Source organism: Paenibacillus sp. FSL K6-2393 (assembly GCF_038002545.1).
Lineage (GTDB): Bacteria > Bacillota > Bacilli > Paenibacillales > Paenibacillaceae > Paenibacillus.
Map to the genome: position 1 here is coordinate 115343 of NZ_JBBOCU010000001.1, position 57671 is coordinate 173013.

Annotated in this window: 46 protein-coding genes and 1 pseudogene (2 of these 47 running past the window's edge); 31 read left to right on the top strand and 16 right to left on the bottom strand. The window is 46.1% G+C overall.

Annotated features, from left to right (window positions below; genetic code table 11):
• The 5 genes from nikB to MHI14_RS00540 all read left to right on the top strand — a co-directional run.
• Positions 1 to 278, top strand: the 3' end of a protein-coding gene (nikB, locus tag MHI14_RS00520; RefSeq protein ID WP_062836581.1) for a nickel ABC transporter permease. Its footprint begins 670 nt before the window's first position; the window shows 278 of its 948 coding nt (coding positions 671-948); the start codon falls outside the window, past its left edge; it ends in the stop codon at positions 276 to 278.
• Positions 275 to 1129 carry a nickel transporter permease gene (gene nikC, locus MHI14_RS00525; protein ID WP_289390737.1) on the top strand — a complete coding sequence of 285 codons (855 nt, stop codon included), beginning with the start codon at positions 275 to 277 and terminating at the stop codon, positions 1127 to 1129. The genes nikB and nikC overlap by 4 nt, the downstream gene beginning before the upstream one ends.
• Entirely contained in the window at positions 1126 to 1926 is an 801-nt protein-coding gene (locus MHI14_RS00530; RefSeq protein WP_341129678.1) for an ABC transporter ATP-binding protein, read from the top strand. The genes nikC and MHI14_RS00530 overlap by 4 nt, the downstream gene beginning before the upstream one ends.
• Complete coding sequence (locus tag MHI14_RS00535) at positions 1923 to 2894, top strand: ABC transporter ATP-binding protein (protein ID WP_341129679.1); 972 nt, start codon at positions 1923 to 1925, stop codon at positions 2892 to 2894. The genes MHI14_RS00530 and MHI14_RS00535 overlap by 4 nt, the downstream gene beginning before the upstream one ends.
• Positions 2895 to 3271: 377 nt before the next feature.
• Positions 3272 to 4777, top strand: a complete 1506-nt coding sequence (locus MHI14_RS00540; RefSeq protein ID WP_339311508.1) for a malate:quinone oxidoreductase — start codon at positions 3272 to 3274, stop codon at positions 4775 to 4777.
• Positions 4778 to 5023: 246 nt separating this feature from the next.
• Here the strand turns inward: MHI14_RS00540 and MHI14_RS00545 are convergent, their stop codons facing one another.
• A complete protein-coding gene (locus MHI14_RS00545; protein ID WP_341129680.1) occupies positions 5024 to 8113 on the bottom strand; it encodes a hybrid sensor histidine kinase/response regulator in 3090 nt (1029 codons plus the stop codon).
• Between the two features lie 177 nt (positions 8114 to 8290).
• Here MHI14_RS00545 and MHI14_RS00550 point away from each other — a divergent pair, with 177 nt between their 5' ends.
• The 3 genes from MHI14_RS00550 (at position 8291) to MHI14_RS00560 (ending at position 16237) form a co-directional block, all read left to right on the top strand.
• Positions 8291 to 9427: a response regulator gene (locus MHI14_RS00550; RefSeq protein WP_341129681.1), complete on the top strand. Its 1137-nt coding sequence runs from the start codon at positions 8291 to 8293 to the stop codon at positions 9425 to 9427.
• A 155-nt stretch (positions 9428 to 9582) separates the two neighbouring features.
• Positions 9583 to 13791: an S-layer homology domain-containing protein gene (locus MHI14_RS00555; protein ID WP_341129682.1), complete on the top strand. Its 4209-nt coding sequence runs from the start codon at positions 9583 to 9585 to the stop codon at positions 13789 to 13791.
• 337 nt (positions 13792 to 14128) lie between these two features.
• Positions 14129 to 16237 (top strand): TerD family protein, encoded by a 2109-nt coding sequence (locus MHI14_RS00560; RefSeq protein WP_249913122.1) that lies wholly within the window; start codon positions 14129 to 14131, stop codon positions 16235 to 16237.
• 757 nt (positions 16238 to 16994) lie between these two features.
• Here the strand turns inward: MHI14_RS00560 and MHI14_RS00565 are convergent.
• Positions 16995 to 17615: a hypothetical protein gene (locus MHI14_RS00565; protein ID WP_341129683.1), complete on the bottom strand. Its 621-nt coding sequence runs from the start codon at positions 17613 to 17615 to the stop codon at positions 16995 to 16997.
• A 111-nt stretch (positions 17616 to 17726) separates the two neighbouring features.
• Positions 17727 to 18512, bottom strand: a complete 786-nt coding sequence (locus tag MHI14_RS00570; protein ID WP_341129684.1) for a hypothetical protein — start codon at positions 18510 to 18512, stop codon at positions 17727 to 17729.
• Between the two features lie 584 nt (positions 18513 to 19096).
• Between MHI14_RS00570 and MHI14_RS00575 the strand changes: the two genes are divergently transcribed.
• The 4 genes from MHI14_RS00575 (at position 19097) to MHI14_RS00590 (ending at position 22029) form a co-directional block, all read left to right on the top strand.
• Complete coding sequence (locus tag MHI14_RS00575) at positions 19097 to 20050, top strand: SMI1/KNR4 family protein (protein WP_341129685.1); 954 nt, start codon at positions 19097 to 19099, stop codon at positions 20048 to 20050.
• Positions 20051 to 20405: 355 nt separating this feature from the next.
• Entirely contained in the window at positions 20406 to 21140 is a 735-nt protein-coding gene (locus MHI14_RS00580; RefSeq protein ID WP_091035400.1) for an SDR family NAD(P)-dependent oxidoreductase, read from the top strand.
• A 66-nt stretch (positions 21141 to 21206) separates the two neighbouring features.
• Complete coding sequence (locus tag MHI14_RS00585; protein WP_091035402.1) at positions 21207 to 21626, top strand: MarR family winged helix-turn-helix transcriptional regulator; 420 nt, start codon at positions 21207 to 21209, stop codon at positions 21624 to 21626.
• 31 nt (positions 21627 to 21657) lie between these two features.
• Positions 21658 to 22029: a winged helix-turn-helix transcriptional regulator gene (locus tag MHI14_RS00590; RefSeq protein ID WP_340907546.1), complete on the top strand. Its 372-nt coding sequence runs from the start codon at positions 21658 to 21660 to the stop codon at positions 22027 to 22029.
• Positions 22030 to 22089: 60 nt separating this feature from the next.
• Here the strand turns inward: MHI14_RS00590 and MHI14_RS00595 are convergent, their stop codons facing one another.
• Positions 22090 to 23160 (bottom strand): SDR family oxidoreductase, encoded by a 1071-nt coding sequence (locus tag MHI14_RS00595; RefSeq protein ID WP_341129686.1) that lies wholly within the window; start codon positions 23158 to 23160, stop codon positions 22090 to 22092.
• Positions 23161 to 23408: 248 nt separating this feature from the next.
• Complete coding sequence (locus MHI14_RS00600; protein WP_091035410.1) at positions 23409 to 23906, bottom strand: DinB family protein; 498 nt, start codon at positions 23904 to 23906, stop codon at positions 23409 to 23411.
• Positions 23907 to 24079: 173 nt separating this feature from the next.
• Between MHI14_RS00600 and MHI14_RS00605 the strand changes: the two genes are divergently transcribed.
• From MHI14_RS00605 to MHI14_RS00635, 7 genes are all read left to right on the top strand, one after another.
• Entirely contained in the window at positions 24080 to 25237 is a 1158-nt protein-coding gene (locus tag MHI14_RS00605) for a response regulator (protein WP_341129687.1), read from the top strand.
• A 3-nt stretch (positions 25238 to 25240) separates the two neighbouring features.
• A complete protein-coding gene (locus tag MHI14_RS00610) occupies positions 25241 to 28378 on the top strand; it encodes a hybrid sensor histidine kinase/response regulator (RefSeq protein WP_341129688.1) in 3138 nt (1045 codons plus the stop codon).
• 156 nt (positions 28379 to 28534) lie between these two features.
• Positions 28535 to 29866, top strand: a complete 1332-nt coding sequence (locus MHI14_RS00615; protein WP_341129689.1) for an ATP-binding protein — start codon at positions 28535 to 28537, stop codon at positions 29864 to 29866.
• Positions 29838 to 30731 carry a response regulator gene (locus MHI14_RS00620; protein ID WP_341129690.1) on the top strand — a complete coding sequence of 298 codons (894 nt, stop codon included), beginning with the start codon at positions 29838 to 29840 and terminating at the stop codon, positions 30729 to 30731. Before MHI14_RS00615 ends, MHI14_RS00620 begins: the two co-directional genes overlap by 29 nt.
• 429 nt (positions 30732 to 31160) lie before the next feature.
• On the top strand, positions 31161 to 31958 hold the full coding sequence (locus MHI14_RS00625; protein ID WP_091035425.1) for a transporter substrate-binding domain-containing protein: 798 nt from the start codon (positions 31161 to 31163) through the stop codon (positions 31956 to 31958).
• 17 nt (positions 31959 to 31975) lie between these two features.
• A complete protein-coding gene (locus MHI14_RS00630) occupies positions 31976 to 32632 on the top strand; it encodes an amino acid ABC transporter permease (RefSeq protein WP_074092820.1) in 657 nt (218 codons plus the stop codon).
• A complete protein-coding gene (locus MHI14_RS00635) occupies positions 32629 to 33351 on the top strand; it encodes an amino acid ABC transporter ATP-binding protein (protein ID WP_341129691.1) in 723 nt (240 codons plus the stop codon). Before MHI14_RS00630 ends, MHI14_RS00635 begins: the two co-directional genes overlap by 4 nt.
• Positions 33352 to 33442: 91 nt before the next feature.
• On the opposite strand, the pseudogene MHI14_RS00640 reads toward MHI14_RS00635, so the two are convergent.
• Positions 33443 to 34059 (bottom strand): annotated as a pseudogene (locus MHI14_RS00640) (NUDIX hydrolase).
• 148 nt (positions 34060 to 34207) lie between these two features.
• Here MHI14_RS00640 and MHI14_RS00645 point away from each other — a divergent pair.
• Together MHI14_RS00645 and MHI14_RS00650 are read left to right on the top strand one after the other, a co-directional pair.
• On the top strand, positions 34208 to 34576 hold the full coding sequence (locus MHI14_RS00645; protein WP_091035434.1) for a DUF4180 domain-containing protein: 369 nt from the start codon (positions 34208 to 34210) through the stop codon (positions 34574 to 34576).
• A 61-nt stretch (positions 34577 to 34637) separates the two neighbouring features.
• The gene (locus MHI14_RS00650) at positions 34638 to 35765 is read left to right on the top strand and encodes an SGNH/GDSL hydrolase family protein (RefSeq protein ID WP_341129692.1); all 1128 of its coding nucleotides are present in this window, start codon (positions 34638 to 34640) and stop codon (positions 35763 to 35765) included.
• Between the two features lie 118 nt (positions 35766 to 35883).
• On the opposite strand, the gene MHI14_RS00655 is transcribed toward MHI14_RS00650, so the two are convergent.
• Positions 35884 to 36450, bottom strand: a complete 567-nt coding sequence (locus MHI14_RS00655; protein WP_091035437.1) for a dihydrofolate reductase family protein — start codon at positions 36448 to 36450, stop codon at positions 35884 to 35886.
• A gap of 69 nt (positions 36451 to 36519) precedes the next feature.
• Between MHI14_RS00655 and MHI14_RS00660 the strand changes: the two genes are divergently transcribed.
• From MHI14_RS00660 to MHI14_RS00675, 4 genes are all read left to right on the top strand, one after another.
• The gene (locus tag MHI14_RS00660; RefSeq protein WP_091035439.1) at positions 36520 to 37428 is read left to right on the top strand and encodes a helix-turn-helix transcriptional regulator; all 909 of its coding nucleotides are present in this window, start codon (positions 36520 to 36522) and stop codon (positions 37426 to 37428) included.
• A 60-nt stretch (positions 37429 to 37488) separates the two neighbouring features.
• Positions 37489 to 38415 carry an oxidoreductase gene (locus tag MHI14_RS00665; RefSeq protein WP_341129693.1) on the top strand — a complete coding sequence of 309 codons (927 nt, stop codon included), beginning with the start codon at positions 37489 to 37491 and terminating at the stop codon, positions 38413 to 38415.
• A gap of 271 nt (positions 38416 to 38686) precedes the next feature.
• Complete coding sequence (locus MHI14_RS00670) at positions 38687 to 38956, top strand: CD3324 family protein (RefSeq protein WP_133386343.1); 270 nt, start codon at positions 38687 to 38689, stop codon at positions 38954 to 38956.
• Positions 38957 to 39135: 179 nt separating this feature from the next.
• Positions 39136 to 39681 (top strand): hypothetical protein, encoded by a 546-nt coding sequence (locus MHI14_RS00675; RefSeq protein ID WP_341129694.1) that lies wholly within the window; start codon positions 39136 to 39138, stop codon positions 39679 to 39681.
• A gap of 47 nt (positions 39682 to 39728) precedes the next feature.
• On the opposite strand, the gene MHI14_RS00680 is transcribed toward MHI14_RS00675, so the two are convergent.
• Positions 39729 to 40589: a GNAT family N-acetyltransferase gene (locus MHI14_RS00680; RefSeq protein WP_341129695.1), complete on the bottom strand. Its 861-nt coding sequence runs from the start codon at positions 40587 to 40589 to the stop codon at positions 39729 to 39731.
• 268 nt (positions 40590 to 40857) lie between these two features.
• Here MHI14_RS00680 and MHI14_RS00685 point away from each other — a divergent pair, with 268 nt between their 5' ends.
• Positions 40858 to 41451: a hypothetical protein gene (locus MHI14_RS00685; RefSeq protein ID WP_341129696.1), complete on the top strand. Its 594-nt coding sequence runs from the start codon at positions 40858 to 40860 to the stop codon at positions 41449 to 41451.
• Here the strand turns inward: MHI14_RS00685 and MHI14_RS00690 are convergent.
• Positions 41446 to 41799, bottom strand: a complete 354-nt coding sequence (locus MHI14_RS00690) for a winged helix-turn-helix transcriptional regulator (RefSeq protein ID WP_289390712.1) — start codon at positions 41797 to 41799, stop codon at positions 41446 to 41448. The genes MHI14_RS00685 and MHI14_RS00690 overlap by 6 nt on opposite strands.
• A 153-nt stretch (positions 41800 to 41952) precedes the next feature.
• On the opposite strand from MHI14_RS00690, the gene MHI14_RS00695 reads away from it, so the two are divergent.
• Positions 41953 to 42561 (top strand): flavin reductase family protein, encoded by a 609-nt coding sequence (locus MHI14_RS00695; protein WP_341129697.1) that lies wholly within the window; start codon positions 41953 to 41955, stop codon positions 42559 to 42561.
• A gap of 139 nt (positions 42562 to 42700) precedes the next feature.
• Here MHI14_RS00695 and MHI14_RS00700 read toward each other — a convergent pair whose 3' ends face one another.
• Positions 42701 to 44569 carry an AbfB domain-containing protein gene (locus tag MHI14_RS00700; RefSeq protein WP_341129698.1) on the bottom strand — a complete coding sequence of 623 codons (1869 nt, stop codon included), beginning with the start codon at positions 44567 to 44569 and terminating at the stop codon, positions 42701 to 42703.
• 245 nt (positions 44570 to 44814) lie between these two features.
• Here MHI14_RS00700 and MHI14_RS00705 point away from each other — a divergent pair, with 245 nt between their 5' ends.
• The gene (locus tag MHI14_RS00705) at positions 44815 to 46227 is read left to right on the top strand and encodes a DKNYY domain-containing protein (protein WP_341129699.1); all 1413 of its coding nucleotides are present in this window, start codon (positions 44815 to 44817) and stop codon (positions 46225 to 46227) included.
• 79 nt (positions 46228 to 46306) lie between these two features.
• Here MHI14_RS00705 and MHI14_RS00710 read toward each other — a convergent pair whose 3' ends face one another.
• Complete coding sequence (locus MHI14_RS00710; RefSeq protein WP_339311454.1) at positions 46307 to 47752, bottom strand: DEAD/DEAH box helicase; 1446 nt, start codon at positions 47750 to 47752, stop codon at positions 46307 to 46309.
• Between the two features lie 231 nt (positions 47753 to 47983).
• Positions 47984 to 48340: a hypothetical protein gene (locus tag MHI14_RS00715; RefSeq protein WP_091035462.1), complete on the bottom strand. Its 357-nt coding sequence runs from the start codon at positions 48338 to 48340 to the stop codon at positions 47984 to 47986.
• Positions 48341 to 48770: 430 nt separating this feature from the next.
• Between MHI14_RS00715 and MHI14_RS00720 the strand changes: the two genes are divergently transcribed.
• Together MHI14_RS00720 and MHI14_RS00725 are read left to right on the top strand one after the other, a co-directional pair.
• Positions 48771 to 49703 (top strand): macrolide 2'-phosphotransferase, encoded by a 933-nt coding sequence (locus tag MHI14_RS00720; protein WP_341129700.1) that lies wholly within the window; start codon positions 48771 to 48773, stop codon positions 49701 to 49703.
• A 51-nt stretch (positions 49704 to 49754) separates the two neighbouring features.
• Positions 49755 to 50441 (top strand): hypothetical protein, encoded by a 687-nt coding sequence (locus MHI14_RS00725; RefSeq protein ID WP_341129701.1) that lies wholly within the window; start codon positions 49755 to 49757, stop codon positions 50439 to 50441.
• A 138-nt stretch (positions 50442 to 50579) separates the two neighbouring features.
• Here the strand turns inward: MHI14_RS00725 and MHI14_RS00730 are convergent, their stop codons facing one another.
• The gene (locus MHI14_RS00730; protein ID WP_431523254.1) at positions 50580 to 52703 is read right to left on the bottom strand and encodes a 5'-nucleotidase C-terminal domain-containing protein; all 2124 of its coding nucleotides are present in this window, start codon (positions 52701 to 52703) and stop codon (positions 50580 to 50582) included.
• Between the two features lie 425 nt (positions 52704 to 53128).
• On the opposite strand from MHI14_RS00730, the gene MHI14_RS00735 reads away from it, so the two are divergent.
• Complete coding sequence (locus MHI14_RS00735; protein WP_133386336.1) at positions 53129 to 54091, top strand: endo-1,4-beta-xylanase; 963 nt, start codon at positions 53129 to 53131, stop codon at positions 54089 to 54091.
• Between the two features lie 137 nt (positions 54092 to 54228).
• Here the strand turns inward: MHI14_RS00735 and MHI14_RS00740 are convergent, their stop codons facing one another.
• From MHI14_RS00740 to MHI14_RS00750, 3 genes are all read right to left on the bottom strand, one after another.
• Positions 54229 to 55389, bottom strand: coding sequence for an MFS transporter (locus MHI14_RS00740; RefSeq protein WP_341129702.1), 1161 nt, complete (start codon positions 55387 to 55389; stop codon positions 54229 to 54231).
• A gap of 310 nt (positions 55390 to 55699) precedes the next feature.
• Positions 55700 to 57031, bottom strand: a complete 1332-nt coding sequence (locus MHI14_RS00745; protein WP_445670358.1) for a glycoside hydrolase family 30 protein — start codon at positions 57029 to 57031, stop codon at positions 55700 to 55702.
• A gap of 285 nt (positions 57032 to 57316) precedes the next feature.
• Positions 57317 to 57671, bottom strand: the final stretch of a protein-coding gene (locus MHI14_RS00750; protein WP_341129704.1) for a leucine-rich repeat domain-containing protein. 1163 nt of this gene lie beyond the right edge of the window; 355 of the gene's 1518 nt are visible here — the last part of the coding sequence; the start codon falls outside the window, past its right edge; the stop codon is at positions 57317 to 57319.

Consider the following 57671-nt stretch of genomic DNA (forward strand, 5'->3'; position numbering starts at 1 on the left):
TACACGCGTTTCGGCATAGTCTTCCGCCTGTCATTACGGTATTCGGCGTAAGCCTCGGCAGCCTGATTGGTGGAGTCGTCGTGATTGAAGTGTTGTTCGCTTATCCGGGTATCGGCAAGCTCGTCGTTGATGCTATCCGCCAGCGTGATTATCCACTGATCCAGGGTTACATCTTGATCATGGCTATCGTGGTATTCCTCGTGAATACAGCGGTTGATCTGTCGTACCGTTATTTGAATCCCGAAATGAAACTCAAGGAAAAGGAGGCCCACAGATGAAAACCATGCCCCTGCCCATTCCAACGACAAAATCTAAAAAACATAACTGGCAGGCGATCATTGGTCTGCTGTTTGCACTGCTGGTCATCGCGGCCTCCTTATATGCCTTTTTATACTTGAAGCATGATCATACCTTAACCGATCTGCGCGCACGATTGCAGGATGCAAGTGCTCTCCATCCGTTCGGCACCGACCATTTAGGTCGTGACGTACTGACACGTCTGCTGCTTGGCGGCGGCCAAACAATGGGTTATAGCTTGCTAGCACTCGGTGCCGCATTGCTGATTGGCATTCCATTTGGTTTGATCGCAGGATACAAACGTGGCTGGGTCGATAAGCTGTTCATGCGAATTGCTGATGCTTTTCTAGCTTTCCCTGATACTATCGTGGCGATTGTGCTCAGTGGCCTGCTTGGCGCGGGAATCGGTAATCTGGTATTGGCAATCGTGATTGTGAAGTGGGTTAGCTACGCCCGTCTCGTTCGAAGTACGGTCTTATCTGAGTCACAAAAGGATTACATTCGCATCGCCCGGACCAACGGACTTTCGGACGGTCGTATCATGAGAAAACATCTGCTTCCGCATATCGCAGGCCATGTGCTCGTGCTGGCCAGTCTTGATCTGGGCAAAATTATCCTGCTCATCTCATCATTGTCCTACATTGGCCTTGGCGCACAGCCGCCAACACCTGAATGGGGTGCGATGCTGAATGACTCGCGGCCTTACTTCCAGTCTCGGCCAGAGCTGATGATCTATCCTGGTCTTGCCATTGTCTCGGTAGTACTGCTCGCGAACATGCTGGGCGACTATCTGCGAGACCGGTTTGACGTGAAGAAGGAGGTGCAGCCATGATTCTCTCCATTGAGGAACTGAGCATCTCTAGTCGGGATCGCACTATTGTAGATCAAGTCTCTTTGGCTGTCCGCGAAGGTGAGTTCATGGCATTGGTCGGACAGAGCGGTAGCGGCAAAAGCTTGCTCTCGCAAGCCATTGGTCGTCTGTTGCCGCCCAACCTGCATGCGTCGGGTCGAGTCATGTTCGAAGGCAGCAACCTGCTCGAACGGAAGCCAAAGGAGATGCGCGCCCTGCGGGGAAGCTGCATCTCATATATTTTTCAAGACTATCAGGGAGCGTTTACGCCATTCCGTAGCATTGGCGGACACTTTGATGAATACCAGAAGGTACATGGGGAAAAGTCTTCTTCCATCCGCAAGAAACGGGCTGAGGAAGCATTGGAATCCGTTGGCCTTGGCGCTGAATTGCTGCGCCGCTACCCGTTCCAGTTGAGCGGTGGGCAGCTTCAGCGGGCCTCGATTGCCACATCGCTGATGCTGTCTCCTCGTTTGTTAATCGCAGACGAGGCAACGACGGCGCTCGATAGTGTATCCGGTCATCGCGTACTGGAACTGCTGGCACGCAAACAAGCGGAGACGGGATGTGCCATTTTGTTTATCACACACGACTGGCGCCATGTACGCCGCTATGCCAACCGTTTGGCTGTCATGAAGGAAGGGCAGATCGTCGAATCTGGTGGGAAGCATCGCATTCTTGACCATCCCCAGCATGAATATACGCGTCAGCTGATTGATGCGGCTCCCGTCCTGAGTCGCTCGCTGAAGTCGGGATTGAAGGAGGCAGGAACGGAATGAAGACAACCACAAATGATGAACGCCGTGGACTCGTGCAGTCCGAAGAAGAATCTGGTGTGCGAAGCCACGATTTTGCAAAAGACGTAAACCATGCAGACACAGACAATGCAGTCATAAATACTACAGAAACAGATCATGCAGTTAAAGATGCGGATGTAGATACCACGGTTACAGGCAATGCTTCATCGCTCAGCATCCCTGGCAACCCCGTGCTTCACGTGGAACATCTGAGCCGAACGTACGCGGGTGCAGACCGACCGGCTGTGAATGATATTTCCTTCACTCTGAACCACGGTGAATGCCTTGGCCTGGTTGGCGAGAGCGGCTGTGGCAAGAGTACACTCGCACGCTGTCTGTTGAGGATCGAAGATGCAGATGCAGGCTCGATTACACTGGGTGGACAGGATATTGCGCGGCTGAGCGGCCGACGGTTGCGACCTCATCGCCGGAAGATTCAGATTGTTTTCCAGAACCCCATGGCTGCACTGAATCCAAAACTCAAGATTGCCGATTCGCTAATCGACCCGTACGAACAACTTGGACGGAATGCTGAGCTGTCCCACTTTACCTACACATCGAAGGAGGCATACGTCCAAAAGCTGCTGGAAGCGGTCGAGCTTCCAAGCGATTTGGCTGGACGTTACCCCCATGAGCTAAGTGGTGGACAGCGTCAGCGCGTCACGATTGCACGTGCTATTGGCATTGAACCGGACGTTGTCGTTCTGGATGAACCGACAGCCAGCCTGGACGTGATCTCGCAAGGAGCAGTGTTGCAGTTGCTCACCGATCTCCGCACATCACTTGGTCTTTCATACGTGTTCATCTCGCATGACTTGGCCGCGGTACATCGCATGAGCCAGCGCATCATCGTTATGCGGGAAGGTCAGATCGTTGACCGCTTTGGTGCGGATGCGTTGTTCGCTGAAGAACGCCATCCGTATACAAAGGAACTGATTTCAATTTTCTGAGTACTCCCGGAGACGCCGGGGGTGGTAATTGTTAATTTATATATGAGGCCGCCTTACGAAGAGATTCGAAAGCGGCTTTTAGTGCATCCATTGATCACCCGAGTCCCCCTAAAACCGGGCTCCTTTCTTTGTTTTGAACAAATATATCTTTCAGGCCTATAACCGGGCTAACGTTCCGATGTAAACTAGCGTATACTGATGGAATAGCAAATATCTTGAAATTGCATATTTAAATTGCTCTATATTATTGATACACTAGATCAAGGTTATAATCATTCAGAGAAGGTGCGACCCCGTTCAAGAATGGGCTTGCTGCAAATGCCAAATCGATAACGCTTACATCCTTTTGGCAAATATAGGATATAAGGACGGTAGACATGAGCCAGGGACAAACGAGTACAGATGTTATCTTGATTGGTGCCGGAATTATGAGTGCAACTTTGGGAACTTTGCTAAAAGAATTGGCACCAGACTGGAATATTAAGGTTTTCGAAAAGCTAGCCACTGCAGGAGAGGAAAGCTCCAACGAATGGAATAATGCCGGAACCGGGCATGCTGCATTGTGCGAACTTAACTATACCGTTGAACGACCAGACGGAACCGTAGATATTAGCAAAGCGATTAAAGTGAATGAACAATTTCAGATCTCAAAGCAATTTTGGTCCTATCTCGTCAATAGCCGTCTGATTCGTAATCCGCGGGACTTCATTATGCCGATTCCTCATTTGAGTTATGTACACGGAGAGAGCAATGTCCAGTTTCTGAAAAGACGTTATGACTCCTTGTCGAATCACCCGCTGTTCGCAGGCATGGAATTCTCGGATGACAAGAAAGAGCTGGCGAAATGGATGCCGCTGATGATGAAAGATCGTACCAGTAATGAACCTGTTGCAGCGACCAAAATTGACTCCGGTACGGACGTTAACTTTGGTGCTTTAACGCGTATGCTGATCAGACATTTGAAGGAACAACACGTGGGTATCCACTACGAACATAGCGTGAAGAATATGAAACGTACCAGCGATGGACAATGGGAATTAACCGTGAAAAACCTGAAGAGCGGTACAGTCGAACGCCATAAGGCAAAATTTGTCTTCATCGGCGCGGGCGGTGGAAGTCTGCATTTGCTCCAGAAGACGGGCATTCCGGAAGGTAAACATATCGGCGGATTCCCGGTCAGTGGGATCTTTATGGTGTGCAAAAATCCAAAAGTCGTGGAACAGCATCATGCCAAAGTATATGGCAAGGCTTCGGTAGGGGCTCCGCCGATGTCTGTTCCGCATCTGGATACCCGTTTTATCGACAATAAGAAGTCGCTGTTATTTGGGCCGTTTGCCGGGTTCTCGCCGAAGTTCCTGAAGACGGGTTCCAATGCCGACTTAATCACGTCTGTTAAGATGCACAATCTGCTTACGATGCTCGCAGCAGGTGTCAAAGAAATCTCTTTGACCAAGTACCTGATCCAACAACTGATGTTATCCAAAGAACAACGTATGGCAGAATTGCGCGACTTTGTTCCGGGTGCGAAGAGCGAGGATTGGGATATGGTTCTGGCGGGGCAGCGTGTGCAGGTCATCAAGGATACTGTCCAGGGTGGCAAAGGAACGCTCCAATTTGGTACGGAAGTGGTCACGTCTGCAGATGGAACAATTGCGGCTTTGCTAGGTGCATCACCGGGTGCATCCACGGCGGTTCAAGTCATGCTTGAGATTCTTCAGCGTTGCTTCCCGCAGCATATGGAGGCATGGGAGCCTAAGATCAAGGAAATGATTCCTTCTTATGGCATATCACTTGTGGAGAACCTGGATCTTCTCAAAGAGGTTCATTCTTCAACAGCCAAGGCGCTGGGGTTATCGGATGAAAAACATGTCATGCACGTATAACCATTAGCTTATCGTGTTAGATAATAATCAAGCCAAAGAAGAGAGCTAAGCCGGGGCGACACCCGTGCCTAGCTCTCTTTTTTAGGTTTATTTCGTATATCAGAACTTGATCGTGAGCTTGAATTTGGAATTGAACATGAACATGTCCGCTACCATCGCGTTCCTCTAGACCTTACACCTAAGCATCTGGATACGGATCGTACAGTACAGTATGTCCACTGTAGAGTCATAGAGCGATCTTATCGCTCAGAATCTTGTGCTGCGGTCCAAAGGGATGACAAAGGAAACTTTCGTGCCTTGACCCGGCGAGCTGACGATGGTCAAACCTTGTCCGTACATCTGGGTTAACCGGCGATGTGTATTGGTTAATCCAATACCTCCAGTTCCGCCGGAACCTTTCTTGGGCCAAGCCAGTGCCCGTTCGATCTGCTCGGGCTGCATCCCAACACCGTCATCCTCGATTTCGATCAAGGTACCGTTGGTTTGGTTGATGATTCGGATATGCACGGTTCCACCCTCAACTTTGCTGAGAATACCATGTCGAACAGCATTCTCAATGAGCGGTTGAATGGTGAGTGGCGGCAGGGATAGATCAAGATCATCGGGAATATCCCAGATGACGTTCAACCGATGCATGAATCGTTCTTTCTCAATGTAGAGATAGGCACGGGAGAGATCCAACTCATGAGTGACCTCAACCATTTTCTCCGAGTTAACAAAATGAAAGCTGGTCTGAAGATACTCGATAAAAGCATCGCCCAGTTTCTGCATTCGCTCCGTGTCCATCTCACTAAGAACCATGATTGAATTGAGCGTATTAAAAAGAAAATGGGGCTGAATCTGTGCTTGTAAGTAAGCAGCCTCCATGCGCAGTCGCTCATCAATAGATTGTTTCAGTACGATCAGAGACCCGATGCGATGCCTTAATTCAACGGCATCCACGGGCTTGGTGACATAGTCCGTTGCACCGGCCATGAATCCGGCGTACACATCAGCTGGTTCGTTACGAGCCGTCAACAACAGGATGGGAAGCTCCGATACCGAATAACGCTTGCGTACGTTCTCGGTCAGTTCATAACCGGACATATGAGGCATCATGACATCGGCAATTAGTAAGTCCCAAGGCTCCTTATCCAGCAATTCAAGTGCTTCAAGCGCCGAGGCTGCAGGTTGAATATGGTAAGGTTCATTCGCAAGCATGGAGATCAGTACTCGCAGGTTTACAGGATCATCATCGACGGCAAGAATACGGGCGGCAGTCTTATCCTGAGATATGGTCTGCTGCTGTGGCTCTGCAATCGCAATTTCATCGAAGCTGTGAGCGTCCCATTGCTGCTCAGTCTGGTCCGATAGCGATGCGGTGTCTTCCCGTGGAAGCGAGATCTGGAAGGTGGATCCTTGCCCAGGTACGGATTGCACGGTGAGTTGGCCGCCATGGAGTTCTGTGAGCTGCCTGCTAATATTGAGACCGAGGCCGATTCCTCCGCTTAAACGAGCCTCTGGGGTCCCTTGTTCATACGCCTCGAATATTCGCTGTTGTATCTCCTCACTCATACCAACACCTGTATCTGAAACTTGAATCAAGACGTACTCTCCATGTTCCCGAACGGACACGGTAATTGTACCCTCATCGGTAAATTTGAGCGCATTATGCAACAGGTTGTAGAGCACCTGAACAAGTCTTCTCTCATCGGCCTGAATCAACGGCAGTGAATCTGGAATATCCACCTGCATATGGATGGGCTTGCCCTCTGCCATGAATCGGAACATACCGATCACGCCAGGAATGACAGATGCAAGAGATAAAGATTTCTTCTGAAGCGTAATGCGTTTTTCCTTCAAACGAATAACATCCAAGAGGTCATCAACCAGTTGGGACATGCGTCGGCCGATGGTAACTAAGAGCTTCATGTCTTCTGCCTGCTGCCCACCTGATTTACGCCGTTCACGGACTGCGATGCTCTCGGCGATATTGATGATCCCGTGCAGCGGTGTACGCAACTCATGAGCCGTATTCACAAGAAACTGATCCTTCTGGCGATCCTCCTCTTTGAGTTGTTCGTACAACTTCTCGATCTCACTTGAATTGCGGAAGTATTTTCTAAACCAATAGGCGGAGAAGCCAAACATGGCCGCGATCACATCGATCGGATAATACACGTTGGTAATTTCGCTATGTGAGTTCACAATTCCCCATAACACGCTTGATAGGCTGCTAGTAGCCGCAAAGAGCAAAAAGCTTGCGTCGCTTCGTTTCTCGGCTGCCATTCGGAAGAATAGGTAGACAGACCAGCCGATGGCAAACAGATAAAGGAAATCAGAAAGCCCAATCTCAAGTACATGATAGATCAGGGTCACTGGTGCAACGAGCAAAAATAAACAGTAAACGCCAAGCACGCTGGCATAGATACGGAACAGTTTACGCCATTGTAGATTATGGGAGAAGCTCCTAGCCATCTGTAAAAGAAAGAATGCGAACAACGGATAGGACAACGCTTTGGCCTTAACGATCCAAGTGAAGTTGAGTGGAATCCAACCCAATAACAGACTGTCATGGTCGGAGACGACCGTTAGGCCAGCTACCAGTGTCAGCATCGAGAACGTCAGCAGAGCTCGTTCCTTTCGGATAAACAGAAACATGACAAAAGCGTATAGGCTGTGCAAAATCAGTATGGCGAATGTAATCTTTTGCAAGTCAATGGATAGTCCTCGTTCACTTCCAATGGCTTCTGGAGAACCAAAATAGAGAGAGCGTGTGATCCCTCCACTATAAGGATCGTCAAAATTGGCTGTCTGCACCAAAAGATTGAGTTCGGTAGAACCCTCAAGCACATAGGAAGTCGTAAATGCAGTCCTTTCTGGTCGATAGGCTTCGGCATGAGTGGCAGGTTGGCCGAATTCGGCAACAATGGTCCCGTTCATCTCGATGATCGATGATGTCTGGATTTTCTGAGCCCAGAGAGAGACTTCCTCCACAGATGGATCTAAAAGTATACGAAGACGGTACGTTCCGTATCCGAACGACGATGAGGATTTTGGTAATGCATTACGCCAGTCACCGGGAACTTGAATCCATGAGGATAGGTTATCCGCTATTTTCGCATCAGAATTAGAGATTAACGCTTGGGGATAAAACTCCCATTCTCCATCTAGGGATATGGGTGAAGTGGTGGCGAGGTCCCAGCCTCGAAGGTCCAACACGCCTTCAATGGGTTCAGGATGTGCGGGTATAGTGAAAGTCTCGGACCATATCCAGCGAAAGCCAAGTAGAATAGTTAGAAATAGAATCGACAGCACTACATATCGGGGTATCTTTTTATAGGTTATTGGTTTCATGGCAGACTTTAGTTTTCGACAGTTTACTTCAAATTCCTGCATGCCCTCTGCCAAAGATGAACATTTTTTTGAATACCGGAACATAGATTCTATATTTAAATGATAGCGGTCCCACGTCAGGATTTATGGTAAAATTATAGATTAAAGGGTGATCAGTGAGCCAGAGGAGTTGTGCATATGAGAGTGATTTTGGTAGATGATGAATATCTCGCTCTGAGCAGGTTGAACAAACTGTTGCTAGAGAGAGAGGATTGCGAAGTTATCGGCTCTTTTCTGACGGCACAGGAAGCCATCGATCAGATCAAACTTCATCTGCCGGAAATCGTCTTCATGGACGTTCAGATGCCGGGGATGAACGGGATTGAGGCGACCGAACGTATCCATGAGGTTTCCCCTGGAACAGAGGTTATTTTCACAACAGCCTATAACGAACATGCACTGACGGCCTATGGGCTTGAAGTGCTGGACTATATCATGAAGCCTGTAACGCGTGACCGTTTGGAAAAAACGATGAAGATGTATCAACGCCGAACGGTGTCAGCAAGTCTGAATATAGCAGAAGGGCCATCCATGTTGATCCGTTGTCTGGGGATGCTCCAAGTCCAACTGCACCCAAATGAGCCGCCAAAACATATGAAGTTCAGAACAACCAAGATTAGAGAGTTATTCGCCTATTTGCTTCACCATCGGAACAAACCGATTAAACGGGATACGTTACTCGAGCTGTTGTGGCCAGAGTTGGATGAGCGGAGAGGTATATCCAATCTGCACAGTGGCATCCATCGCTTACGCAGCATGATGAACGAATCCATGGGTGAGGACAAGATGGTCATTCGTTATCAACAGTTTGGATATCTATTGGAAACAGGAGAGTTCAGGGTTGATGTGGAAGAATGGGAAAGTCGTCTTAACCGATTGCCTCTATTATCTTCGTCTACAATAGCTGAACATCGGCAGACCTCAGATCAATATGAGGGCAAATATTATAGTGAAGACGATTATGTATGGGCTGAGTTGGAGCGCGAACGATTGCATGCACTCTGGCGTAACCACGCCATGAAACTCGCACAATATTACATCGAACTGGGACAGAATACGGAAGCACTCACGGTATATCACCGGGTACAGCAATTCGAGCCATCATTGGAGGAAGTCGGACTGGCCTTAATGAAGACCTACGATCGATTAGGCAATAAAGATCCTGTGGTCGCTCAATATAACCAGTTGGTTATCGCTTTAGAGCAAGAGGCAGGTATACGTCCCGGCCTGGAAGTTGAGTTATGGTACCAACAATGGAAAAATTCAAATATTTAATTGAAAATATTCAGCCTCGCAGCTTCACTTGCGAGGCTGTTTTTTTTGTTGTATTTGTTAGCGAGGAGTTTGGTAAGAGTTTGGTAAGAGGCTATGTGTAGAATAAGCAAGATGAGGGTCGATATTATGCGAAATGTAAAAGAGGGAGGATAAGTATGTCGTTTTTGTACAGTAAGAAGTGGAAAAAAGGATTTAAAGTGTCCGTAGTTAGCATGTTGTTATTAAGCACATTCATCTCTTCAATTGGTTCAGAGAGAGTAAGCGCAGCTAGCAGCCCTGTTCCAGGGGGAACGGGTCTTGAACCTGTGTTATGGCTGAAAGCAGACTCGGATGCTGATACGGTGGAAGGTTTACTGACCGATTGGAAGGACCAATCAGCTAACGAGGTAGAATTTGACCTGGTTATTCCTTCTGGGAAGACAGCACCGAGTTATAATCCGGGAGGAATTAACTTTAACCCCAGTGTAAAATTCAACAATCCGACAGGTGGGGGCCACTATAGTAGCTCCGTAAAGCTGGTAGGTGACAAACCAATTAAATTCCAATCTGGCTATGCCGTTTATAAAAATAACAACGGGGGAGCTCTTGTCGGAGCGACTACTCCTACAGGAACCAATGGCGTCATTATAATGGGTGGATATGGAAACAATTTTGCCTCAGGTATTGGCGTCGATGGTGTTTATGACTATTTCAATCTGGTGGATAGAAGTAGAGCTCAGATCGTGAACTTTGATATCGTAAGTAATAATAATCATACAGCACGAGTAGATGGTGTTGAAGCTAGCTTCAGTCGGAAAGGGGTCTTTGGAGAGATTAACTTTACTCCTGTTATAGGTGCTACCAACGGCGGAAGTGCCACTTATAACTGGGGTGGTCTTGTAGCTGATGTTGCTGAGATTATTTTGTATGACAATCAGACAGCTATGGATGCTTCAAAAATTGAGTCTTATCTAGCCATTAAATATGGCATTACGCTCAACAACGGAGCAAGTCCTTATCTTTCAACTAACGGAAGTGAAGTGTGGACTGTCGATTCCAAGTATAAGCACAATATTGCAGGAATCGGCAAAGATGAAGCACAGGGCTTGAATCAAAAACAAAGCTTAAGCATCAATGCTGGAGTACCACAAGTCGCCGTAGGTGTTAACACGCTGGCTGCTACAAATGCAGATAATTCCAGCATTTTGACGGATCAGCAATATTTCGTATGGGCGGATAACGGTCTGCCATTGACCTATGATCAGTCTATAAATAAACCGGGACAATATCATGCGCAAAGAGTTTGGAAAGTGCAGAATACGAATAACGTGGGTGAAGTGGAGATTGGTATCCCGGAAGTGTCAGTTCCAGCAGGTTATCAATTACTGGTAAGTGACAGTGAAGATTTTACAGATGCATCTGGCTATGAATTGAGCCTCAAAGATGTAAATGGAATTCCACATTATACAGCCAAGGCGGCATTAAAAGACGGAGAGTATTTCACGTTCAGTGCGTGGGCACCAAAATTCACAAGCGCAAATGTAAGTAATGTGTCTGTGACAGAAGATGAGGTTATTGTAACGTTCGATGAGGAGCTCGATTTTTCGAATATAGCAAGTTTAACTGGCTTCAAACTGGAGATCAACGGCCAACCAATCACGATCGACAGTTTCGAACGAGGAGAGAACAGCAAGACATTGAAGTTAAAAACGAGTCAGATTATCCCTTCCAATGCATCAGTGATCGTTTCTTACGATATTGAAGATGGTAATCTAAAAGGGACTAACGGTGCCCCAGCTCAAAGTTTTAGCGAAAATGCTGTGACAAAGGTAGACAAGTCCTTGTTGCAAGCCAAAGTAACTGAAGTTACAGGCGAGGGTCTAGAGGAATCTGAGTACACACCAGTGAGCTGGACAGCACTGAATAATGCGATGAACGAAGCAGAGCGAGTGTTGAATGATCCGACAGCGACCCAAGCGCAGGTAGACAAGGGACTTTTGGATCTGACAGATGCAAGAACGGGCCTAATCCCTACAACATCTGTACCAGTTGTAGATAAATCAGTTTTGCAAGCGAAAGTAACTGAAATTACAGGTGAAAGCCTGAAAGAGTCAGCGTACACGCCAGTGAGCTGGACAGCACTCGATGATGCGATGAATGAAGCAGAGCGAGTGCTGAATGATCCGACGGCAACCCAAGCGCAGGTAGACAAGGCACTTTTGGATCTGACAGATGCAAGAACGGGCCTAATCCCTACAACATCTGTACCAGATGTAGATAAATCAGCTTTGCAAGCGAAAGTAACTGAAATTACAGGTGAAAGCCTGAAAGAGTCAGCGTACACACCAGCGAGCTGGACAGCACTGGATAATGCGATGAATGAAGCAGAACGAGTGTTGAATGATCCGACAGCGACCCAAGCGCAGGTAGACAAGGCACTTTTGGATCTGACAGATGCAAGAACGGGTCTAATCCCTACAACATCTGTACCAGTTGTAGATAAATCAGCTTTGCAAGCGAAAGTAACTGAAATTACAGGTGAAAGCCTGGAAGAGTCAGAGTATACGCCAGCGAGCTGGGGAGCACTCAATGATGCGATGAACGAAGCAGAGCGAGTGTTGGCTGATCCGACAGTAACTCAAGCGCAGGTAGATAAGGCACTTCAAGATCTGACTGATGCAAGAACAGGACTTACCAAAGTGATTGGTACGGATGCATCTACCTTGCAAACATTGGTCCCTTCCGTGGGAAGCTTGTCTCCGGCCTTTGATCCGGCTAAAGATACCTACACCATTTCTGTTCCGAATAGCGTATATCAATTCCAGCTAACGCCAACGGCACTTGATCCACTTGCGAAGATTGAAATAGCTGTTGGAGATGGAGAATGGAACGAGATTTCAAGTGGTGCTGTAAGTGAGAATCTACCACTCCAAGTTGGCGGAAATAAGATCGTTGTTAGAGTAACGGATTCACTTGGCCACGTTACGGAGTATAAAATTAACGTGACTAGAGCATCCAATGACAATGGTAACAATGGTGGAGGCAACAATGGCGGCGGAAATACGGGAGGTAACAGTGGAAGCACACCAGCACCTACACCTGCGCCAGTACCAACGCCAACGCCGGCACCCGTGAAGGATAATTTGGAGACAACTCGGGATGGTAGCCATCAACCATTTGCTACATCCAAACCATCTAACAACAAAGAAACGTTGGTTCAAGTTGATCCAGCCAAGCTGAATGTTGCCATGTCACAAGGCACAGGGCAGCAGTTCGCCATTCATTCACCGAATGATGGGAATATGAAGGTGGACGGTTTAACCCTCGAAACACTGAAACAATTAGTAGATCAAGGTTCCAGATTGAACATTAGCAATCCGCTGGCGATCTATCCGGTACCTGGCGGTAAAATGGACTTAACCGGTGTATCTGGACAGCTTGGTAATGCAGCGTTGAATGATATTGATGTCCATATTAACATCGCACGTTCATCGGATACGTTGATTGACAGCGCCGAAACAAGAGCCGCATCCCAAGGATACGAGCTACTTGTCACACCGGTTGATCTGGATCTCACCTTTACGAAAGATGGACAAACGGTCAGATCCGGGCAACTGAACGGATACGCACCGAAGTATATTGCGCTTCCGGAAGGCATCGACCCGAACCGGATTACAACAGGCGTAATCATCAACTCGGACGGCAGCATCTTCCATGTGCCAACGGTTGTTACCAAGATCGATAGTCGTTACTATGCACTCATTAATGACTTGCGCAGCAGCGGAAGTTACTCGGTTATCTGGAACCCGCAGGATTTTGAAGATGCCAGATCCCATTGGGGTAAAACTGATGTGAACAACATCGCTGCGAGATTAGATCTGAAAGGTAACGGAGATAACACGTTCTCCCCGAACCGTCAGGTTACTCGTTCCGAATTTGCCGAGATTGTTGTACTTGGACTGGGCTTAATGCGTCAGAATGCACCACAGAATCTATTCCCTGACGTTAACGATTCGGCGTGGTTCCGCAATGCGGTAGCTCTTGCGAATGAATTCGGTATTGTTCGCGGTTACGATAATGGGAACTTCTACGGTAATCAGGAGATCACACGTGAGCAAGGATTTGCCATGGTCGCTCGTGCCTACCGTCTGATTGAACCAAAAGCGGCAATCAGCCCGGAACAGATGAACTCTGAACTGGAGCGTTACAGTGATGCAGCCGATGTATCGAATTGGGCAAAAGAAGATGTAGCCCAGTTGATTGCAGCGGGGATCATCCAAGGTAATGGGCCAGAGGTTCTGAGTCCGAAGACCACGATGACCCGTGCTGAGGTCACTGCATTGATTGCAAGAATGTTGAAAGTAACAAACCTGATTGATAAGTAACACATCTATACGGAAAAGCCTTTGCTGACATTGGGGGTCGGCAAAGGCTTTTTTCTATTTTCATTAAATTCTTAAATTCATGTCGTAATACTTTCGCCCTGTTGGCAGATCATGGAATCTGAGATGATGGGTTCACCAGAGGTTCGGGTGACAAACTTTGAACCGCTGGCCTTCAGGCTATTGCGATCCTTCCTTCTACAATCATTGGAGATCATAGGGTCGCAGCTCTCCTGAAGATTTCATTTCAGAGAGGAGGCGTCCAGGCTATCATATTCCTTCCTTCTAAAGCCATCTACCAAATGTTAATAGGAATATGGCTTTCCTGGACTCTTTTATCATGAACAATACAATCTATTTGCGCAGAGCGAACAAACTCATTATTGAATCAAACGAAGGGAAGCAACAGTTGCCGAAGACACACCTGGCGACTGCCCTCAAAAATATTGAAGCACTCGGATACACCTTCTCGGATGAGTTGATTCAAGCGATGCGGCAGCTGTCCAAGGAACAGTTTGAAACAGTATATATTCAACTCGTGGCTGATCTAAGAGTCATGGTCGGCGCACATGTGAAGTACACACCGATGTATGCTGGATTCCCAATGCAGGTGATGCAAGCGGATGAGGCCGAGTTATATCTCAATGCGATTATTCATTATCTGACCAACCTGACTGTGGTCTATCCGGATCAACAATCTGTGGAAAGAATGCCTTTGCTGGAGAAGACGGACTTGAAAGTCATTGGTTTGGGAAACCAGCAAGCATTCCAGACGCTCATCCGTCAGATCATTGAAGCAAAAGGTTCCATCTCGGAAACGGACAAGGCGGATATCGACATGGTATTGGAGCATGCAGACCCAAGTGAAGTGGATGCGATTCTACCTGCTGAGATTCCGTTCAAAGAAAATGTGGGCTTTGTGGTCGCCTCGCTGTTGAAGCATGAAAAAGCGAACCTCGACCGAATTAGTCCGTATTTCAAAACGGCAAGTGATGTCCTCCGTCTGGCTGTCGCCTGGTCCAATGGTGATGTCAGCCTGGCAGTAGCGTCTCCCTTCCGAAAATTCAAACGGCGTGAGAGACGCCTTTTGCTCGGATTGCTGGAGCAATGTGGCTCCATCACGGAGGATATGCTGCGATATAAGGATCGCTGGATTCGCCTTGGCGAAATTCTGCATCCATCGGAATATAAGCTTCGGTATCCGCGATGCGAAGAAGCCTTTGATATTTTGCGTAATAATAAGCCGTATTCGACCTTCAACGGAAGTGTGGAACTTGCCTTCCAATATCGGAATGTCTGGAGTCTGATCGATCTGTTGTCACAGCGTCCAGGTGAATTCGCGAGAAGACTGGATCACTTGTTGCGGATGACCGAAGATGAAACGTATGTACTGCTGGCATTTGGTGAGGTACTGGAGCAAGTATCCACCCCGGTGTTATTGCAGGTACGACAGCATTTTGCCCGCCGTAATGAACCGCAGGATCTGCGTGTCTTCTTCCCAAAAGGCAATGTAGCCAAAGCTTTTGCTGTTCCGAATGAGCTGCCAGACATCAATGAAGTCACGTGTCAGGATGTCGTGCAATTGTGCGAGCAGGCGCTGGTAGAGCGATTCGCACACCTTTCCCCGCTTGGGAAGACATATGTCGATCCACAGCTTCATGATTATCTGGTGCCCTTTTCCCAGAGATCGGCGAGCAAGGCTCTGCATACCATCGTTCGTGGAAGTCGTGTGCCGATGGCGGAGGGTGATACCATCCGTTTCTTCAACTGGTGGAAAGAGGGGGACGTGGATGGAAAGTCTACAGGGCGCGTGGACATTGACTTGTCTGCGGTGATGTATGATAAGGACTGGAACTATGTGGAGCATATCTCCTATACGAATCTGCGATCCTCTAACTATAAGGCTGTCCATAGCGGAGATATCGTGACTGCACCTAACGGAGCAAGTGAGTTCATTGATCTGCATATTCCATCCATCGTGGCTTATGGTGGACGATATGTTGTGGCAACACTGCTTTCGTTTACCAGTCATCCGTACTGTGATCTGCCGGAATGTTTTGTAGGGTGGATGATGCGGAAGAAGCCGGGTTCTGGCGAGATCTTCGAGCCGTCAACCGTAGCTAACAAAATCGATATTACCGCAGATACGCAGATTGCGATCCCTGTCATTATGGATCTGGTTGAACGTACCGTCATCTGGACAGACCTGGCGCTGACAAGCCACCCGGATTACTACAATAATGTGGAAGGCAATCAAAAAGGCATGGTCCTGATGGGCAAAGCACTGACGACTTTACGCAAACCCGATCTGCATGACTTGTTCATGCTCCATGCCAAAGCTAGAGGAGAACTGGTGGATACAATAGATCAGGCGGATACGATCTATTCGGTGGATCAAGGCGTTACGCCGTATGATATCGAGCAGATTATGGCGGAGTATCTGGTTTGAGTTTAGTCGCACAGGTAAATTGAGATGAAGACAGAAGATAAAAGGTATGACAATTCTATTAAGATTAACAAGGCAGGTCTCATATCTTGTAGTACTTGTATCTGGCCTACTTGTTTAATGGTGACCCGCACTTCGGAGATGGGCCACGATCGGATTGGAATGCATTCTCCGCTTGATTTTATTGAAATCCGTGTACTGCAGGAGCAGGCACTAAGGATATGGAAAATCAGCAGTTGATGCAATATGTCTGAAGCTGCAAGGAGTTAATAAGTATTTTGGTGGTACCTGAGTTAACAGAGGTACATTGGAAAGTGATACGAATTTGCTTTTGGTGAGGGTAATATGATCAACAACAGTGACGCATGATATACCAATGGAACCTTCAAGCCGAATGGGAAGTCTCGCGTGCAGAGATAGTAATGATCATTGCTCGTGTACTTAATTTGAATGCGATCAGCCACCTTTTACGCCTGATTCATGCAGGTGAACTCGCACTATCTTGGCATCAATCTTGACACTTGCCTGGTCAGAATATAGGGAAACATGCTTTAACACTTCATCCCAAATACCCGCTTTCTGCCAGCGTCGTCAGCTGCGGGACGCCCTCCTTGTGGTTTTCGTTCAGGTGGAATAAATCTTAAGTTTGCCCCCATTGTCTTTCGTATCGCGTATTTAGTTAATATAATTAAGCCATATATTACAATTTTTTATCAGTTTGAAGACACGCCCAAATAAAAAGTATAAACAGAGATTTAAATTAGTGTAATAAGTTAACGAGTGTAGCAAATTTTTGATTTAGAGATGCCATGGTGGTTGGATAATCAGACTTTGTAATGAAATTTTCTGGATAACTTGTTATGTTATACAAATTTGTATCTTTTGATGATTCTGAAGCCAATTGCAAACAGGTCTCTTTAAGCAACGCTTTAATTTTTCCCCAACCTTCGGGGAAGGTATCAGCGTTCTGATGTGCAACAAAATAGTTTTTTAACTCATAAATCATTAGTTGTAAATTCTTGTTTGTTTCAATAATGTGATTTAGCTCTTCATTGTAATCGGCACTATCTATATTCCTTATCAATGACTCCAAATAGGTGTAATAATCTGCACTCATTCCAGTGATAAAGCCCTCAGAGAGCAAATAACTATCATTGGGTGTTTTGGTATTATCTAATTGAATTAAAAATCTATATACATTTTGTACTCGATTCGAATAATCTGCGTATATATTGTATTTACTCTCATAAATTGGTTGAAAGGTAATAGTTCCTTTCTGTTCAGTGTTTTTGTTGTTGAAGATATAAAATTGTATAATATTTGATACTAAAATCACGACGATTGTTATGAATACCCACTGATATACTTTAACTTTTTTCAAATCCCATTCTCCTCAATATAACTTATATTTTTAAACAGAATAAAGTAAATGGAAAAATATAGTATATAATATTTTTCCATTTACTTTATTATATTTATACTTTGCTATTTATTAAAGTGAAGTCTTAACACTAGCAGTTGCTGACTTTGACCAATTAGCTTCTACAAGTGTTGAGGCTACAGTATATGATACTCCTACTTCGAGTGGACTGCCCCAAGTCCATTTCGCATTTCCGGAATATGATTTGGTCTCTTGAGTTTTATCATAAGTATGAGTATATTTTACTGCCGTTGTTGTTGAGCCTACCTTTTTTACGGATAACTTTGCATATGCACTTACGGTACTTCCCTGATCGAGGTTGTCGTAAATATTAAAGAGAATGGTACCTTTGTCTCTATAATCAGCGTCCGCTAGCCACATATTATTGTTAGTGACTCCATTGGCAACGTAATTAAAATAAGTTGGATTCCAGTTAATTGATACTAAATCATATGAGGCAGGATGATCTTCAAAAGTCGCGTTTGCAGGGAGTGTTGGGAGTCTATCAATTTGAACCCAAGCATAATATCTTCCACTGTCTTTTGTGATTCGGGTAGTAAGTTTTCTATCACCAGGATCAATATTCAACGCATTATATTCACCGACATTAGCTTCGAATTCATTTTCGTTCTCATTTAAAGTTACTGTATTGCTTGATAATACTTCAACACCCTGAGATTTCAAAAATTTATCAATAACTTTATCTGTTGCACCATTATCTTTTAACTGATCAGCTTGCCTCATTATTTTAAGAAAGGTGTCTTCTGCCCCCTGTTCTGTATCCGCGCTAGCAAACCCAGAGAAGCTGCTTAAAACTAAAGTGATAGCCAATAAAAATGATAATCTGAATTTTTTCATGATATTCCTCCACAAATTTATTATTTTCATATATTAGCATATATGTATTTTTTTGCTTTGTAAATATTTTATAAAAAATATTATTTATTAACAACATGCATATTGAAAAACTCCAATTTTATTGGTAAGCATAACTTTTTTGAAGTAAGACATAAATTAATCATCTTAAAAATGAATCTTGGATTTCTGAACCAGTTACTTATAATGCTTATAAAATTTAATGACTTTTACAAATTGGTCGCAGGATATTTATAGAGAATTATGTTGCCCATTATGAAAACTCTTTCGGTAATGAAGCTTAGTATCATAATTCAAAATCTTTCTTTGATACAATAAATTAAACAGTCTTTCTAGCTTAGCTTGGCTAGATACGTCACTAGTAAAACGATAACATAATCTCGCTATACCAGACTGTATTCGACAATATAAGTCAATTAATGGACGGAAAATGAGTCAAATATACTAATGTATCTGGGATTTTGAGACTATAATTTAGAACTTACCTGCCCCTGGAGATGGTGATCCGGATAGTGGTATAATTTTCAATACGTAATCATGAGTGAATGAACGGGGAGGAAAAGAGAATGAGAGACGATCTGTTGGTTCAATTGCAAGAGTGGCATGAAGAAGATGAATTTCAGGAAATTGTAGATGCAATTCAAGCAATTCCTGTGGAAGAAAGAGATTATGAGCTGGTTAACCATTTGGGACGAGCGCTAAATAACCTGGAACAGTATGAAGAAGCGGTTGAACAATTCCTGACGGTTGCTAACGAGGGCACAGGTGACCCACTTTGGCATTATCGGATTGGACTGGCTTATTATTATCTGGAGCAATATGCGCATGCGCTACAGGCGTTTGAAAGAGCGGATGAATTGGACCCTGGGGATGAAGATACGCTGGAGTTTCTGGAATGGATTCGAAGCAAAACAGCAGAGGAATCCGTAGAGAAGCTCGTGAATACCGTCCCATCTGTCTCTGAAATCTCAACCGCACCTGTTAGTGTTGGCCATCTGGAACCAATGGGTTTTTGGAATGACAGTGCTGAAGCCGTGGATCAATATGTGTTGGCCCCGCCTACCGACGAACAGGTCGAGTCAGTGGAGGAGCAGTTGGTCTTCAAGCTGCCAACATCCTATATTAACATGATGAAATTACATAATGGGGGTGTTCCCCACTATCGGTATTTTCCTGTTAGCCAAGCAGAGGCTGCCAAGAAGGTCCGCGTTGAGGTCGCGGGTATATTGGGTATTGGGCGGGAGAAAGCACATTCATTAGGTGGTGAAGCTGGCAGCCGGTTTATTATCGAACAGGGTGGTTATCCCGAAATCGGTGTTGTTATCTGTGAGTGCCCTTCCGATTCGGAGGTGGTGATGCTGGATTATCGTGAATCCGGCAATGCTGGTGAGCCCGAAGTTGTGCATGTGGATAAAAAAGAAAGTTACAAGATCACTTGGCTTGCGCCCAATTTTGAAACCTTTATTCAAGGTCTGTTGAATGAGGAAAATCAACCTGCAAACCTTGAAGGTTCACTGTAAGTAAGGGTATGAGCTTCTCTTTATAGGAAACGTTGAAAAGGCTGCATCCGTAATGACGGATGCAGTTTTTTTGTTGCCTAGTTATGCGTGATAAGGCGGAAATGGTCGCCAATAAGGGGCTTTTTTCAACTGCGTTAGCTTCGCTAAGATATCCAAAATAAGTATATAGAGCTGTACTCGTTGCATTAAGGCAGTTACTTTGCTAGTATTTAGACATATAATAATTAGTCATCTAAATATTATACATCTAAATACTTTGATTCTTCAAGAAAGGGCTTAAGCATCATGTTAAGAATGAAAGACAAAGTAGCCCTTGTTACTTCCAAATAAATAAAATACGTTAGGAGCAATTCACATGGGAAAATTAGATAATAAAGTAGCCATTATTACTGGCGGAGCCTCGGGAATCGGGGAGGGGATGGTTGATCTTTTTGCACAGGAAGGCGCCATCGTCATTGCAGCAGACATTAATGAGGAAGCACTGGAGAAAGCCAGCCAAAAAGAGAATGTGTACGGAATGAAGTTGAATGTATCTTCGGATGAAGGTTGGCAGGCACTGGCGAAAGTAGTGAATGAACGTTTTGGGAAAATTGACATTCTGGTCAACAATGCAGGCATTTCTTCGGAAAAGCCGTTTGAGGAAATCAATGCACAGGATTGGGAGAAAATGCTCTCCATTAATGGCTTCGGCCCATTCGCTGGCATGAAACATGTCACTCCTTATATGGCAGCCCAGAAGAAAGGTTCCATCGTTAACATTTCATCATACACCGCTTTGATTGGACAAGGCTTTAACCATTACTCGGCATCCAAAGGCGCGGTACGTGCATTATCCAAAGCCGCTGCGACCACCTTCGGACGTCAAGGTATTCGGGTGAATGCTCTTTTTCCTGGGATCATCGAAACACCAATGACCCAATCCTTGAACACATCCAAGGAACTGCTTGAACGATTAATTCAGGCAACGCCTTTGCAGCGTCTGGGCCAAGCAAGCGATATTGCCAAAGCGGCGTTGTTCCTGGCATCGGATGATTCTTCGTACATTACAGGATCTGAACTGGTGATCGATGGTGGCTACTCAGCCCAATAGCGTGTAAAATGATGACAGCCCTTAAGTTAAATGAGGGCTGTTGTTTATTTTTTCGAGGAGGATCTAATGGAAGAACAGAACATTTTTGAGCTTATACACAACATGGATAATTTCACCAATAAATTGATCATACAATGGAACAAATCATTCAATGAGGACCTCGGTGTCTCTCATGTGCTTGTACTCAGCCATCTCCATCAAAATGGAAAAAGCCGACCTTCGGATATTGCAAAAATTTTAGGGTTCACTCCGCCTACACTCAGTTATTTATCTGACAAGATGGTAGCCAAGGAATTAGTCGTCAGAATGGTAGATGAAGCGGACCGTCGCATTGTTTATTTGAACATTACGGATAAAGGGGCCGAAGTCCTCGGAAGAGCAATATTGGAGGGCCAGAAGCTGCGCAAGAATTTATTCCAGAAATTAAACGAAGAGGATCGAGCGCAATTAGTCCATATTTTTGAGAAGATGAATCGGGAAGATTGAGCAATAGCCTGGAAGGGAGACAGAAGGTGATATGGAGGAACCGCTCAAAGTATATAACACCGCAGTTGAAGCTTTTCTTGAAGTAATTGGGGGAAAGTGGAAGCCTGTTATTCTATTCCATCTTACCTTTGGCAAGAAACGTAATGGTGAGCTGATGAAACTGATCCCCGCGATCACCCAGAAAGTGTTGACTCAGCAACTTGGTGAACTAACGGAGGCCGGGGTTATTGCCCGTATTTCACATCACCAGGTTCCTCCTAAAGTGGAGTATGAGTTAACAGAGTATGGATGGAGTCTTAAAGAGATTCTTCATCTGATGTGTAGGTGGGGCGATATACACGTGGAGAATGTTTATGGTGATCGAGGGAAAATTCTGTTTAAGCCGCCAACTACTGACCGTTGAGGGACTTATATAAGCCGATTCTGCAATTCAGGAATCGGCTTATTTTGCATTTTATCTACTTTACGGAAGGATCTTGCGATCACGTAGATTTCTGAAAATATCCATAAACATAGTCTCCGTGTCAATGAATTCATGAAATCCGAAGCGGCGAGCTTTGGAACCATCTGCGAAGAAATCGTAATCCCACGAGAAGACAAAGTCACCAAATGCCCAAGAAGAGACATCATCATAAGGGGTGTGTACCAAACCATACTTTTCAATCATGGAATTCCAAAGATTTTCTTTATCTGCCATCACTGTTGCAAGTGAGAGGGGGAGTGGAGGTGCGGTTTCCAATTCGAAAAATGCAGCGATTCTGGGCCATAGTTCATTCCAGCGAAACAGATCGCCATTGGTGATATTAAATGCCTGATTGGCACAGCGAGGTTCGGTTGCTGCCCATACGGTTGCATGAGCCAGCAATGTCGCATCAGTCATTTCAAGAAGCGAATGATACGCTCCTGGTTTCCCAGGGAATCGAAGTGGCAAGCCAAGTTCCTTGGAGATAGACGCATAAACGCCAATAACCATGGCAAGGTTCATTGGATTACCCAGAGCGAATCCACATACAACAGAAGGGCGCAGGGCTGACCAGGTCCAGCTGCTTCCGGGTTGCCGATCCTCGAGAAACTGTTGTTGATCGACATTGAATTCAGGGGGCATATGATATGCGTCCGTTTCTTTGGCAGGAGTTTTGAATGGCCCCAGATGTGCACCGTACACTTTATAACCTTGCATTAGGCTAATATGTTGGAGATTTGGAGCGATCGGTTCGATGGTATTCACCACATTGACGAGCATGGCCAGGTTGGGCTGTACCAATTCGGCCCAAGTTGGGCGATCCTGATACGCGGCGTAGAAAATATGCGTAACCGTCGTTAAATGACTCAGTTTGTCTTGTGTGTCTGCTTCGTTCAGTAAATCAGCTGATATATAACGTAATCCAGGGGCATCTTCTCCTCCGCGGCGAGATACACCAATGACATTCCATTGCGGAAGTGTCACCAGATAATCAATAAGGTTTCTTCCAATGACGCCTCCAGCACCAATGACAAGTGCGGTGTAACGGGGAACGGATTGTTCGGGTTTCAATGGACATGCTCCTCTCTTCTTCTGTTCATATTGTGGGTCAGAAAAAGAAGGATGAGAAGTACGCACCTCAAAGTCATATACGTACTTTGAAGTAATATATGAGCCTGGAGCAGGATATGAGCGTTATAATTGGCACTTCAATGGATGTTACTTGCCTATAACCACAAGAAGCTGTAAAAGGAACAATCGTCCTTTCACAGCTTAGATGTGTCTGTATATTCGTTCAATAGATCTGTTGTAAATATGGTTTACGCCGGATATCCGCCACCTGGAGGCGGCCATGCGCCGTAGAAGCGACGCAGCAGAACAATCTCACCCAGATGGTACGAGTTATGGGATGCGATATTGCGCAAAAGTCCTGCTTTAGTTTCACCCGGGAAATAGAGCAGTGGATCATCTAATTGTGCATTTTCGGCAATGGCTACGGCTTGATCAACCCCATCCAAGAATGCCTGAATATCTGCCTTCCACGTGGCTTCGTCCTGTGGACCCTTCTCCTCAGGCCAGCTCTCACTCACGTTAGCAGGGAGCTGTGGTTTGCGTCCTTCCAAGTGATCGAGCATGAATTGCTGCCAATAATGCATGTGCTTCACCAACTGATAAATTGTATATGGCATGGCATCGTGCGTACGAGCAGCAAGTGTGACATCGATATCGGGCAGAGCACGGGCGATGCGGATATGACCGCGTTCCCCGACTAATGATTTGACAAGGGCTTGCCCAAAGCTTTGATTAACATCTGACATATGGTACCTTCCTCTCTTCCAAGACCGGATCTGATAACCTGTCTTCTATTAAGTATTATACAATTAAATTGCTACAAATTGAAAATAGGAAACAAGAACCTAAATACTTAAAATGCCTATGATATAATAGTGAAAATAAATCTCAAGACCTCAGGGTCGAGGAGGAAGCTCCTGTGAAAGTGATATTGGTTGACGACGAACGTCTAGCGTTGATAGGCCTTCAAAAATCACTAGAAAAAGAAGTAAGCGGCATTGAAATTATCGCTACATATATGAATCCAACAGAGGCTGTGGCAGGTATTGTGGAACACCGTCCTGATGTTGTATTTCTGGATATTCATATGCCGGAGATGGATGGTATGGATCTGGGAAGACAGATTCAGGCGGCAACACCGGGCATCGAAATTATATTTGTGACCAGTTACGATCAATATGCGGTGCATGCTTTCGAACTACAGGCTTTGGACTATGTGATGAAGCCCATCCAAAAGGATCGATTGAAGCAGACGGTGAGCCGCGTAAGAGAGAAACTGAGCGTAAAACGGGAGCAGCGGTCAAAGGATACAAACGTACCTTTAATTTGCTGTTTTAATCAGATTCAGTTTAAGCTTCCAGGAAAGGATACCCAGGTTGCCAAATGGCGTACAAGCAAGGCGCAGGAACTGTTTGCATACTTGCTTCACCACCGGAACCAGGTCATCCATCGCAGTGTTCTGCTGGAGCTTCTGTGGCCGGGAATGGAAGAGGAGAAGACGGCACACCAACTCTACACTGCGATTTATCATGTCCGCCAAACCCTGAAAACTTGCAATATGAATATGATCACGATTCAGAGTGGACACCTGGAGGCAGGCTATCGACTCGAATTGGGTGAGGCTCAGTTGGATAGTGAGCAGTGGGAACGGGAAATCAGGCAATGGAAAGCCGTAGACGAAAGTACCGTTCATGCCTATGAGCAAGCGCTTCATCTATATAAGGGTACCTATCTTGGCAATTATGAATACATGTGGGCTGAACCTGAGCGGGAAAGATTACGCTATCTGTGGCTGTATCATATGAGACAACTAAGTCTGTATTACCAGCAGCATGGGCTGGTGGAGAAAGTGATCGAGAGTACACAACGTATCCAGCATATGCTTCCGGATGAAGAAGAAAGTTATTTTATGCTAATGAAGTTATATGATGAAATGGACAACGATCTCGGTGTGGAGGAGCAGTATCGTCTCTTAACCACCAGAATGGAGCAAGATTTGGAGATCCCGATCAGTGAGGATATTACCGAATGGTATCAGGACTGGAAGCTCGGTTTAACCAAAGTCATGAAAAAATAATTAATGAAATTACTTCAAACGAAACGTGTGGACCGTTACAAATATTTGTTCATTATGCTAATCATTTTTGGAGTGTTAATTGGCATGCGCTCGGTATGGTCTGAGCTATTCCACACAGTAGATGAGCATCGCGCCGTTAACGGGGTGCTGGATTTAAGGGGCGTGGATCTGGATCAATCTCCAGTCATGTACTTGAATGGGGAATGGGAACTTTATCCGGATGAGTTGCTGACCCAACAAGATATTGTGAAGAGGAATGGCGGTGCCAAGAGTGTTCAGGTCCCTGGGGACTGGGGGAGTGCACAGAATCAGGAACAAGAGAGTTCGTACGGTTACGGAACATATCGATTGCGCATTTTGACAGATCCGCTTCAGACGCCGGTAACCTTCTGGTTCAAGGGAATCCGAAGTTCATCCGAGGTTGAGATGAATGGAGACGCGGACGGGGGCATGGGTGAGGTCTCCACGGATAGCAGTACATATATACCCAGAAGCACTTCATATACAGCGACCTACGATCAGGAAGGAACAACCTCCATTGAATTATTGGTCCGTGTAGCCAATTACGACAGCCCGTATATGGGCGGAATTAGCAAACCTGTTCGCTTTGGTTCACAGGCAGCTGTTGATTTTTCGCGTTGGTATTCCATTGGTTTTCAGATGCTCACCTTTCTGGTTATGCTCCTCCACGGCATGTATGCCTGTATTCTTTACGCATTTAATCGACAGGAACGTTCCTTGCTGGTTGGAGCCGTATTAACTTTAGCTGTTGGCATCACGGTTACGATGGGTCATGACAATATATTGATGTTATGGCTTCCAATTAATTATACCTGGGGCATTAAAATTCGATTGATCTCATTGTTGCTGCAAAATGCTTGTATCCTTCTGTTATTCCAGAGATTAACGATGGTTCATGTACGAAAGGCATGGCTACAGTGGCATGTTGTCATGACCTTGATCTATACGGCCGTGATTGTGGTGGTGCCCATTCATATTACATATGCCATGATCCATTACAACGTCATTAACCTATTCTTTCTTGTATCCATGATCTGGTTTCTATACATCGTCGGAACGATGATCTTCAGGAAACAGGCGGACCGGGACATTGTGTTTCTGCTACTTACTGCAGGAGGCATTACATCCAACCTGATATGGAGTGTGGCCGAGACAGCTAAAGATGTGACAACAGTCTACTATCCCATTGATATTATCTTTGCGATTACGGGCTTCTCCGCCTATTGGTTCAAGAAATACTTCAGGAATGTCAGGGAGAATATGAAGCTGAATACAGAGCTGCAGAAGGGCGACAAAATTAAAGATCAGTTCTTGGCGAATACATCACATGAACTGCGGACCCCGCTGCACGGGATCATTAACATCGCTCATAACGTCATCACCCGAGAGAAAAACCGGTTGGATGAACGGAGCCTGGAGGATATGGAGTTGCTGATTACGATCGGTCGACGGATGTCACATCTTCTTGGTGATCTACTGGATGTAGTTCGGCTGAAGGAGCACCGCATTGAGTTACGTCAGGGGCCTCTTTCCATACAGTCGGTTGTGCCTGGCGTTATCGCCATGCTGCAGTTCATGGCAGAACGAAAACCAGTCCACCTTCATATGGAGATTCCGGAATCGTTCCCTCAGGTCATGGCTGATGAAGAAAGGCTTGTTCAGATTTTGTATAATCTGCTGCATAACGCGCTTAAACATACAGAGGAAGGAACGATATCCGTAAGTGCCGAAATTCGTGAAGGACATGCTCTGATTCATGTGACGGATACGGGCATTGGCATGGATGAGGATACACGGATGCGTATTTTCCTCCCGTATGAACAAGGGTCATATGGAATCAGTGATGGACAAGGCATCGGGCTTGGACTGAACATCTGCAAAGAGCTCGTAGAACTGCACGGCGGGGCACTTACGGTTCACTCGGAACTCGGAAAGGGCTCGGTATTCAGCTTCAATCTGCCGCTTGCGAATGAAACCACCCATCAGGCTCAGTCACAACTTCCCCTGATATGGGAACAGGCCGCGGAGATGATGGAAGATGCACCTAGCGGATTCCTGTTACCCCGCTCAGGTATGGGGGACGCGGAAGCCTTGGCGACAGCAGAGATGGCTCCGTTGTTAAAAAAGGGGAGAGCTACCATTCTGGCTGTGGATGATGATCCGGTGAATCTGGATGTGCTGGTCAGCATCCTTTCTACTGAACCATATGATATAACTACAGCAGGTTCGGGTCAGGAAGCGATGGAATTGCTCGGCACACGTCAGTGGGATCTGCTCATTACAGATGTGATGATGCCCAATATGTCCGGATACGAGTTAACCCTGAAGGTGAGGGAACAATTCTCAATGTCTGAGCTTCCTGTGCTGCTGTTGACGGCACGAAGTCAGCCGCCAGATATCTACACGGGGTTTGCATCGGGGGCCAATGATTATGTCACGAAGCCTGTAGATGCGGTGGAACTGAAATATCGGATACGTGCATTGACCATGCTAAATCAGTCTATCCAAGAGCGCCTGCGCATGGAGGCCGCTTATTTGCAGGCTCAGATTCAGCCTCATTTCCTGTTCAATACCCTGAATTCACTTATGGTTTTAAGTGATATTGATACAGAGCATATGCGGAAGCTTGGTGAAGCTTTTTCATCTTATTTACGGATCAGCTTCAACTATCTCAATACAGGGGAACTGGTGAAATTATCATACGAGCTGGAACTCGTTGAAGCCTATCTTTTTATTGAAAAAACACGATTTGAAGATCGATTGTCGGTGGTATTAAACGTAGAGCCGGACCTTCCTTTGCTTCTCCCGCCGCTATCAATTCAGCCTTTGATTGAAAATGCCGTCAGACACGGTCTATTAAGCCGCAATGTAGGCGGTACGTTATGCCTATCCATCACTCGCCATGAGGGTTATACCCGTATTGAGGTGAAGGATAATGGCAAAGGTATGGAACCGGAGAAGGTTGCAGAACTGCTACATGCTACGCCAGGTGGAAAAGGCGGAATAGGTATTGTGAATACAAACCGCAGATTGATGCAACGGTATGGTCAGGGATTATCGATCGTAAGTGAGCCGGGTGAGGGAACGATGGTGTCATTTGATATTCCGGATGAGATATAAGGAAAAGGCCGCAGAAGTGAAGACTTCCGGCCTTTTTGTTCTGCTTGCGTGTTCATTCCCTAATTTTAATTATTTCTAATGCTTCTTTCATATGTTAGTATATTTAACATTAGAAGCGCGGGTTCCGGCATTGGGCGCTAAACGTTGTTATAGTGGGTGAAGAGATCGATGCGCAATTGGGTCAAAAATGAGAATGTGCAGATGACGGCCATTGCCTTTGCCACAGCGGTAGGGGCGCAATTCAAGATAAATCCGTTCCGGGAAGATTACTTCCGAATCGGGCTGGGGGTTAGCATCCTTTTATTTCTGCTGATGATCATGCCACACTTGTCTTATGTGAAGACAGGAATCCTGACAGGCATCGCGAATTTGCTGTTTCAGTCAGCAGATCTCATCAATCATGTACAGACCGTGTCCATTCTGGAAAGCATGCGGGACAATCTGGGAGCAGGTGTGTATTATGTGGTCTTTGCCTATGGGCTTAGCAAGTTCAAGCATCGATTCCATGAGATGCAGCCTCTTCTACTCGGCGGGTTAATTACATGTATCGATTTCTCCTCTAATCTTGTTGAGCTGCTTTTTCGCGGAATGTTAAGCGGGACCAATATCTTTTATATGAAGGAATGGTTGTATCTGCTTGTGGTGGGCGGTCTGCGAAGTTATTTTGTGATTGGGCTTTACAACAGTTTTGCGGTGAGGCAGATGCGGCTTTTGCATGCAGAGCAGGAGAAGCGGATGGAGCAGATGTTGAGTGTGAACTCGGGTCTGTATGGCGAGGTTTTTTACTTGAAGAAAGCAATGAATACAATCGAAGGCATTACGGCAGACAGCTACGACCTATATCGAGATCTCCGAGAGCAGGAGATGAACCAATACAGTCAGCGAACACTGGGTATTGCTCAGCAGATTCATGAAGTGAAGAAGGATTCACAACGCATTCTCGCGGGGCTGCTGAAATTGTATGATAACGAAAAAGCGGTCAACATGAGCTTGTCCGAAGTGCTGAACTTTGCCAGCAAAGCAAACCGAAAATATAGTGAGATGCTGCATAAGCAGGTAGAGATCGACATCGAGCAACAGTATGATTGTGAGTCTCCGTATTACATTCCTCTTCTAACGGTAGTGAACAACCTGATTGCCAATGCGGTAGAGGCGATTGAGCATGATGGGACGGTCCGAATTCGTGTGTATGAGCAGGACGATGACGTGCATTTGGTCGTGATGGATACTGGGAAAGGTATACCTGAAGCCAAACGGGATGTGATCTTCGAACCGGGCTATACAACGAAATTCAATGAAGTTGGCATTGCTGCAACAGGCATTGGCCTGTCTCATGTACGTGATATCGTTCAGTCATTAGCGGGACAGATTAAGGTTGAATCTGCGCCTCCGGGAGCTAGAGGGACTACATTTGCTATAGCGATTCCCAAAATGAATCTAATCAAGGGGGCCAATGTCGATGACACTTTCTATCATGATCGTGGATGATGATGTGGTGAGCCGGAGTATGCTGCATGATATCATCGAATCCTGTGGAATCGGCGAGCTTGCAGGCATGGCAGAGGGCGGTATAGAAGGGGCACGCATGATTATGGATCTGCGTCCCGACGTGGTGCTGATTGATCTGCTGATGCCGGATCAGGACGGAATTGAGACGGTGGCGAAGCTGAAGCAGAGCGGATATACCGGGAAATTTATCATGATCTCTCAGGTGGAGAATAAAGAGATGGTAGGGGCCGCCTACCAGAACGGAATTGAATTTTTCATTCATAAACCGATTAATCGGGTGGAAGTGGAGCATGTGCTCAGCAAAGTGAATGACCAGTGGAAGTATGAGCGTTACGTGCTGGAGATCAAGCAGTCGATGGCCCGATTGAATCTGGTGGAACCGCCGGCCCCTGCCCAAGGCCGGACGGTGCGAGATGCGGCAAGAAGCATTCTGATGGATCTGGGGATCATCGGAGAAAGTGGTAGCAAGGACATCATTGCGCTCATGGAGTATGCGATTGACCAGAAGCAGGTCGCGGAGTGGCCGCCACTGAAGGAGTCGTATGAAGCGGTGGCCCAGACGTACAAGTCTACGCCCAAAGACGTGGAGAAAGAGTGCAAGGCGATGGAACAACGTATTCGCAGAACGGTGATTGCCGCACTGACAAACATGGCCTCGATTGGACTCACCGATTATAGCAACCACAAGTTTGAACATTATGCTCCCCTCTACTTTGACTTCCAGGATGTTCGAATGAAGATGAGAGCGATGGAAGAAGATCAGGCAGGCGACAAAGGCAAGGTTAATATCAAAAAGTTCCTGCATGTGTTCTATATGGAGACGATTGAAAAGATGAATAATTGAGATAGTGTATCTCTTATCCAAAAGCCGAATTCCCGGAAGTAACACTTCACGGATGTTCGGTTTTTTTGTTTTTAATGCTTTTTATTGTTATATAACCTTACATATAATATTGGAAACAGATCTTTCAATAGCGTTTTTCACGCTTTTATCTACTTGAAAACAACACATGTGAATTTAATTATCATAAATTGTGATTATTTTATGTAGGATCATGTAAGTTGGCGTAGGGAGCGAACTACAATACGTACATGAATAAGCATTTTGCATAAATCCGGTGAGCGTCTTTCAATCAGAAAGATATAGATCGAAATGATTCTATTCGTCTATATCTTATACCCGGAAGCGAGTTTGATTCGAATTATGCAAAATGCTGAAATACAAACGGTCGATTCGGTCGATCCCAATCTAATTCGGAAAAGGGGTTTTTCTATGAAAAAGGTAGCATCCATTGTAATGGCGTCCGTTCTTGCTCTAACACTCAGTGCCTGCGGTGCAGCGAAATCGGGTGAAGAGAATAGCGCCCAGTCGGCAAGTGGTTCAGCTGTTGAGAAATACACATTTGGTACCGATGCAACGTATCCCCCTTTTGAGTTCCAGAAGGACGGAAAATATGTAGGGATCGATATTGACCTCATGAACGCGATTGCGGAAGAAGAGGGCTTTGAGGTAGAGATCAAACCGATGGACTTCAAAGGCATCATTCCGGCTATTACGGCGAATCAGTTGGACGGAGCCATTGCAGGCATTAGCATTACGGACGAACGTAAAAAAGTCGTGGATTTCTCGGACCCGTATTATCAGGCCGGTCTGTCCCTAATCGTACATGAAGATAACGCGGACATCCAAAGTCCTGAAGATTTAAAAGGAAAAATTATTGCGATTAAAAAAGGAACCTCAGGTGCCAATCTTGCAGATGAATATGCAAAAACCTATGGGGCAACCGTGAAATATTTTGATGACAGCCCATCGATGTATCAGGAAGTCGCGAACAAAAACGCAGATGCTACGCTGGAGGATTTCCCCGTCATCTCCTATAAGATTGCCATCGACCCGAACGCCAAACTCAAAATCGTTGGAGACCGATTGAACGGTGACTTCTATGGTATTGCTGTTGCCAAAGGTGATACGGAATTGCAGAAGAAGATCAATGATGGACTGAAGAAATTGCAGGAAAACGGAAAGTACGACGAGATTGTTGGAAAATATCTGGGAACAACGGCTAAATAGAAGGGAATGTGGTACGGATGGACTCCTCCTTGCAAGTCATAATAGACGCACTGCCTCTTCTGCTCGAGGGTACAGTCGTTACGTTAAAACTAGTCGTGATCTCACTCATCATTGCGATGGTGATCGGATTGATCTCAGGTCTGATGAGTACTTCTTTGAATCGATTGTTGCGGCTGGTAGCTACACTTTACGTGGATATCATCCGTGGTACACCCCTTCTGGTGCAGGTATATTTCATCTACTTCGGGCTGCCTGTGTTCCTGGATATGCGCATTCCGGCGATGACCGCAGGGATTATTGCGATAAGTCTGAATGCCGGAGCCTACATCTCGGAGATCTTCCGGGCAGGGATTAATTCCATTAGCAACGGGCAGCATGAGGCGGCGCGATCCCTGGGATTAACGCGTTTCCAGACGATGAGGCTGGTCGTGTTACCCCAAGCAACCCGGCGCATGATTCCTACCTTTGTGAACCAGTTCATTATTACAATTAAGGATACATCGTTGCTGTCTGCAATTGGTATCGCAGAATTAACGCAGAGCGGGGAGATTATTATTTCCTCCAACTTCCGGGCATTCGAAATCTGGGGTGTGGTGGGCATATTCTATCTGATCATTATTGTGCTATTGTCCCGGGCTTCCCGGTTCATTGAAAGGAGGTATGCGATCCGATGATTACCGTACAGAATCTAAAAAAGCAGTTTGGTGCCAATGAGGTGCTGAAGGACATCTCCACAACGATTCAGGAGAAAGAAGTTGTATGCGTCATCGGGCCTTCCGGGTCTGGTAAAAGTACGTTTTTGCGCTGTCTCAATCTGCTGGAGGGTGTGACGTCTGGCAAGGTAACGATTGGTGGTGTTGAGGTCACTTCACCCAAGACGGATATCGATCAGTTACGAACCAATGTGGGCATGGTGTTTCAACAGTTCAACCTCTTCCCACATCTGACCGTGCTGGAGAATATTATGCTCGCGCCGAAGCATATCAAGAAACTGAGTAAGGCTGAGAATGAGAAAAAATCAATGGAACTGCTCGGCAAGGTTGGGCTGTCTCAGAAGAGGGATGCTTATCCCGAGCAGTTGTCGGGTGGACAACAACAGCGTGTGGCCATTGCGCGTGCACTTGCCATGAACCCAAGTGTGATGCTGTTCGATGAACCTACATCTGCACTGGATCCGGAGATGGTTGGAGAAGTGCTGCAAGTCATGAAAGACCTCGCTCATGAGGGGATTACGATGATTGTTGTTACACACGAGATGGGCTTTGCCCGTGAGGTGGCGGATCGGGTGATCTTTATGGATGGCGGATATATTGTAGAAGAAGGCACGCCAGAAGAGCTCTTTCAGAATACCCGGCATGAGCGGACCAAGGCGTTTCTGGGTAAGGTTTTATAGTCTTTCGAAAAGATAACCCCTTATGGCAGGCCGTGCACTAAAGACATCAGGTATGATGGACTTAGGTCGGGAAGCTGAAGGGGTTATTATTTTAATCCAGAATGACTTCTTTATCTGGTTGTTCAAGAAATTCGAACATGATTTTAATTTGTTCCAGCGTATTTCTTTCCAATGATAATTCAGGTAAAGCGTCGATAGCAAAAAAATCAACTGCGCTGGTTTCTACACCTGTTTCCGCATGCCCTCCCACAATGTCACAGCGGATAAACATCTTATATACGTGATAAGGCTCAGGTGGGTGTCCATGGAATTTTTTGTCCAATACTGCTAACAACCGCATCGGCACAACATCAAAACCGGATTCTTCTTTAATTTCTTTCACAGCTACTTCTGATGGTGATAGGCCGATGTCACTCCATCCCCCTGGTAATGCCCATGCCCCATCTATCTTCTCTCGAACCAAAAGTACTTTGTTTTTCCTGAAAACAACACCACGAATATCGACTTTAGGCGTCGCGTATCCTGAATCACTTGCAAATGTAAGTGATATTTTCTCTTTGTTAACAGAAGTATAGTTGCTTAAGATATCAATACTAATGCGTCTCAATTCCTCGTATCGCTCGATATCATAAACATCCTTGGCATAGGTTAACCTGTTTGTGAGATAGCTTGAATCTGTTTTGCCCATTCTAGCCACTTTGTGTCCATGGACTCCTCTTTTCTTCGCAAGTCACGAGATTTAGTTTAGTTAGGAAATAACCCCATTATATCATATGAATTACAGTCTATAATTATTGCTTTTTATTATAGAATTGCGAGATATTATAAAGAAACGATGTTCAAAGGAGAAAGTGATATGATCATAACTATTGATCAACAGGGCAATTCCAAGGTCGCCATTATTGAAAGTAATGGCATCGTCATCAACAATGCTCAAGATGCACTGGATTTGATGGCTTCGGTAAGGTATACCGATGATGCTGACAAGCTCATTATCGACAAAACGAACATCACCGAAGAGTTCTTCGAACTGAAAACCAAGCTTGCAGGCGAGATTTTGCAGAAATACGTGAACTATCATGTTAAGCTTGCTATTGTGGGAGATTTCGAAGGACATACCAGCAAGAGCCTGAGAGATTTCATCTATGAGTGCAACAATGGCAAGCATTTTTTCTTTTTGAAAAACAAAGAGGAAGCGCTTCAAAAGTTGCATAATATCAGTTAAGTGCATATCCGAAGCATGTAGAGAGCCTGCTTATAATCTGAGTCAAACGTAGGAGGTTTGCATGGTGATAGCTAATGAGAGTTTAAAGGTAACTGCTCTGCCCGATGTTCATAATCTCAAAGTGCATGGCAGAACAACTGGAGAGCTGGCGCCGTTGACGTTATTTTGGACGGGAAGTGCAGTTGAACTTAATGTACAGGGCTCCGAACTATGGGTTGAGTTGGAGTCGCAGTATGACATGTATGAGTCATGGATCAGCATTCTGATCAACGGTGTTCCGGTGAGTAGACAGATGTTAGTGGCGGGAAGATACTGGGTCTGTGTATTTCGGGGTATGAACGCGGATGTGGTGAAGAATGTTCGGATCGTTAAGGATGTTCAAGCGATGAGTGGTGACCCGGGTTGTTCCTTGCAGATTCATGCGGTGAAATCCGATGGAGCGTTCCTGCCTGTGCGGGAAAAACCGTACAAAATCGAGTTCATCGGTGACAGCATTACATCTGGCGAAGGTGCGATTGGGGCAAAAGCGGAAGAAGATTGGATTCCGATGTGGTTTAGTGCCATACATAATTATACGTATATGACAGCAGAGGCATTGAATGCAGAATACCGGGTCATCTCGCAAAGTGGCTGGGGTGTGCTGACAAGTTGGGATAACAACCCGAAGGGGAACATCCCCGATTATTACGAGCAGGTCTGTGGCCTGCTTGCCGGAGAACGTAACAAAGCGCTCGGAGCAGGAGAAATGCATGATTTTGGTTCGTGGCAACCGGATGTGGTGGTTGTGAACCTGGGCAGCAATGATGGGGGTGCATTTCAGTCACCTGAGTGGAAAGATCCCGACACTGGCAAGGTGTACAAGCAGCGGATGAACGAGGACGGAACGTATCATGAAGAGGATCTGGCCGCTTTTGAGAAAGCGGTGGAACAGTACCTGTTCAAACTTCGGAAAAACAATCCGGCGGCACATCTCGTATGGGCTTATGGCATGCTTGGTTTTCCCATGATGCCCGCCATCTACCGCGCGGTTGATGCGTATACGAAGGGGACAGGCGACCACAAGGTCTCAATCATCCAGCTTCCTGATACAACCGAAGAGACGGTAGGGGCGCGCACCCATCCAGGCGAGTTATCTCACCGTAGGACGGCAGAGGTGTTAGCGGAATATGTACGAGGAATGATAGGATAGCTTGAAATATGGAAAAGGAAAGACCACTCCTTCATGAAATGTACCTCAATGGTTAGATGGTGTCTAACTTTATGAGGTCCCTTCTTCATAAGAATGGTCTTTTTCCTTTTCTACTTATCTAGACATTCGAAGGTGTGTCCGCTGTGCCGCTGTTCTGTACCTCATAACGAATCGAAATGATCTGTCCCAGCGTCTGGGTCCGGACCATTTTGAATTGACTGGGCACAGTGCCTGTCGGGAATAAGGGGATGCCTTCACCAAGAATTTTGGGAATGATGGCAACTTCAATCTCATCCAGCATTTTTTTTGCTAACACAGCTTCAACCAGTATTCCGCCACCCACAATCCACACATCTCCATCAGAAGTCTGCTTTAATCGGGGAATGAGCGTATCTACCGTCTCGGTTGTAAACTGTACATGCGGAGCGGGAGGCTGTTCCGAGCGAGAAAGCACATATGTTGGCCGATCCGCATAGGGGAAATCTTCGGAAAGTGTGAGCACCTCTTCATACGTATAACGTCCCATAACAACGCTACCAATCGTTTGATAAAATGCAGCATACCCGTTGTCTCCACCATCACCCTCCACATCAAATAACCAATCGACCGAACCGTCCAGTCTTGCGATATATCCATCCAAACTCATAGCAATGTACAAAATTGTTTTGTTATCAGACATGTTCATCGCTCCCTTCTAAAATGTATGATACACTTTAACTATGACAAAAGTTGACGTAGTTAGGATGTTAAATTCATGAATCATCGGAAACTGGCGATCATGCGCCTGATGGATTCCAGACAGAAGTTTACAGCCCGGGAACTGGCAGAACGGTTCGACGTATCGGTTCGTACGATCCAGCGTGACCTGGATGCATTGCAGGCGCTTGGTTTTCCTTTGTACACAGAAGTTGGCGTGAACGGCGGATACCGGGTGTTGCCCAATCGGATTTTGCCACCTCTCCAACTCACACAACAGGAGGCATTAGGGCTGTTTATGATGCTGGAATATCTACAGCAAGTCCCGGATTTTCCATATGGATCAATGCGTGGACATCTGGCTGAACAGTATTTCTCTACTTTGCCTGAGGATGTACAGGATCTGATCATGCGAATGAGAGAGCATATCACCTTTGTCCAGCACCCCGGTGGGCATGCCGAGCTTTTAACAACCGAGATATTGGGTGCAGCGGTAGAAAAGAGAGAAATCGAATTTATGTATCATGCCCGCAGTGGTCGTAAAAAAGCCCAAGTCTTTCCCTATGGCATCTACTATGAGCAGGGACATTGGTACATGCCAGCTCGAAATAAGGACCGCGTATTATTGTATCGGGTGGATCGCATACAGCAGTTGGCTGTTATGGAATCCGTAGATGAATCTATTCCGAGTCTGAAGACATGGCTTGATACCAAAGAAGACAGAGCAAGCGTAGAAGTGGTACTGCAATTCACGGAATTTGGAGCAAGGATTGCCGCTTCAGATGTGCTGTTCAAGTCGGTTGAAGGCAATGAGTGGCGCGGACTGGTTCCGCCGGAGGAGTTCTCTTTTACAGCGCGAAAGTTACTCTCCTATGGGCCGGAAGTGAAGGTGGTGTCTCCGCTCGAACTGCAACAGCAGGTTAGAGGGATGCTGGAACGGAGTTTAAGTCAGTATGGTGGGGGATAAAAGCTTTCAAACGCTGGATATTAGGGTATCAAGGAAGAGATAAGAAAGGTGTGTAGACAAATGAGCGAAGTTTGGACTAAAGACATCATCCCGACTGTATCCGATAAAGTAGTGATTGTGACAGGTTCGAACGGCGGGTTAGGGTATGAAACGGCATTAGCGTTAGCTGAAAAAGGCGCAAAAGTTATCCTTGCAGTTCGTAATCTGGAAAAAGGTGAAAAGGCAGCTAATAAAATAAAGTCGTCTGTGCATGTAGCTGGAGAGGTAATCGTTATGCAGCTCGACCTTAGCGATTTAGCTAGTATCCGTGAGTTCGCAGCCGCTTTTCTTGAGCAATACGATTCTTTGTCCATTCTCGTTAATAATGCAGGAATTATGAACCCTCCATTCCAGTTGACGAAAGATGGCTTTGAATTACAGTTTGGTAGTAATCATCTAGGCCATTTTGCGCTTACGGGTCTACTATTGCCTCGATTGATCTCTACTCCGAAATCGAGAGTAGTCACTGTAAGTAGTATGGCAGCTCATAATGGTGTAATTGATTTTAATAATTTAGATGGCTCCAAAGGATATAATCCCATGAAGTTCTACAGTCAAAGCAAGCTAGCCAATCTGATGTTTGCAAGAGAGCTGCAGAATAAATTTAATTCCGCCCATATTGATTCCATGAGTATCGCCGCTCATCCAGGGATTTCGCATACCAATCTATTTTCCTTCGGTTCGGGGAAACAGACCAATATATTCATGCGCAGTCTTTTGAAAATCATTAGTCAACCGGCACATATGGGGGCATTACCTACCTTATATGCTGCAGCAGATCCGACGATCACGGGAGGGGAGTATATTGCTCCCAGTGGTATGGGCGGCACTAAGGGCTATCCCAAGAGCGCTAAGATCATCGAAAAATTATATGATGCTAACATTTCAAACAAGCTATGGAGCGTATCAGAAGAATTAACAGGGGTATATTACAGATTCGACGTGTAGATTTTGCCATTAAGAAAACTAAACCTTATTATGGTATAGACAGTTAGAAGTTCTTCAGCACGAATAAGATTAACTGAATGGGGGGCTACCATGATTCGATTCATAAGAAGTTTCACGATCCGCTCTATGCAGAGTCCATGCGATGAACAACGGCGGTTGTTTGTATAGAGCGTGAAATCCATTTCCGCCATATCACTATAGTGCATATCCAATGCGTTCATCATACGACTCTGCTGCCTTAAAGATTTTAACTTTTAAGGAGTGGAGCAACGTGAAATATATTAATGCGGATACAATCTTTCCGGAAGAATTACTCAAAGAAATACAGCGTCATATCCCCGGAGGCCTGGTCTATATTCCGAGGCCCAAGGATGCCCATAAGAAGTGGGGAGAGAATTCGGGTGGCAGAAGGGTTGTCCAGGAGCGGAATGACGAGATCCGCAGGTTTTTCGCTGCGGGAACAACTATCGATCAGCTTGCGGACCAATACTGTTTATCCATCGATAGCATCAAGAAAATTGTGTATTGCAAAAAGGGATGAAACGATAGAAGCCATGTTCGAGCAATCGAATTTGGCTTTTTTACTGTAAAGAATGGTTATTAAGGATTCTTTATATATTCGAGTAGTGTAACTGCACGTACAATTCATTTAACGGTACAAGGTTATGCGGTGAGAGTTCGTGAAATAACTCCTTAAATCATCTGGTAAGGTTGGTGAATATGAATATAGAAGTGAAATTAACGAATAAAGACGAGGCGTATATGATTAAAAATATGTACCCGCTATACCTTCATGATCTATCCGGACATTATGGTCTGGGTGGAGAGCATACCCCGAACAAACATGGCATTTTTGAGCCAAGTCCTGATTATAAAACGTTACAGGATCAGTATGATGTACAGAACATTTGGTGGGAAAAACCGGAGTGTCTTTATCCGTTCCTCATGATTGTGGATGGCATACCGGCAGGGTTTGCGTTCATAGCTACTCCGCCATATTGTTCACAAGGCACTGATTTCTTTGTACATGACTTCTTTATGATGCAGCCGTTTCGAGGTGTAGGCGTTGCTGAACACGTGGCATCGACGATCTTCGGCATGTTTAGAGGAAACTGGGAGTTGTTCACCAATCCATCGGAGACAAATAAGATTGGCCAATCTTTCTGGCGGAAAACAGTGAATCATTATACCAAAGGTAACTATCGAGAAATGTACGGGCAAACGTTCGATGGCTATAAATTGATTTTTCAATTCTCCAATATATAAAGAGAGACCGTCTCCCTTTGAGGAAAACGATCTCTCTCCACTGCCTTTTATAAACTACCGTTGAAATAGTGATACTCAGAATTCACTTCAAAACCAACACTGCAGTACAGATTCAAAGCACGTTTGTTCTCGGTAACAACGGATAAGCGGATATCTGTGTAACTTTGTTTTCTTAGGAGATCAACCAGGATGCTAAGCGCAGTGCGCCCCAGTTTCTGTCCCTGATAAGCAGGAAAGATACAGAAATTATGAATAAATGCAGTTGTTGCATTAATGGAGTTGACCCGTACCAGCCCAACAGGCAGTTGATTCTGCCATGCAATATAGGTGACTCGGCTGGGTTCATTTGTTTGCATAAAGTACTCGCGTGTCCAGTCCTCCGAATCTCCAAAGGCTTGGGATGAGCAAGTGACCACAAACTCCATATCCTCGGCTTCTGCCACGGACAACGTTAGTTCAGGCGGCTCCACAACCGAAAGGACCTCATTCACAAGTTGCATCGAGTACTCCGCACGATCATAGATGGCTCCAAGGGATTGGGCAGTAAGAAGGCCCGGAGATAAGCCCTGAGGAACACGATAACTGAGTTGGTTGATTCCCTGTGGTTTCATGTCCAGAATTACCCTTTTCAGTAGGCTGCTGAACACACCTTGGCGACGAAAATCTGGGTGTACGATGGCATTAATATTCCCGGTTACAGCGTCAGAAGCATACCAGCTGAGGAGTCCTACCAAATCACCGTGGCAATAACAGAGGAGCGCGTGGTCTCCGTCTTTTTTGCTGATATGGTCAAGGTCTGCTTTCAGATGAATGGAATCAAGCTGTCTACATTGTTGTTCGAGCAAAATAATAGCTTCAATCTGTTCCTTGGAATCATAGATCATAGGAACGACTTGATAAGTTGACATAGCTTTCACACCTTCATTGTTGAAGGAAACACGCAGTTATTGGACCCGCAGGCGCTATCCTTCTTGAGTTGGTCCAGTTGTAATTTTGATCATCATCATTATCTCCTCCAAATAACTTCCCGATGACTATAACACAATCTATGATGAAGATGACACCCAATGGATGTAATTCACTGGGTGTCTGTTCAGATGTGCCCAATAACTGGACATTATATCCTATTGAAGGGATAATTGAGAGTAATACTGACGAGAAAGGGAGGGATTACCTATGCGCAAGTTGGCATATGTGATGGGTACATTATTTCTTTTCGCCGCCATGTTAATGGGATGTACACCATCTGAACCAGCGGAAAGCACTGAACCCATCACTCCACCAGCAACGGAACAGCCAAGTGATACGGGGGACCAGAAGGCGACGGCGGAGGAGCAGCAACAAGCGCTGGAAATGTCGCTCGATTATAAGACAACAGAACTCACCGTGGATGGTAAGGATTATGATGATACGTTAGAGATGGAAGGGTTATTGGCCAAAGGAGAGACCATGAAGCCATTCCTAACCTCCCGAAATTATGAGGCTTACATGGCTAATCGATATATTGTCTTGCCTCTTCAGGTTGCACACATCGAACAAGCAAAACTGCATCCTGAAAATATAAAAACCAAGATCAAAGATAACAAGAGTGACTGGATTTTGGTGGAATACACGCTTGATCTGAAATTTACAGACAAGAACGGCAAGGAGTTCAAGTCCATTCCGTTATCGGGGGATATCACCTTTTTGCAAGATCAGGGAGAATGGCGCATTCAGGATGATACGTACAACAGGGATGCATTCGCAGACATCATCAATAGTTCTCTATAGTTCATGAAGTGTCTGTGATTCCGGCACATTATGCACACCCCACTTGCATATCTCCTCCAGAATGGGCATTAGACTCTTGCCTCGAGGGGTTAAGGAATACTCCACTTTGGGCGGAGTCTGATCATACTCCACTCGTTTTATCACACCTTCACGTTCCAAATCGTTCAGTTGAGAGGTTAACACCTTGTACGTAATCCCGGGGACACGCCGTTTGAGTTCGCCGTAGCGTGTGACCCCATGGAAGGCAAGTTGATACATGATCTTCATCTTCCACTTCCCGCCGATAATGGATAGGGTGTAGTCGAATGGAGTTAGTGTTTCCATTGGGATTGTGCTCGGATTATCCATCACGAATAAGCTCCTTTATGCAGGTACGCACTTCAAAGTGCGTACTTTTTTTGTGGTGAACAAGTGTATATTCTTATACCAACTATATGTTTCCCATGGGGCTTTGTAAACCGAAGGAGCTTCTGTTGGGATGGGGAAAAGGAGCGAATGTAATTGGCAAAAAACAATGTATTTGAGTATGCAGCAGATGATATCACCATCGATGAAATGTATAAATTAATGATTGGTTCCGTGGTGCCACGGCCTATTGCCTGGGTTTCTACGAGAAGCAAGGACGGTGTTCTTAATCTGGCGCCCTTTAGTTTTTTTACCGTTGCTTCGCGCAACCCACCAACCCTGCTCATATCCATTGGACCCGGTGTAGGTGAGAGGCGAGGCACCGTGAAGGATACACTACTCAATATTCGAGAGACGGGGGAATTTGTCATCAATATGGTCCCGGCTTCGTTGGTGGAGTCGATGCAGCAATCATCTGCTGATGTGGCATCGGAAGAAGATGAATTTGAACTGGCAGGCGTTACTCCGAAAGCGGGCATACGTGTAGATGTACCTTCCGTGCTCGAATCTCCGATTGCTTTTGAACTTACGCTGGATCGAATTATTGAGGTGGGTACAGATCATCTGGTTCTTGGAAAAGTAGAGCACGTACGGGTGGATGCAGAGGCATATGCCGGTCATTATAAAATAGCGATAGAGAGCTGGCAGCCATTAGCCAGTCTGGCTGGCGATTACGCTCTAATGAAACCTGCATTTTCAGTCTGAGATGGGGTTACGTGATCTATATCTGAAATGGTGAAGCAGAAAGAACCGCTTCTTCAGTTTGTGACTCCTGAAAAAACGTTCTTCCTCGAGATATTAATTGTAGATGTGGGTGGTTAATCCTCATCTCCAATTCATTGGCTTAGAAATTGGTTCGCCCAAACGTGGCATCACTCTTCACCGTTGAGCTGCTGGATGCATTGATGGCATCGAGTTGTAACACGTAGTCATAATGCCGGATGTAATATCCGGGCTGACTGTACGATTGAAGGGATACTTTGGTGCTGTCAGCCCAACCAGGGCTGCTCAGGAACGTAGCATCTCCTTTATAGGCGGCGGTGTCGGCGTAAGCTTCAAGTACAATTTTGTTGATGGTGTTACGCTTCAAGAAGTAACCCGGGAAGTTAAGGGACTCCAGTGATATTCCCGTAGAGCTGGCAAGACCCGGTACGACGCGGAACTGTGAATCCAGAACAGGAGAGACGTTGGCATCCACGCGAGCGGTGTAATTGGCATGACGGATGTATCGATCCGGATAGTTGTGTGAACTGAACCGGCTGTAACCTGTGGCTTCAGGTGTTGCAGGGCCCAACATTTTGACCTCGTGCAGGGTTGGGGTGTACCAGTTCCCCGGATTATTCCACAAGACGGCGTTCACCATATTGATCCGTACATAACGGGCGGTGAAGTGCACGGCATCCGTGGTGAAACCATAGGTCAGATTGTTGGTGCGATCCAAGGTGGAGTAATTAACACCATCGTTGCTAATCTCAATTTTGTATTTGTAGTACCCTTCAGAACCTTTATACATAAACCAGGAGGTGTCGATCTCGGTGATCGTCTTGGGTGCGCCGAAGTCCACTTGCCACCAGGCAGGCCAGCTATTGGAGGAAGCCACCCATGAAGTCTGGTAGTTACCATCATTAACGTTGGATGCAGACGAGCCGGAGGCTGTGGAGATGGCGGTAGCTGTTTTGCCTTGTGCATGGTTGACGAGAGCAGGTGGTGTTACTGCACCCGTTACTGCATCGATATTCCATGTTGTATACCACTCCAGTGATGCTGTTCCGTTCGAATCATTCAAGGTTAGCGGCAGCCAGATATGTTTGTGCTCTCCGAGGTTCATCGGATTCCAGCGATCCCCCATGTAGACGTAGGATGTGGTATTGCTGCCTGTAATCGTGGCAATATCATGAATCTGCGAACCAAAGGCAGATGGATTGCCATATGGCGTAAGCGCAGTCCATGGACCCGTCATGGAAGTGGCTGTAGCGTAAGCACCCTGATTCGGATACCAGCCAGCCGCTTGGGAGGTGAAGAGGTAGTAACGGTTTCCTTTTTTCACAACGGCAGGTGCTTCACGATAGGCGTTCTCAAACAGCCAGCCCTCGAAGGATTGTATTCCGGTGTAACTTGCATTCATTTTGAAAATAGCCATCGTATCATTGGCGCCGCCATTTTTGCGTGATGCGGTAACCAGATAACCTGTGCCATCTGTATCAACAAAGACGGTCATGTCACGGGATTCATAATTCAGCGGGCGGAAGCTGCCCTCATAGGTGAATTTGCCATTCGGGGTATTGCTTGTTGCGACTGCTACACGCCCGAGGTTGTAGTCCGTACCGTTCTCATAGTGTGCCCAGAGCACATACTGGTTGGTGGAGGCGTTATAGATGACTTTGGGGCGTTCGATTTTACTGGAGGCCAACTCAGTTGCCGAATCTTTCGTCAGAATGGCGTTGCTGAAAGTCCAGTTCTTCAGATCGGTGGAGGTGTACACGTTCACACTGTCGAACCTGCCACCCACCGCATGTTCACCGTACAGATAATACGTCGAGCCTACCTGCATAATGTTGCCGCTGTTCGCATGGATGGGGTTGCCTGCGGTGTCGAGCCAATCGGTGCCATTGGTTATCGTGACACTTGCTGCGCTTGTTCGTTCAGGATGAAGTCCAAACAGGGTGAACGTGAGTGCAAAGACCAGAAACCAGACGGCTTTCCTGTTACCCATTACATACACCTCCCGAAAGATATCAGATAAAATGTAGCGCTTTCATTTATATTGTAGTTCGGCTAGACTCTTTTTCAAGTGAACAATCCAGCCATTGCTGAACAAACCTTCATTTCATCGTGGCTGAGCGGTGAGAGCAGAGGAAATGTTGCTAAATATCTAGTACGATGATGTAGAGCGGATCAGGTACACACGTTAAAATAAAGCTAGACTGAATTCACATCATGGTTGGAGGGTGGACCGTCATGAACAAGTTTATTGTAGATGAGGACCTTCAGGTGAAATTGCATAATGACGAGGATGGAAAGAACACTCCGATTAAGGGAGGCATTACTGCTCAGGATTTTGAAGTCATCTCTACGCATCAAAAGGGATGGTTGACCTTTGCCTACCTGCGCGATCGTCAGGGAATATGGTGGTTCAATGCCCGCAAGAACAAGGCGAGTTTGTTCAGCCAGGATACGGAAGCTTTCCGTGTGATTGATGAAGATTACTGCTGCGACTCTCAGTACGTCTATCTGGAGGATCAGGCCGTGCCTGACTCCGATCCGGAAGGCTTTCGGCTGTTGCCGGATACGCCCTACTTTGCGCAGGACCAACGTTATTTATATGTGAAGAGTAGCCAGCATTTTCATCTTTTTGAGGATATCGATACAAATGCTGTGATTGCTCATCACGATTATTGTACCGACAAAGACCACCTGTTCCATCTGTCCAGCTCTCTTCGCTATGCGAATGGGGACAAGGATGAGGTGAGAGAATGGTTGCGTGAGCATCATTCCGACGTACCTGGCTGGTGGAATGATCAATATGCACACAGTGCAGAGGGCGCTACGCAGATCACAGGGAATTGGGTTGAGACTGCGTCGTCTATTTTTTATAAAACAGAATGGGGCGGTACGTATCGTCGAGAAGCGAAAACGGTATTCAACCTTGTCCGTGGAGCGGACAGATCTACCTTTGAACCACTGGATGAGCACTTTGCACGGGACCAGGAACGGGTTTATTTTCAGTGGCGTATCCTCAAGGGAGCAGACCCGGATACGTTTCAGCCACTAGGTGGACCTTTTGGACGTGACCGCAATCATGTGTATTACAACGGATACCGTGTCGATGAGGCAGATGCTCGGGAGATTGAAGTGTTTGCCGGGACAGAGCCTCTCGGACTTGCCAAGGATCAGCACCATGTGTATCGTGCCGAGGTTGTTCGGACAAGTGAGCCTTTCGGTCATCCAGACGATGTGCTTCAGATGATCAAGGGGGCGGATGCATCGACATTTGAGTTAATAACACCTTCCGGCAGTTGGGCGGTGGATGCCGATCGTGTGTATCTGTGGGGTAAACCGAATAAACATATCGATCGAGCCAGCTTTACACATCTATTCGATGCCGATCCCCAGAGTTGGGCCACGGATCAGAATGGTCTATATAATGCCAATGGCAACCGTACGGTAAAGGGTGTCAATGGAAGTACATTTGTCATGCTGAATCCATATTGGGGCAAAGACGACCGTGTAGTGTTCAGCTTTGTGACGGGTGGGGTTTATAAGTCGGGAGATGCAGCGACGTTTCAAGTTACGGATGATACAGGGGGCGCCGAAGATGCGCTATTTAGGTATACGGTAGAAGGCGGTACAGTGCGGAAAAAGAAGAGGTAATGAAAACAGGGATGGCAGACTTAGAAAAGAGTCCACTATCCCTGTTTGAATTTCTATTTATTTGACCGTGTTTACCAAACTATTTATGACCTTTGCGAACCTTGAGCTGCATCTTTTTGATCGTTGTATTCTGCATGAGCTCTAATACGAGTGGGCCTTTGCCGTTCAGAATCTCTACATCCGTCACATTATCCAGAATCGTAATGATCCCGATGTCGTCTGCAGTAACCCCTTCAAGCTTGGCGATGGTACCTACAAAGTCTACGGCGCGAAGTTTCTTCTTCTTGCCTCCGTTGAAGTTCAGCTTCATGATCTGTTGGTTCAGCTGTTCACGCTTGTCCTTTTTACGTTCAGGAACGATCTTCAATCGCTTCTCAAAATCTTCTCTGCGGCGATCTACAGCTTCCTCGGAAGGTGCTTTCACGACAGGGATTTCGAATCCAATATAGGATTCAATCTCCGCCAGACGTCTGCCATCTTTCGGTGTAATCAACGTAATGGCTTTACCTGTTTTGCCTGCGCGCCCCGTACGGCCTGTACGGTGAACATATCCCTCTTTTTCCAAAGGAATATCGTAGTTGATGACATGAGTAATATTTGTGATATCAATACCACGTGCAGCTACATCTGTCGCGATCAGATAACGGAATTGTCCCCGTCGGAATGCGTTCATCACTTCAATCCGCTCATCCTGCTCCATACCACCATGGATACGATCTGCTGGATAGTCAAGGTCAGCCATGACACGGAACAGTTTGTCCACATTTTCCTGCGTACGGCAGAACACAATGCAGCTATCCGGATTTTCCACAATGAACAAGTCCTGAAGCAGCGCGGTTTTGTTCACCTCTGGAACGTGAATCACGGCATGTTCGATGGTGGCTGTTGTCAGTCCACTTGCCTTGATCTCAATCTCCACCGGGTTGTTCATGTATTTGCGTGACAGCTTGGCTACATCTTCAGGGAACGTAGCGGAGAACAACATCGTTACTCGCTCCTGCGGCAGTTTCTGAATGATGGACTGTACCGTCTCAATAAAGCCCATATTCAACATCTCATCAGCCTCGTCAATAACGAGATAGGCGATCCGTTCGAGTGGCAGCGTGCCGCGTTCGATATGATCCAGTACCCGACCTGGTGTACCAACAGCCACGTGTGTTCTTTGTTTTAACTCTGCTTTTTGGATATGAAAAGGGGACTGTCCGTATAGTGCGGTTGCTTTAATACGCTTAAAGCGGCCGATATTCGTAATATCTTCGTTAACCTGCAAAGCCAGTTCCCGGGTTGGGGTAAGAATCAAAGCCTGTGGCTTATTCTCATTCCAATCCACAAGCTCACAGAGCGGAATGCCGTAGGCGGCTGTTTTACCACTGCCTGTCTGTGATTTGACCACAAGATCCTGATTCTCAAGTGCTACCGGAATAACTTTAGTTTGAACCTCGGTTGGTGTCTCATAGCCCAGACTGTCCAGTGCTTTTACGATCTCTTCACCAAGTCCATAATCTTTAAATTGTTGCTCGCTCATCGTTTACCTCTTTTGCGTTAGTTTTGAATACTCTACATACAAGCATTGCACCGTACATTTATCGTATACCTCTTCATTATACTCTATATGCAGGCAGGCTAACGGAGTAAATGCTTTAAGTGTGTAAATTGTTTTCATGATTTCTGATTTGAGGGAGCAACGTTTGTTGCTATTCGTATGTGTATCATAACGTTCCACGTGAAACGAAATGTATCGGTAGTTTGCTTGGTGTTAGTGAATGACCATTTTTACAGCCTTGGTTTGGGGAGGGTAAGATTGAGCAATAATTCCATTGACCCACACTTCTGCACTTCGACCAACCATTGTTTCATCCAAAGAGACGGCGACAATCTCTCCTCCAACGATGAGTTCGGCGTCCTTGCTGAGCGAGACCCAAATCGGTCCTGAATCAACACCGCCATCTTCTTTATTGTCGATGAGTACCTGACCTCTTTCTTCCTCAAAATCCGTAATAATTCCTCGTACATGTGGCTTCTCTTTCCCTTGTTCCTCGGATTGCTCTGCGCATCCGAGCGTTAGCAGAAGCAAGATCACTGGTAATAAGGATAACCTTCGTACAATGGACATTGGGGTGCTCACCTCGCATCCTTTTTAATCAATCTATAACTATGGACGTTACCTGAGAGGATGAAGTTCCTGTACATCAATAAAAAAACGAAAATCAATCGATTCAGTCTGGTGCTAGAAATTGGAATATGTTAGCATATAGTTATCTTACTGAACGGAGGGATACGTGTGGTAAATTTTTTTCGATTGAGATAGTAGCGGAACGTTTGCTTGCGCTTGCTGTTTCACTGCCTGTGTGCAGATCATCGGGAGAAGTTTGCCTGTTTACACGTATGCCGTTATTTGTAGTGGACACTCTTGCATAAGAGTGGTTCTTTGATGTACCACTATGGGGATGCGCAAAAATAGGTATAGCCCTATTCCGAGATCGAAAGCACAGGCATGAATGTCTGTGTTTTTTATTTTTCCAAGGAAAAGGGGAGGTTTGGATATGACAAAGTCAAATGAACAAGTGGATTTCACACAGGATATATGGTTGCTGGCTGAACAAAATGGGCTTCAAATCCGCAAGGAATCAATGGAAATCAATGAGTCCGGGATGGACTTCCGTGTAGCCTTCGCCACTGATATAAGTGGACAAAAGTGGGTTCTGCGTCAGCCGCGGCGTGAAGACGTATGGGGGCGTGCCGAGAATGAACGTAGAGTACTGGACGTTGTCCGGGGGAGTGTTCCGGCACAGGTACCGGACTGGCGAATCTGCACGCCCGAACTTATCGCTTATCCACTATTGGATGGCGACCCGATTGCAGTGGTAGATCCTGCTGGCGCAGGATATGCGTGGCGTTTCCCGCAGGAGACCTTGTCTGACGAGTTCCTGGATTCACTGGCTGCTACACTTGCCGCATTGCACAACATTGATCCTGAGGAGGCGGCCAGGGGCGGAGTTCGGATCAAGACGCCTATGGAAGCTCGCAAAGAGTTTGCGGCAAATATAGAGGAGATTAAAAAGAATTTTACGGTACCGGACCAACTGGCGGAACGCTGGACGGTGTGGCTGTCTGTGGGTAGCTATTGGCCGAAGCACTCGACGTTTAATCACGGGGATCTGCACCCACCGCATATCATTGTCGATGATACACAGCGGGTAACCGGACTCATCGACTGGACGGAAGCGGAGATCGCTGATCCGGGTAAGGATTTTGTAATCCTTTATGGACTTTTCCAAGATGATGGACTACGCGATCTGCTGAAGCGATACGAGAAGGCAGGGGGAAGGACATGGCCTCAGATGTTTGAACATATTCGGGAACAATGGGCTGCTTACCCGGCACTGGTTGCCAAATTTGCTCTAACCACAGGGGAAGAGTCGACGATGGAAATGGCGAGAGGCATGCTGGCAAACTGGGATGTAAGGCGGGATTAGGTGCTCCAGTGAAGGTGTGAATCTAGTATGTCAGATGAGGGGAGGTGGATTGTGGCACGAGAGCGTAAGACGCGATGGTTAATAAGCATTGTACTGACGGTTAGTTTAGCCAGTTGCTCGGCCCCTTTTCCCAACTCACATGAAGGCGCAGGAAACAGGCTGTCGCCAGAGCGGATGGAAGAATTGAGGAAGGAATACCCGCTATCTAATGACACCCCGGTGTTGATCAATATCAGAGAAGTAAGTTTCAGAGAGATCATGGATTTTGCGGACTCCGTTATTGTAGCAGAGGTTGTGAATAGCCTTCCGAATTTTAGCGTGGATTTGCCTGCCGACCCGGGCACGCCTGAGGGTGATTTTGCAGAAAAGGATCGGGCTGCTGGTCTTGTACCCTTCAAGCCTGAATTCATTACTTACAAGGTGAAGGTGCATAAGGTTGTAACAGGTGAGGATGTAGAAAAGGATACGTTTCTCTTTTACAATGCTGACTTCGCAGGTGTGGAGCCTGAACTTAAACCAGGTATGAAGATTATCGCTGTAGTCAAAAAGGGGACGACCGGAGAACAGCTGGGAGGATATTCGTTCACTCGCTACGGCACATACTATATTGTCGATGATGACTACGTACTTGCTGCCTATGAGGGTGAATCGGATGAATTACGTGACTTTACGGAACAAACGAATGGAATACAGCTGGATTCTTTTATAGATAAAATCAAGAACCTGCCACAAGGCTAAATGACTTTTTCCCATAGAGCAGTTACAGCGATAATCCTAACGGTTTGTTAACCTAGCAAAAGGCGATCCTCACCATGATATTCATGGGAGAATCGCCCTTTTTTCTTTTTCGTTAAGCGTGGTGCGTCACGATTGTACTTATTTCAAGATACTCACATATTTCCCGTATACAAATGCTACACGTCCATCCAACTTCACTTTTACCCAACCATACTTGTCTGTACTAATTACCTCAAGCAGGGTACCTTTCGGTACGGCAGCAACGACCTTGGCTTTGGATGAAGCGCCAGCGCGTACGTTCAGGTAAGCCGCAGTAACCTTGGCTTGTTTGCCTTTGATGACGGTATCCGGTTTACCAGTGCTTGGTGTTGATGGTTTAACAGGTTTCGACGTGCCTGGAGTCGGTGTTGGTTTTGGTACTGTTGGTGTCGTAGGCTCCTCAGGAGTAGTTTCTCCCTCGCCATTGCCTGCTGCTTTGCGAGCTTTGTTCAGCTGTTGATAGAACGCTCCCTTGGTTTTCACGCCTGCGAATTGTGCCGCACTCACATCTGCTTTGGCAGATAGCGTATCAATCTCTTCCTGAGTCACCGTATCCAAAATGTTAATGGAGGCAATGTTGGTGTACTTGCCATCTTCTGTTGTTGGCACAGACATGATGCCATCGTTAATTAACTCCACCACATCTGCACGCTCCGGTGCAGTCAGGTCTACGCCAGTGATTTTCCAGTTGTGTTGAATCTTCGGTTCGTAGACACCTTTCATGACATCTTTCAGATAGGCGATTGACAGGTTGCGAATTGTGCCTTGAATCTCACCAAATGCCGAAGCATCCTTGGAGGACCAGAGCTGCTTGAACTTGCGCCCTTCCATGGCTCCGCCTTTGGCAATCAGAGCTTCCATTCGATAGGCGTTCATGCCAAGTTTCAACGTATCGTCTTCTTTTACTGTCGTACCGTTGCTGTACTTGAGATTTGTAATCCGACTGCCGTATGGTTTGGTCAGGTCAATCTCATACGTTACGCCGCCGAAGAAATCATCGGTGCTGTATTTGGAAGCACGTCGTTTCGGATCAAAACTGATGGTCACATCACCCGGGCGTGTGGAGTTGAAGTACCCCGCAGACCACTCCATGTAATCCTTCAGATCACGTCCGGTCACTTCATACACGGTTACTTCACCGAAGGTGTATTGGTAGTTGAACGCAATATCCTTTTTCTTGATCGGGCCTACATCCAGCTTGGCCTTGTCGTTATCAATCTGGTGCGCGACCACATCGGCATCGCTGTAGTGCAACATCACTTCGGTGAAAAAGTCAGACAAAGGTGTTTCCTGGATCTGCACCGCAGGGATACCCTTAATCTCATCAGCAGGTACCAGGTTCGTTCCTTTCAGTTCAGCCACTTCAATATTGGCATCGGCACGAGCGAACTCGTGGAATGGGTGCAAAGTCTCTTCCAGCGCAGGATCGGAGACTTCATATGTTCCGTCGGCTGCTTTTACAGCGAGAGCTTGAGCTTCCTTGCTTTTCAGCACAACTTTGTCGCCGTCTTTTTCAAATGTCAGATCGATTCGTGAAATATGTGAGCCATATTTATTCGGTTCGGAGATCAATACGCCGTTAACCGTTTGGGATTCAATCAAGGTATGCATGTGTCCGGCAAAAATGGCAGCCAGCTCCGGGTTGGCGTTGGCGATATCCGTCACTCCGGTGCCCGGATTTCCGTTCTCGTTATCCAATCCCATATGCATGAGTCCAACCATGACATCAACTTTGCCTTTCAACTCAGCAATGGCCTTCTTGGTTTCTTCCACAGGATCTTTGACGATGATACCGTCCAGGTGATCCGTCCCTTTTTCAAACTCGGTAATCATAGGTGTGTTCATTCCAATGACACCCACTTTGATTCCGTCTTTCTCGATAATCGTATAGGCAGGCATGTAGCGGTCGCCGTTTTCTTTGAAAATGTTACCCACGAGAGGCTGTCCATTGAATTGGGAAGAGATCTTCTCCAGTACGTCCAGTCCAAAGTTAAACTCATGGTTACCCATGACCCATGCGTCATATTTCATCTCGTTCATTGCAACCATCATGGGAGATTGAGGTTGATCATTGAACAACTCAGCCGAGTTATCCTGAATCATGTCTCCTGCGTCCAGCAGGATTGTATTGGGATTCTCCGCACGGACTTTTTTCACAATCGTGTAGAGCTGTGTCATGCTACCAGTTGGATTTGGACCGTCCAGAGCATAGTCCCACGGCATGAATCGACCATGTATATCCGATGTACCCAGCAACGTGATCTTGGTTTCCTTGTCTGCCTCAGCAGCCTGAACCGGAGTGGAAGCAAAAGGGGCGAACAAAATGGAGGCACATAAGAGGAATGATAGGGGCCATCCGGCGAAACGTTTTGTTGAAATTTTGCGCATGTTGTAATCTCCCTTGTTATCTAGTGTATGTAAAGATATGTATCATTTTATACTAGATAAACATGTGGTGAATGTAAACTCCAATGTAAGAGTTATGTTGGATTTAAGAGAGTGAATCTATAAATAACTTCAGAAAAAGCACTAAATTCTATTTTTTTACAATAAAATACTATAATTTGACAGGTGTTAAAAACCAAAATTATCCAGTAAAATGATGTTTGTAAGCGCTTAACAAAAAATGAATCTAAGGAGGAAAATCATTGATTAAGTCTAAGTGGTTTAAAACAGTCGGCTCACTGGCATTGGTAGGGATTCTCGCTGCTTCTGTTGCGGTTGGTAGTGTGAGTGCTGGTTTGGCGAAAGGTAGCAAATTTCTGGGCAATATTATTGCCAACCAGGTTCCTTCGAATTTTAGCCCATATTGGAATCAGGTAACTCCGGAGAACTCTACCAAGTGGGATGCTGTTGAAGGCACACGCAACGTAATGAATTGGGGCCAGGCGGACATGGCCTACAACTATGCTAACAACAACGGATTCCCGTTCAAATTCCATACGCTCGTATGGGGAAATCAACAGCCAAATTGGATTAACAGTCTCTCAGCTGCAGATCAGAAGGCTGAAGTGACACAATGGATTAAAGCCGCAGGACAGCGGTATTCGAAGTCTGCCTTTGTTGATGTGGTAAATGAACCTCTGCATGCGAAACCATCCTATCGCAATGCCATTGGTGGAGATGGGGCAACGGGTTGGGACTGGGTCATCTGGTCATTCCAACAGGCGAGACAAGCCTTCCCTAACTCCAAATTGTTAATTAATGAATATGGTATTATCGGTGATCCCGCTAAAGCGGACCAATACATCCAGATTATCAACCTTTTGAAAAACAGAGGTCTAGTTGATGGTATTGGAATCCAAGCGCATTACTTCAATATGGACAACGTTTCTGTGAGCACGATGAACACGGTATTGAACAAGCTTGCAGCGACAGGGTTGCCAATTTATGTATCCGAGCTGGATATGACAGGTGACGACAATACACAATTGCAACGTTATCAGCAGAAATTCCCTGTGCTGTGGAAACACTCTGCTGTTAAAGGTGTGACGCTGTGGGGTTACAACCAAAATCAAACTTGGCAGGCAGGCTCCCACTTGGTCAATAGCAACGGTACAGAACGTCCGGCTATGCAATGGCTGAGAAATTACCTGGCGAACAATCCTTAAGCTTGCGTTTTGACAAGTCTGAGCATCTCTTGCAAATCCGGTAATCATATAACACCAAATAGCGCCTGTTCTACATGTTAAGCATGGGAATATGGCGCTATTTGTGTTAATGCTTTGTCTCAACAGTGTTCGGCAATTCATGGTGCAGGGAAGCATTTAATTTTAATCCAAACCAATACAAAAGCGATCAGTGCAAAGATCATTCCGCTCCAGATCAGTTGATGTATTCCCAGATTTGCGATGAACCAGCCGCCGATGGCAGTACCCAGGGTAATACCAAGGTTAGAAAAGGATACATACAAACTGTTGCCGAATTCAGGCGCATCCTGCGCTTCAGCGGTTAACCAGGTTTGGCTAACAATCAATCCTCCTGAATGCACGGATGCCCAGAGGATGACTACAATAACCATCCATATGAAGTGAGGACCGGCCCAATAGACGAGTGCGTAAGCTGCTACATACAGCAGGGGGAACATGAGGACAGTTCGGACCACGCTCTTACGCAGAAACTGTCCAAACCCCAAATTTCCGATAATCATGACGACACCAAAGACGGTCAGCATGACACTGATCCATGATCCGCTCATTTGAGTGACTTGCCCAAGATACTCGGCGAAATAGCTGTATACAGAGAACATGGCGGCGAATATAAAAATGACTGCGGCAACATTCAGCCATAACCCGGGTTTGCGCAGAATACCAAGCTGCTTACCATAGGACATCTTTTCCTTCACGGGCATTGAGGGTAACCAGATCCAAATTCCGATAAAGGCGACCACACTGACCATCGCTCCAAACAGAAAGGCGACTTCGAGAGATAGGCGTTCAGCAAGATACGATGTCAGCGGCACGCCAAAGGCAAAGCCCGCGGTAACTCCGGTGAATACTTTGGCGACGGCCTGGCTGCTTTTCTCTGCCGGAACGAGTTGGGCACTGGTGACTAGGGCTACGGAAAAGAAGACGGGATGGAATAACGCGGGAATGATACGGAAGATAAGCATGGTATCAAATGTTGTGGCGTAGGCATAGACGATGTTCGAAATGGCAAACATCAGCACAGCGGTTAAAAGGATGATTTTGCGATTAATTCCGGACGCCAGCAAGGTGAGAAAGGGACCCGCAATGGCTACGACCAGCGCAAATATACTGACCAGCCATCCTGCCTGTGCAGCCGAGATACCGAATTTATGCGCAACCTGAGGCAGTACCCCCACAATTCCCATTTCTGTTGTAATGATCCCGAATACACCGATTGCCATAATCAGGATAAGGAGCGGGTTGACCTGTTGTGATTTCATGTAAAGCGTACCTCCAATTAATTTAAATATACAGAAAAGTAGATATAATATTCTAAAATGGGACTGCCTTTCCTCCTATAATAGGATGGACATGAGAGTAAGTTCTCTGGATTACATTATATCTAGATTTATAGATTTGTAAATATAAAAGGTGAAACGTCATATCTTTAAGTCGTCTTCGGCTTGTGTTCTACAGGAGTAATCATGGTGACAGTAGGCATGGTCTGGTCCATGAAAAATAGCGCCGGCCCCGGGAATTCTTGGGCCTGACGCTATTAATGTATGCATTTTTAACGATGTGTTGGATCAATTATTTCGGTTGGATAACCATGCTGTTGAACGAATCTGCCTCCAGGTTCATGTGTAGGGTATGTCCTTCTTCAAGGGTTAGATACAGGTCACGAGGGGCCTGGAATGGATTGTTGATGACAATCACGAGACTGTTATCCGGGTTGCGGAAAGCAACGGATTTCCCGCTCCACGCGCCTGACAGGCCGACTCTTCGAGCACCAGGAACAATATGATGAGCGAAGTGTTTCATCACATAATACTCGGGGTTCCGAGTAACCTCCTTATTGTCCGGATCTACGGTGATCATGGAGTTTTGCTCCCAGCCCCATGTGCTGCGGCCTTTGGGTTCCAGAACCATGTTCCAGTAGATGTACGCGTTCACTCCGTTGCTGAAGTAGTGCTGGTAGAGGTTATATACATATTTGGCGTAGTTCCATGAGTTGTTGCCATCACCGCATTCGTTCTCAGTCTGCATATACCGCAGCTCCGGATAACTCGCCGCGGTACGTTGAATCGCATTTTTGCCAGCCCATTGATACCCAACACCTTTGATATAGGAATAGGCTTTTGGATCACTCAGGACAAGGCCGGCGTACTCATCGAAGTCATTTGTTTTTTTCTTGATTAATTCCTCCCATGGATCAGGGGCATTGATCGTCCCCAGCCAGATTTCTGTATCCAGACCGTGTTGGTCAAAAGCGGGGCCCAGATAATCAGCGATAAACTCACGAAGCTGCTCGCCTGTCCACATGCAAGAAGGGAATTTCTGATCTGCAATCACTTCGTTCTGCACATGCACCTGATGGATTGTAATGCCTGCTTCGCGGTAAGCCTGTACAAATTTTACGAAATACAGGGCGTAGGCCTCCAGAATAGCTTTCTCCCAACGAAGCGTGCCATAGTTATAGGCTTTCGGCGATTTCATCCACGTTGGCGGACTCCATGGGGAGGCGAAGAATTGCAGGTTCGGGTTATAACTTAGAGCTTCCTTAATGTAAGGAATCAGATATTTGAAATCACGTTCGATTGAAAAATGTTCCATGGCCACGTCTCCGTCCACCTCGTTGTGGCTGTACCACTGCTCTGCATAGTCACTTGCGCCGATCGGCAGGCGACAGATGTTAAACGTGTGCTCACCCTCCGGATGGAAGAGAGAATGAAATACCTCATGGCGCTGCTCCTCATTCAAGTGGGATAGAGCAATATAACCAAGCTCGTTGAAACATCCGCCAAACCCTTCTACAAGCTGGTGTTGCTCACCCGTCAGTTTTAAGTTAGCGCTTTCATTAGTCAGCACAAAAGATAGCTCTCTCCACGGGTTGTCTTGGGTTGTGGAATAACCAGTGAGCATGAATGTCATGTGAATTTCCTCCTCGATTGAACCTCAGTTGTCATATATATATTACGTTCAGTATAACAACTCCCACGGCAAAAGAAGATAGGCTAAACCGTGTGAAATTTACCCTAATCCAAGATAAAGCATTACGAGTTCGTATCCGCACAGACAGATCGTATGCTGCAATTTGCTTGTGATCGGCGATGTCCATATACCATTATCCAATGTCATTACGCAACTGTCATAACACAACAAAAATCCCCGCTGATTGTTCAGACGGGGACTTTCGCTATGTTTTTCTTAAGGCTGTGCACTCTCACCAAGCTGTTTATTTTCAAAAATCAGAATCGTTTTGCTGCTTCCGATGTAACCAACAGAGGTATTAAATTGCTCTGAAATGAATCGTACCGGTACAAAAGCTTTACCATTTTTCATCAGAAGAGGAGCATCATTGATCGCAAGCGTATCATTCACGACAACTTGTTTGTTACCCACGCTCCAACGGATGGTCTTGTCATTCTGTGTGATCACAGCTTCGCGCGTACCGCTGTTCCAGTTCACACGGGCATTTAACTGCTCCGAGACAAAACGCAGAGGCACATAGGTCCGGCCTTCATCGATAAAAGGTGCAGCATCCAGTGCATAAGCGTGATTT

Bases quoted from the DNA above. Each gene is read 5' to 3' on its own strand.
- nikC (WP_289390737.1), top strand. From the start codon at position 275: ATGAAAACCATGCCCCTGCCCATTCCAACGACAAAATCTAAAAAACAT.
- MHI14_RS00530 (WP_341129678.1), top strand. From the start codon at position 1,126: ATGATTCTCTCCATTGAGGAACTGAGCATCTCTAGTCGGGATCGCACT.
- MHI14_RS00535 (WP_341129679.1), top strand. From the start codon at position 1,923: ATGAAGACAACCACAAATGATGAACGCCGTGGACTCGTGCAGTCCGAA.
- MHI14_RS00540 (WP_339311508.1), top strand. From the start codon at position 3,272: ATGAGCCAGGGACAAACGAGTACAGATGTTATCTTGATTGGTGCCGGA.
- MHI14_RS00545 (WP_341129680.1), bottom strand. From the start codon at position 8,113: ATGAAACCAATAACCTATAAAAAGATACCCCGATATGTAGTGCTGTCG.
- MHI14_RS00550 (WP_341129681.1), top strand. From the start codon at position 8,291: ATGAGAGTGATTTTGGTAGATGATGAATATCTCGCTCTGAGCAGGTTG.
- MHI14_RS00555 (WP_341129682.1), top strand. From the start codon at position 9,583: ATGTCGTTTTTGTACAGTAAGAAGTGGAAAAAAGGATTTAAAGTGTCC.
- MHI14_RS00560 (WP_249913122.1), top strand. From the start codon at position 14,129: ATGAACAATACAATCTATTTGCGCAGAGCGAACAAACTCATTATTGAA.
- MHI14_RS00570 (WP_341129684.1), bottom strand. From the start codon at position 18,512: ATGAAAAAATTCAGATTATCATTTTTATTGGCTATCACTTTAGTTTTA.
- MHI14_RS00575 (WP_341129685.1), top strand. From the start codon at position 19,097: ATGAGAGACGATCTGTTGGTTCAATTGCAAGAGTGGCATGAAGAAGAT.
- MHI14_RS00580 (WP_091035400.1), top strand. From the start codon at position 20,406: ATGGGAAAATTAGATAATAAAGTAGCCATTATTACTGGCGGAGCCTCG.
- MHI14_RS00585 (WP_091035402.1), top strand. From the start codon at position 21,207: ATGGAAGAACAGAACATTTTTGAGCTTATACACAACATGGATAATTTC.
- MHI14_RS00590 (WP_340907546.1), top strand. From the start codon at position 21,658: ATGGAGGAACCGCTCAAAGTATATAACACCGCAGTTGAAGCTTTTCTT.
- MHI14_RS00600 (WP_091035410.1), bottom strand. From the start codon at position 23,906: ATGTCAGATGTTAATCAAAGCTTTGGGCAAGCCCTTGTCAAATCATTA.
- MHI14_RS00610 (WP_341129688.1), top strand. From the start codon at position 25,241: ATGAAATTACTTCAAACGAAACGTGTGGACCGTTACAAATATTTGTTC.
- MHI14_RS00620 (WP_341129690.1), top strand. From the start codon at position 29,838: ATGACACTTTCTATCATGATCGTGGATGATGATGTGGTGAGCCGGAGT.
- MHI14_RS00625 (WP_091035425.1), top strand. From the start codon at position 31,161: ATGAAAAAGGTAGCATCCATTGTAATGGCGTCCGTTCTTGCTCTAACA.
- MHI14_RS00630 (WP_074092820.1), top strand. From the start codon at position 31,976: ATGGACTCCTCCTTGCAAGTCATAATAGACGCACTGCCTCTTCTGCTC.
- MHI14_RS00635 (WP_341129691.1), top strand. From the start codon at position 32,629: ATGATTACCGTACAGAATCTAAAAAAGCAGTTTGGTGCCAATGAGGTG.
- MHI14_RS00645 (WP_091035434.1), top strand. From the start codon at position 34,208: ATGATCATAACTATTGATCAACAGGGCAATTCCAAGGTCGCCATTATT.
- MHI14_RS00650 (WP_341129692.1), top strand. From the start codon at position 34,638: ATGGTGATAGCTAATGAGAGTTTAAAGGTAACTGCTCTGCCCGATGTT.
- MHI14_RS00655 (WP_091035437.1), bottom strand. From the start codon at position 36,450: ATGAACATGTCTGATAACAAAACAATTTTGTACATTGCTATGAGTTTG.
- MHI14_RS00660 (WP_091035439.1), top strand. From the start codon at position 36,520: ATGAATCATCGGAAACTGGCGATCATGCGCCTGATGGATTCCAGACAG.
- MHI14_RS00665 (WP_341129693.1), top strand. From the start codon at position 37,489: ATGAGCGAAGTTTGGACTAAAGACATCATCCCGACTGTATCCGATAAA.
- MHI14_RS00675 (WP_341129694.1), top strand. From the start codon at position 39,136: ATGAATATAGAAGTGAAATTAACGAATAAAGACGAGGCGTATATGATT.
- MHI14_RS00680 (WP_341129695.1), bottom strand. From the start codon at position 40,589: ATGTCAACTTATCAAGTCGTTCCTATGATCTATGATTCCAAGGAACAG.
- MHI14_RS00685 (WP_341129696.1), top strand. From the start codon at position 40,858: ATGCGCAAGTTGGCATATGTGATGGGTACATTATTTCTTTTCGCCGCC.
- MHI14_RS00690 (WP_289390712.1), bottom strand. From the start codon at position 41,799: ATGGATAATCCGAGCACAATCCCAATGGAAACACTAACTCCATTCGAC.
- MHI14_RS00700 (WP_341129698.1), bottom strand. From the start codon at position 44,569: ATGGGTAACAGGAAAGCCGTCTGGTTTCTGGTCTTTGCACTCACGTTC.
- MHI14_RS00705 (WP_341129699.1), top strand. From the start codon at position 44,815: ATGAACAAGTTTATTGTAGATGAGGACCTTCAGGTGAAATTGCATAAT.
- MHI14_RS00710 (WP_339311454.1), bottom strand. From the start codon at position 47,752: ATGAGCGAGCAACAATTTAAAGATTATGGACTTGGTGAAGAGATCGTA.
- MHI14_RS00715 (WP_091035462.1), bottom strand. From the start codon at position 48,340: ATGTCCATTGTACGAAGGTTATCCTTATTACCAGTGATCTTGCTTCTG.
- MHI14_RS00720 (WP_341129700.1), top strand. From the start codon at position 48,771: ATGACAAAGTCAAATGAACAAGTGGATTTCACACAGGATATATGGTTG.
- MHI14_RS00730 (WP_431523254.1), bottom strand. From the start codon at position 52,703: ATGCCGTGGGACTATGCTCTGGACGGTCCAAATCCAACTGGTAGCATG.
- MHI14_RS00740 (WP_341129702.1), bottom strand. From the start codon at position 55,389: ATGAAATCACAACAGGTCAACCCGCTCCTTATCCTGATTATGGCAATC.
- MHI14_RS00745 (WP_445670358.1), bottom strand. From the start codon at position 57,031: ATGCTCACTGGTTATTCCACAACCCAAGACAACCCGTGGAGAGAGCTA.